33 protein-coding genes and 3 tRNA genes (1 of these 36 only partly in view) are annotated in these 43936 nt (G+C 38.1%); 19 read left to right on the top strand and 17 right to left on the bottom strand.

Annotated elements, in window-relative coordinates; all coding sequences use genetic code 11:
• Window positions 1-62: 62 nt before the first annotated feature.
• From P2W72_RS14275 to P2W72_RS14245, 7 genes are all read right to left on the bottom strand, one after another.
• The gene (locus tag P2W72_RS14275; protein ID WP_276363867.1) at window positions 63-401 is read right to left on the bottom strand and encodes a hypothetical protein; all 339 of its coding nucleotides are present in this window, start codon (window positions 399-401) and stop codon (window positions 63-65) included.
• 10 nt (window positions 402-411) lie between these two features.
• Window positions 412-1770, bottom strand: a complete 1359-nt coding sequence (gene dnaB, locus P2W72_RS14270) for a replicative DNA helicase (protein ID WP_276363865.1) — start codon at window positions 1768-1770, stop codon at window positions 412-414.
• A complete protein-coding gene (locus P2W72_RS14265) occupies window positions 1767-2447 on the bottom strand; it encodes a hypothetical protein (protein WP_276363862.1) in 681 nt (226 codons plus the stop codon). Before P2W72_RS14265 ends, dnaB begins: the two co-directional genes overlap by 4 nt.
• 192 nt (window positions 2448-2639) lie before the next feature.
• On the bottom strand, window positions 2640-2912 hold the full coding sequence (locus P2W72_RS14260) for a helix-turn-helix domain-containing protein (protein ID WP_276363860.1): 273 nt from the start codon (window positions 2910-2912) through the stop codon (window positions 2640-2642).
• Window positions 2913-3007: 95 nt separating this feature from the next.
• Window positions 3008-3853, bottom strand: a complete 846-nt coding sequence (locus P2W72_RS14255; protein WP_276363857.1) for a hypothetical protein — start codon at window positions 3851-3853, stop codon at window positions 3008-3010.
• Window positions 3854-5158 (bottom strand): site-specific integrase, encoded by a 1305-nt coding sequence (locus tag P2W72_RS14250; protein ID WP_276363854.1) that lies wholly within the window; start codon window positions 5156-5158, stop codon window positions 3854-3856.
• Window positions 5159-5646: 488 nt separating this feature from the next.
• A complete protein-coding gene (locus tag P2W72_RS14245; RefSeq protein WP_276363852.1) occupies window positions 5647-6432 on the bottom strand; it encodes a hypothetical protein in 786 nt (261 codons plus the stop codon).
• A 343-nt stretch (window positions 6433-6775) separates the two neighbouring features.
• Between P2W72_RS14245 and P2W72_RS14240 the strand changes: the two genes are divergently transcribed.
• Complete coding sequence (locus tag P2W72_RS14240; RefSeq protein WP_276363849.1) at window positions 6776-7873, top strand: bile acid:sodium symporter family protein; 1098 nt, start codon at window positions 6776-6778, stop codon at window positions 7871-7873.
• 103 nt (window positions 7874-7976) lie between these two features.
• On the opposite strand, the gene P2W72_RS14235 is transcribed toward P2W72_RS14240, so the two are convergent.
• Window positions 7977-9560 (bottom strand): M81 family metallopeptidase, encoded by a 1584-nt coding sequence (locus P2W72_RS14235; RefSeq protein ID WP_276363847.1) that lies wholly within the window; start codon window positions 9558-9560, stop codon window positions 7977-7979.
• 263 nt (window positions 9561-9823) lie between these two features.
• Window positions 9824-9897 (bottom strand) — tRNA-Arg (locus P2W72_RS14230).
• Window positions 9898-10147: 250 nt separating this feature from the next.
• On the opposite strand from P2W72_RS14230, the gene P2W72_RS14225 reads away from it, so the two are divergent.
• The 17 genes from P2W72_RS14225 to P2W72_RS14145 all read left to right on the top strand — a co-directional run bounded on the left by P2W72_RS14225 (window position 10148) and on the right by P2W72_RS14145 (window position 28560).
• A complete protein-coding gene (locus P2W72_RS14225; protein WP_276363870.1) occupies window positions 10148-12154 on the top strand; it encodes an HDIG domain-containing metalloprotein in 2007 nt (668 codons plus the stop codon).
• Window positions 12155-12312: 158 nt separating this feature from the next.
• A tRNA-Ser gene (locus P2W72_RS14220) sits at window positions 12313-12399 on the top strand.
• Window positions 12400-12991: 592 nt separating this feature from the next.
• Window positions 12992-13633: an OmpA family protein gene (locus P2W72_RS14215; RefSeq protein WP_276363844.1), complete on the top strand. Its 642-nt coding sequence runs from the start codon at window positions 12992-12994 to the stop codon at window positions 13631-13633.
• Window positions 13634-13880: 247 nt separating this feature from the next.
• Window positions 13881-13954: transfer RNA gene (locus tag P2W72_RS14210), tRNA-Pro, on the top strand.
• Between the two features lie 87 nt (window positions 13955-14041).
• Complete coding sequence (locus tag P2W72_RS14205; RefSeq protein ID WP_276363841.1) at window positions 14042-14218, top strand: hypothetical protein; 177 nt, start codon at window positions 14042-14044, stop codon at window positions 14216-14218.
• 297 nt (window positions 14219-14515) lie between these two features.
• Window positions 14516-15775, top strand: a complete 1260-nt coding sequence (locus P2W72_RS14200) for an efflux RND transporter permease subunit (RefSeq protein ID WP_276363839.1) — start codon at window positions 14516-14518, stop codon at window positions 15773-15775.
• A gap of 10 nt (window positions 15776-15785) precedes the next feature.
• Window positions 15786-17678, top strand: coding sequence for an efflux RND transporter permease subunit (locus P2W72_RS14195; RefSeq protein ID WP_346429777.1), 1893 nt, complete (start codon window positions 15786-15788; stop codon window positions 17676-17678).
• 2 nt (window positions 17679-17680) lie between these two features.
• A complete protein-coding gene (locus P2W72_RS14190; RefSeq protein WP_276363834.1) occupies window positions 17681-18937 on the top strand; it encodes a TolC family protein in 1257 nt (418 codons plus the stop codon).
• Window positions 18938-20101, top strand: coding sequence for an efflux RND transporter periplasmic adaptor subunit (locus P2W72_RS14185; protein WP_276363832.1), 1164 nt, complete (start codon window positions 18938-18940; stop codon window positions 20099-20101). It begins immediately after the preceding gene.
• A 3-nt stretch (window positions 20102-20104) separates the two neighbouring features.
• Window positions 20105-21301 carry an efflux RND transporter periplasmic adaptor subunit gene (locus P2W72_RS14180; RefSeq protein WP_276363829.1) on the top strand — a complete coding sequence of 399 codons (1197 nt, stop codon included), beginning with the start codon at window positions 20105-20107 and terminating at the stop codon, window positions 21299-21301.
• Window positions 21302-21402: 101 nt separating this feature from the next.
• Entirely contained in the window at window positions 21403-22200 is a 798-nt protein-coding gene (locus tag P2W72_RS14175; RefSeq protein WP_276363827.1) for a restriction endonuclease, read from the top strand.
• Window positions 22197-24896, top strand: a complete 2700-nt coding sequence (locus tag P2W72_RS14170; protein ID WP_276363824.1) for a cation-translocating P-type ATPase — start codon at window positions 22197-22199, stop codon at window positions 24894-24896. Before P2W72_RS14175 ends, P2W72_RS14170 begins: the two co-directional genes overlap by 4 nt.
• Before the next feature lie 112 nt (window positions 24897-25008).
• Window positions 25009-26517 carry a thymidine phosphorylase family protein gene (locus P2W72_RS14165; protein WP_276363822.1) on the top strand — a complete coding sequence of 503 codons (1509 nt, stop codon included), beginning with the start codon at window positions 25009-25011 and terminating at the stop codon, window positions 26515-26517.
• A 1-nt stretch (window position 26518) separates the two neighbouring features.
• On the top strand, window positions 26519-27400 hold the full coding sequence (locus tag P2W72_RS14160; RefSeq protein WP_276363819.1) for a ribose-phosphate pyrophosphokinase: 882 nt from the start codon (window positions 26519-26521) through the stop codon (window positions 27398-27400).
• Window positions 27397-27885, top strand: a complete 489-nt coding sequence (locus P2W72_RS14155; protein ID WP_276363817.1) for an SRPBCC family protein — start codon at window positions 27397-27399, stop codon at window positions 27883-27885. Before P2W72_RS14160 ends, P2W72_RS14155 begins: the two co-directional genes overlap by 4 nt.
• A gap of 44 nt (window positions 27886-27929) precedes the next feature.
• Window positions 27930-28211, top strand: coding sequence for a heavy metal-binding domain-containing protein (locus P2W72_RS14150; RefSeq protein WP_276363814.1), 282 nt, complete (start codon window positions 27930-27932; stop codon window positions 28209-28211).
• Window positions 28171-28560, top strand: coding sequence for a hypothetical protein (locus P2W72_RS14145; RefSeq protein ID WP_276363811.1), 390 nt, complete (start codon window positions 28171-28173; stop codon window positions 28558-28560). Before P2W72_RS14150 ends, P2W72_RS14145 begins: the two co-directional genes overlap by 41 nt.
• Window positions 28561-28764: 204 nt before the next feature.
• Here P2W72_RS14145 and P2W72_RS14140 read toward each other — a convergent pair whose 3' ends face one another.
• The 4 genes from P2W72_RS14140 to P2W72_RS14125 are packed head-to-tail and all read right to left on the bottom strand — an operon-like array spanning window position 28765 to window position 35750.
• A complete protein-coding gene (locus tag P2W72_RS14140) occupies window positions 28765-30912 on the bottom strand; it encodes a c-type cytochrome domain-containing protein (RefSeq protein WP_276363808.1) in 2148 nt (715 codons plus the stop codon).
• Between the two features lie 21 nt (window positions 30913-30933).
• Window positions 30934-31959 carry a hypothetical protein gene (locus P2W72_RS14135; protein ID WP_276363806.1) on the bottom strand — a complete coding sequence of 342 codons (1026 nt, stop codon included), beginning with the start codon at window positions 31957-31959 and terminating at the stop codon, window positions 30934-30936.
• Window positions 31960-31971: 12 nt separating this feature from the next.
• Window positions 31972-33426, bottom strand: coding sequence for a DUF1501 domain-containing protein (locus P2W72_RS14130; RefSeq protein ID WP_276363803.1), 1455 nt, complete (start codon window positions 33424-33426; stop codon window positions 31972-31974).
• Between the two features lie 2 nt (window positions 33427-33428).
• Window positions 33429-35750: a PSD1 and planctomycete cytochrome C domain-containing protein gene (locus P2W72_RS14125; RefSeq protein ID WP_276363801.1), complete on the bottom strand. Its 2322-nt coding sequence runs from the start codon at window positions 35748-35750 to the stop codon at window positions 33429-33431.
• A gap of 404 nt (window positions 35751-36154) precedes the next feature.
• Between P2W72_RS14125 and P2W72_RS14120 the strand changes: the two genes are divergently transcribed.
• Window positions 36155-39913: a hybrid sensor histidine kinase/response regulator gene (locus P2W72_RS14120; RefSeq protein WP_276363798.1), complete on the top strand. Its 3759-nt coding sequence runs from the start codon at window positions 36155-36157 to the stop codon at window positions 39911-39913.
• Window positions 39914-40130: 217 nt separating this feature from the next.
• On the opposite strand, the gene P2W72_RS14115 is transcribed toward P2W72_RS14120, so the two are convergent.
• The 4 genes from P2W72_RS14115 to P2W72_RS14100 form a co-directional block, all read right to left on the bottom strand.
• Window positions 40131-41408, bottom strand: coding sequence for an acetyl-CoA hydrolase/transferase C-terminal domain-containing protein (locus P2W72_RS14115; RefSeq protein WP_276363795.1), 1278 nt, complete (start codon window positions 41406-41408; stop codon window positions 40131-40133).
• 122 nt (window positions 41409-41530) lie between these two features.
• A complete protein-coding gene (locus tag P2W72_RS14110; RefSeq protein WP_276363793.1) occupies window positions 41531-42685 on the bottom strand; it encodes a DUF1302 family protein in 1155 nt (384 codons plus the stop codon).
• A 3-nt stretch (window positions 42686-42688) separates the two neighbouring features.
• Complete coding sequence (locus P2W72_RS14105; protein WP_276363790.1) at window positions 42689-43399, bottom strand: ABC transporter ATP-binding protein; 711 nt, start codon at window positions 43397-43399, stop codon at window positions 42689-42691.
• Between the two features lie 51 nt (window positions 43400-43450).
• Window positions 43451-43936, bottom strand: partial view of an FtsX-like permease family protein gene (locus tag P2W72_RS14100; RefSeq protein ID WP_276363788.1) — the end only. 732 nt of this gene lie beyond the right edge of the window; 486 of the gene's 1218 nt are visible here — the last part of the coding sequence; its start codon lies beyond the right edge, outside the window; its stop codon occupies window positions 43451-43453.

Raw genomic sequence — 43936 nt, 5'->3', positions numbered from 1 at the left:
TCAGTTTGACCAGATTCACTGGCTCAGTTTAGTCCAGAATAGGTGGCTCACTTTAGTGCAGATTATTCAACTATAGAATCATCCAGATTATTGAGGTCTATATCGATTCTTTCCAATAATGCATTCTTAACGGTAGGATTAGAAACTTTCAATCTTTCGATTTCTGCCTTTGTTGCATCTATATATTTGCCCCTTATATTTGCAATTCCATTACCTACAATGTCATCATAAACTCCTTGGGTAAACTTGCCTATATTCAACTTTTCATATTCATCAGCTACCGCATTAGCCAATCCAATTAACTGAGATACCTCACTCTTCAATGTTTCAAGGGGTGATAGATTCTCCCATATCATGATTTTTTCAAATCCAATCTTGTTTAGATGTGCGTTTTTTGTCATTTTATTAGTTTTAAAATAAGTCTTGAGTTATTTCTAAAGCGTTATCACAGAATTTCATTTTAGCCCCGTTGAAACTTAGAAGAGCATTGTCAACAGCTCCGTTTCTATTCTTGGCAAAAATGACCTCTGTTATACCTATCATGCTATTGCCATATCTATCTTCTTTAATACCATAATACTCAGGCCGGAAAAGAAATACCACCTGATCTGCATCTTGCTCGATTGACCCGGATTCCCTTAGGTCAGATAACATAGGGCGTTTATCAGCTCTTTCTTCGACTTTTCTACTTAGCTGAGATAAAGCTATTACCGGCACATTTAGGTCTTTTGCAACTGCCTTTAAACTTCTTGAAATACTACTTATTTCTTGCTCACGATTGTTTTTATACTCTGGCTCCCCTTTCATTAGTTGTAAATAATCAACTATGATTAAACCAACCTTGTTATTCCGTTTCAGGCGTGCACATTTTGATCTAAAAGCCTGAATACTTAGAGCAGATGTATCATCGATAAAAATTTGACTATCAATCAATTCTTTCATTTCGTGTATCTTCTTAAAATGATGATCTTGCAATCCCCTATTAAGAATGAGATCTAAAGAAATTCCAGTTTCAGAGGCTATGAGTCTGTCAGTTAACTGTTCTTTGCTCATTTCAAGAGAAAATATTACAACCGGTATTTCTCCCAATACCGCTGCATTTCTGGCAAAATTTAGCATAAGGGCTGTTTTTCCCATTGCAGGACGACCGGCAAGTATGATTAAATTTGATTTTTGCCAACCAGAGGTAATAAGGTCAATACCGTTAAATCCGCTGGTAACTCCCGTCAATCCACTATCATTTTTAGTTTCATAATAACTCAAACGATCAGTGATAATATTATTTAACTCTGAGACTTGATCACCATTGGTTTCAGTTAATTTTTGAATTGAAATGATTAGGTTGTCGTGAATATTAAAAATATCACTAGACCCTTCGAATATATTTTGTGAGGTTTCTGCTACCAACCTGATAGTTTCCCGCTCAACATATTTCTGCATTACTATTAAAGCATGATGTTCAATGTTAGCAGAAGAGGTGACCCTACTTGTGAGTTCGGTTATATAGAATGCTCCACCCACAGCCTCGAGCTCTCCCGTATTCCTCAAATGATTTGTTACAGTTAAGATATCTATTGGTTGAGAGGCCATGAATAGGCTTTTAATAGCCTTGAAAATTTTCTGATGTCTCAGATCATAAAAGCTGTTTTCGTTTATCAGGTTGCTTATTTCATGGTATGCTTCGCGTTCTAACATGACAGCCCCCAGTATTACCTCCTCTATTTCCATAGCTTGAGGTGGTACATGCAAGGTATTTGATTTGTTTTTCATGCTGGAAGTTTTTGTTTATTAGGAATCCTCAATTCAAAATGAGGTGCTTCATTTGTTTGAAGGTTATCTGAACTATTTATAATCTCATCTTCCCAGTGTCTATCGTTCAAATAAGTAAGTGGGTTTAATCTATATTTCTTATTAGGTGTCGATTTAACATAGCTTGGAATTATTTTTAGAATCTTCAACATTTCAGTCTCCGTTAAAGTGTTCCATTTTTTTAACGCTGGGTGTTTCCCATTTTTTTTATCATATAAATCCCAGAATTGATCAAACAAAATGTTTTTGTTTTGAGTTTGTGTTTTATGTTTATTGTTATCTAAAGGAAAGGCTGAAGTGTTTTCGTTGTTAAGGTTTAAATTATTTAAGCCTTTCATTTCATCTTTACTTAAGTCTATAATTGTGTATATCGTGCTCTTTCTTCTTCCATCACCACTTACAAAGTCTATGAGGCCGGCATTTTTTAAAGCTTTTTTTAGTTTTACTAATGTCGGTTCAGTGATTGATAGAGCGGCCATTACATACGCATTGGATTCATTAAACGGATTCTTCCAGTATAACTCGTTACAGACTTTAAGCAAATAACCATATAGAAAAAACTCATTGCCAGTGAATTGAAATTCTCTATGCTTTTTCCAAAATCCATTCATTTGCTTGATATAGTCCAGGTTTGGCATCTTACCTTCTAATCTTTTGAGCCGAACTAATTAAATACCTTAAATGAGACTCCGTCACACCAAATCTCTTACACAGATTTTCAATACCCTTCTCAGTAAAATACAGTGATGGGAGCTTTCCAAGTGTCTGGAGAATCTCAAAGTCGCTGATGGAATTATTTTGGATATAATTTGGATGAAAATTGGCACTCATTATCGGATACCCCCTCTCTTCTTCTTTATAGCCTCTGAAACTTCAGATTTGCTATAGAGGTATTTCTTTCCGATGCGTTTGTGTGGAATATCTCCGTTGTTTCGTCTCTTTCGTACAGTAGTGGTACTTAAGTTAAGGAAATGACAAATCTCCCGATGACTTACCAGCTCTTCCGGACTGGCCTGAATTTGGGGTTGGTTACTGGACATTGACTTGATCAGATCTTCGAGTCCAGATATTCTTTCAAGAATTATATTGAATGGATTTTCCAATTCGACCTCATTTATATTGAGATCGAATTTGAGTATTAAATTGTTTTAATTATTTCCATCTTCCATTAATGGAAGAGATAGAAGAAATTAACTGATTAATTTGATTTTGACGCGATGTATTCTATCGTTGTCTGAATTTTATTATCCAAACTATTGTATTTGGAACTGTATTGATACTTCCCTTGAACCATAGTTGGTTTTTTAACAAAGCTATCTTCGGTAAGTCCAGGAAAGTATTCCACAAATTGCTTTGCTGCATCCTTATCAAAAACATCCTTAACCACATTATTTTGTTTAAGCTTCTCAAAGAAAATCCGGGACATGTATTTTGTTCCGATCCATTCGTTAGAATTCTCAGCTATCAAATTATCAATATCAAATTCTCTTAAGATATCAACAAAGCGTTTGTAATGCTCGCTATAGGGCTTATTAAACAAGTCTTGAAATGACTTTATAGGCTTTTTCAAAGCTTTTGGTTTCTCGTCTCCCGGGTCTTTTTTTGATTTCGATATCTTTTGGTTATTGAGATCTTCATATAGACGTTGAAGGCTATTTCTGAAGAATATATCGTAGCTATCAGCTTCATATCCTAGAAATACGTCTTTGTCAATTTTTTCAGCGACAATATTCTTATGCTTTGAAACAATAGCTAATGCTATGGTCAACGATTTTTGATTTAATATTTGCTTAAAACCTTCAACATCGTCAATGTACCTAACCTTTCTCATGTGATTAAAGAAATCATTAACGAATATTTCGGCTTTATTTAATCTCTGGCCATCATCTGCACAATTCTTAATTGAACTTAGAAAATTAACAAAACCGGGATACAGGTTAAGAGGTTTATCCAAAAAAACCTCATAACCTTTTGAAATATCTGGAACTGAAAGATTGTCTAAATCCTTCTCAAGACTATCTGCTTCATTATTAATTTCTTTCATTTACACAGCTTTTAAATTCTGAACTTCACCCCAGGCCTTTTGCATTACAACCTTTTTTCGCTTTTCCGTCACTTTAACATATCGCTTAAATGATTTGTAATCACTATGTCCACTAATTTCCATTACTTCTTCAGCTGACATACCCTTTTCTAATGACAATGTACAAAAGGTCTTTCTTCCGGTATGAAAATGAACTAATTCATATTTAGGATATACATTCACTTCTCTTTTGGTCCCCCTGAACCTAACTATTTCCTGAGGGGTATCAATACCAGCTAATTGACAAAGTTCTTTGATATAATCATTAAGACGTTGATTACTGATCACCGGCAATGGTTGATTCCGATCCGAATATTTTTGAAGTATTTTTCCGGAGATAGAATTTAAAGGGACCGTGAGCTCAGACTTGGTTTTTTTTACAACAATGTTTATAAAACCATCATTAATATGCTCCCTTCTTAATTGAGCAATATCAGAGTATCTCAAACCTGTACTACAACTAAAGCAGAATATATCACGAGTTTGGTCAAGCCTTTTATTATTGGACAAATCAATACTTAAAAGACTGTCAAACTCCTCCTGATCCAGTGCTATTACTTCTAATTTCTCTTTGCGAATTGTGAAATTCCGGTAATTGTCTGAAACTTCTATACCGTTACGCCTTGCATAGCTCAGGAATGTTTTCAAAGTACTAAGAGCCTTTGCAATGGTAGTATTATTAAGCATTGGCTTAACATTACCATGCATATCTGTCTTAGTTCTGGATATTAGGAATGCTTGAAACTTAGAGAAAAATGCGTAATCAATACTATCAAAACGAACTTTCACCCTGGTTTCCTTTTCGAATGCTTCTAGATGGGTTTTGACCGATTTATAAACACTCAAACTACCCGGCTCCCTAAGGGTCTTATGATCCTCAATATATTTGTCCATAAACTCGAAAAGGTGATTTTTGCTTTCATCTTTTTTAGTCAGTTTTTCCCTATCTGCAGAAATCAAAAGAGCAATATCAGCTCCAGAATATGGTTTTCCATTTACTTCATACTGTTTTTCAATTGTTCTAATCGAAGTTTCTAGATCCTTCATACTATCCAGTACTTCTTTCACCTGGTAATTTTCCAAAAGCCCGGCTCTTTTTACATATTTTGGCAAACGATCATCCTCATTCCAGTTCAATGGATTCAATCTTATTTTGGTTGGAATAAAAGTTCGGTTCCCATTAAGAGAATAAATAATTCTGATGGGTGCTTTTCCAGTCTTGCTTGATACCTGGTTTTTCCTTAATTCAAATCTAATTGTGCTCATAATAGCTGAAAATATTTCTTAGCAGAATGAAATTAGGTGCAGTTTTGGGTGCAAATAATGTATCAATAACTAATATTAACTTATCAAATGTTTGCTATAAATACGCTTAAATATACATTAAAACAACTATTTAGAACAAGTTATGATAAGAATTAAACAATAGGTTTTAATCCCTCACTCTCCGCCAACACAAAAGAATGCCCGATGATAGTCGGGTATTTTTGTTTGTAGCCTGGCCAAACTTGTTTGAGCGAGGAATTACAAACAAAAATATAAGCGAGCGTAGCGAGTGGCATTCCTTTGTGATGAAGCCTCCCCCAAAGGGAAAACCGGAGGCGACAAAGGAGCTGTAGGTAATCTCACTCTCCGCCAAACACTAGAAAGCCCCGCAAAAGCGGGGTTTTGTTGTTTATAGCGCCATTGGAACCCGCACCTGTCCGAATCATCAAAATAAAGATGAGCACCCACTTCCCTGACATCTCATCCTATCAGGCAACATCTATAATCTTCGCACAGCCTCCATATTTCACCGGATTAACAACTGTATCTGTAACCGGAACTCCCATTTGTATTCCAAGAGATAAAATCATAGTCATCTGTTCAGAAAGTTTAACTTTTTGATTGAACTGAACAGATACATCCATGGCTTTAAACAATTGAGTAGCATGAAACCAGTCGGTATACACACTTTTGTTTACAATATTGCCCACAGGATATTTCTTTCCGATAAAACGCATGTCGTTGACGCAACCCAGATTGACAATGAAACGAAACAGCGGATACTGTTTGGAAAGCATCAAATTTACCCCCGGCATTAATTCAGGAAACTGAATAAGAGCCTCTTTATGATCACGATCAATACTGTATTGCAGTGGATGTCTGACTATACTTTCAAAGGCCGTATTCCTGTTCAGACTGAATCCTGTCAGCAAATGTTTATGACGTGATAAAAAGATATTCCGCTCTCCACGCGGATTTTCAGTATCCAAAAGTTGAATAGCTTTTGCCAGAGAGGTTAGCATAGGTGTATAATTATAATCTGCTAAAGGAGCTAAAGCCAGCATCGAACTGCGGATACTCCCGCCCAGTTTTGCACAAGCACTGAACTCCGTATAATTATAACGGGTAAGCTTGAATGAAGGCGATTTCAGAATCTTTTCTTTATCGGCACCGCCCTTAGTCCGGATAATGGTTTGCTTCATTCCAGGCAGCCTGTAAGCTGAAAGGTTTCCCAGTCCCCCGGAAAACTCCAAATGGTTTTTAAGTATAGCCATATAGTGTAAATGATTGGTAATAAACAATATACAAAATATTGTTTAATTAATAATAAGGTATATCTTAAAGATATACCTCAACTATACTTTATATATACCTTAACTATACTTTAACTATACCTTAATTAAAAACAAAATCAATCTATTTGAGCTGTCAGGAGCATGAATAGCGTACTCATGTATCCTATCAGATTTTTTTGCCCATACTTTATTCCTGATTGATTATCCCTGTTTAAAACTGTAATGAATTGTGAGAATAATTATGATTTTAATTCTTAACTACACTAATTTTTATATTTTTATTTTCATTATCAATCAATAAAACAAAGTCTACCTGACATTTATGAAGCTTCAAACACTGTTCAAATCCTTTCATATTCTCGCTGCGCTATCTTTAATTGCATTTATTTTACTCTACCAGTTTGGGTTGCCGGATCAGGCAAACCTTATGGTAGGTGTATTTTTCATCTGTTTACTCATTGGAATTAATGCTTCCGAATTCCTGAAAGGTTTTGCCTTCACCATCTGGGTAATAGCTGCTGCCTGTATGAGTATGATCTATCCTTCGTATGTGACAAACATCGGAGGATTTAAAACAGAAGTCCTTATCGTTCCCCTGATCCAGCTGATTATGTTCGGTATGGGTACTACCATGGGAGTAAAAGACTTTATAGGGGTATTAAAAATGCCCAAAGGGGTACTGGTTGGCTTAGTTCTTCAATTTACAATCATGCCATTGGTTGCATTCAGCCTGACCCTGATTTTCACCTTCCCGCCCGAAATTGCAGCCGGAGTTATTCTTATCGGGTGCGTTCCCTGTGGAGTTTCATCCAATATTCTGAACTTTCTCTCAAAGGGAAATCTCGCATTATCGATCACACTGACCTCATTCGCCACACTCATGGCGCCATTTATCACTCCGGTTTTAATGGAGGCACTCGCCGGACAATTTATTCCTATTGATACTGTAGGAATGATGATCAGTATTGGTAAAATGATCTTTTTACCATTGATGGCGGGTATTATTTTCAACAAATTCTTTGGCGACAGAAGTGCATGGTTAAATGCTGCGATGCCATTAGTCGCCATGGCGGCAAATGTATTTATCATTGCTGTTATTGTCGCTGCCGGAAGAGAAAGTCTCTTAAGTATGGGTTTTCTGCTATTTCTGGCAGCTGTAATACATAATGGAATGGGCTTCCTGTTAGGTTATTATGGCAGTCGTCTTTTCAAAATGAATAAAAGAGACAGCCGTACAGTGGCAATAGAAGTTGGCTTACAAAATGGAGGTATGGCAGCCGGTATTGCTTATGAACTTGGAAGAGCTGCAACTATGGGACTCTATCCTGCTATTTTCGGTACCTGGATGGATATCTCGGGATCCTTCCTGGCAAACTGGTGGAGAAAAAAGCCGGTAGATGATATGGAAATAAAAGATTAACAATAAAAATCCCCGACAAGTAGTCGGGGATTTTTATTGTTCTGTAATAATGAATTGTTCAGTATTTCAATCCGAACAAATTAACATAAGGATTCAGATGCTCTTATTTCTTTGACTTTTGAATTCCGAATAAGCCTTCACGTATATTATAGTATTTGAACCAGTCGGGATTGATAGCAGTTGCACCCGGGCTATCAACTGAAATAAGTTTAGAAGCAAAAGGTTCATAAGCCGCACGCGGAGCAATAGCTCCTTTAACTACCAGTATCTTCTGACGTTCTACATAAACCCCATTGGAGATAAAAATATGGGCGCTATTCGGACTGGCACGTTCTGTAGTAATCAGTAATAAATTGGGCTCATCCAAAGTGGATCCTTCAACCTGAACAACAGCAGTATTCCCCATATTCCAGTATCTGCCCCCACCATGACGGATCTCTGTTTCAAGATAACGTCCAACATGTAATGAACGAACCTCTCCTTTAATACGGACCGGCTTACCGTGCATATTATCCGATTTACCACCAACCGAAAAATCAAAAGCTTTACCCACTCCTGCTTTCTCAGCTACCTTATAAGCCTCCGGATCATATACCACCATTGCCCATCCTTTAGCCCCTTGCTTAACCAATTCTTCAAGCATAAAAGAACTATCGCCGGTTGAACCTCCGCCAATATTATCTCCCATATCAATCAGTACAACCGGCCGGCCTTCATGCTGCATTGCCTGCTTAACTGCTTCTGCAGGCTTGGGATTATTAATTCTGGTTTTTTCTCTGCTATCCCATAGCATTTGCGAAAGTCTGTTGGCTTCCTTATCAGCAAGGGCCTTATTATTATCAGTAACCACTACTACAGATGGCCCCATCCATGGAACATCAGCATACTGATATCCGCCCGAAACACTTACAGCCAAAACACCGGGAATCTTCTCTGCATTTTTACTTTCGGTGGTGATTGGCAATAATGGCTCTGAATAAGTATTCTGAAATGCAATATTATAAACCATTGGAGCCTTAACTATACTTTGAACCGGCTTCACCTTACCGCTTACAATTTTTGCCATAATATCTGCAGCCTGATAGCCGCGATCATAGGTATCCAGATGCGGGTTTTCCTTAAAAGTGATCAGTACATTACATAATTTGACCATTTCAGGAGTAATATTTGCATGGAAATCATGAGTAACTACAATCGGCATTGATGGTCCGAAAGCATTCCTGACCCTCCTCACAATCTCTTCATCACCACTTGGATAACTTTCAACAACCATAGCGCCATGAAGATTTAACAATATACCCTGAAGCTTTGGACCGGCTTTTAATCCGCTAATGATCTCATTCATCATCGCATTAAATGCCTTATCAGTAACAGGTCCTCTTGGGGTGGCGGAAGTAACCAGGGTTGGATAAAGCTCCAGGCCAAACTCCTTTGCACCCGCTATATAGCCGGCACTGGTTGTTTTAGCAGAAGCTCCGGCAAAAAAACGCTTAGCCCTCTCCTGCTGTGATTCACCAATGCTAACGTGGAAATCTTCGAGCTCAGTTTTTTTAATATTAAAACTATTGGATTCATGTGAAATTCCGGCAACTCCGATTACTGGTTTTGTCTGAGAATTAACATAAAAAGATTGGAGAAAAACCAAGGCAGCCAGCAGGATTTTACTACCTGATAATTTGTAAATCATACGCTTAATGTTTGTTTAGACTTATATAATAAAACTAAACAAAAAATAATTATATCCTATAGGCCTAAACTAAATTGAAAGAATCGGTTTTCAAAATAAATTAGATGTTCATCTGTCTTTATTCCTGCTTCAAACAAGCGACATTATTTATACAAGTTGATTGTTAGCTTTACCAGAGCGTCAGTTGGAAGCAGAATACAGGAAAGAATAATCGTGACAAAAAGAAAAAAGGCCTCCCGATATTCAGAAAGCCTTTTTGTCTGTACACCCATCTGGATTCGAACCAGAGACCGACGGTTTAGAAAACCGTTGCTCTATCCAGCTGAGCTATGGGTGCAACTTGCGACAAAAGTATAAAAACATTATAAAAACTCCAACAATTGCTTAGATTTTCTGCTTTTTTTTGATCAATACTAAATCTAACTTTATTATAGCCTGTAATTCAGCATAGTATCAGAATACCACGAATTGATTCATCTCACATAAATTATTAAATTTGGCCTAAACTTATCAACTTGGCAAAACTTAAAAAGCAATTACATCTGGTATTATACCGCAAATACAGTTCAAATCTGAAGTTTGTCATGATGGGTTTATGTGTGTTTTTTGTCACACTTTTTCTTCCCAAACAGGTCAGGTTCCGATACGAATATGAGAAGGGCAAAACCTGGATGCAGAAAGATCTGATTTCTCCATATAGTTTTGCTATCAAGAAGACAAACGAAGAGATAGAAAAAGATAAAGATGAAATATTAAAGTCTATACTTCCTATTTATCAGAACGACACTGAAATTGCTGAGAATTCAATCCAGGGATTTAATATAGAATTTGATACAAAATGGAACAGTTCTGATTTTTTGCAGAACGAAAAACAAATATATCAAAAAGAAGGCAACAGAATTCTCAGGCTGATTTTTTCAAGAGGCCTGATGAATCCGGTAAAAAAATATCAGCGATACGGCGAAAACTATAATTTCAGTTTACTTAATAATAATATATCTACTCAGCTTAATACGGCTGATGCAATGAATTTGCAGGATGCAATAGCATTCATTCAGAATGAAATTAACAGCAATAATTCTATCGGCAATAAAGAATGGCTTATCAAGCTGGTTTCCAATCACTTAAAAGCCAACTACATATATGATGAACAACTCACCGACAAACTTGAAGAAAATGCATTAAACAGTATCTCACTAACAAGAGGTATGGTTCAAAAAGGTGAATTAATTGTTGCTAAGGGTACGATGGTCAATTCTGCAATTTTTCAAAAACTGGAATCACTCAGAACGGCCTATGAAGAAGATGCAAAAATAGCCGGAAACAGAAATCTGGTCTTACTTGGGCAGGTTCTGCTTGCCGGCCTGATTATTTCCCTGTTAATGGTCTTTTTATATCTGTTCAGAAGGGATATTTTTGACGATAACCGGCAGCTATCCCTTATTTTAATTGTTATAACCGGAATGCTGGTAACTTTATCATGGGCTATCCGGATTAAAATTCCAAGTGTTTATTATATTCCTTTCTGTATTGTTCCAATTATCATCAGAATACTGTTTGACACGCGTCTGGCATTGAATATTCACCTTTTGGTGGTATTAATAGCCGGTTTTTTTGTACCCAACAGCTTTGAATTTGCATTTCTTCAGATCTCTGCAGGTATGGTGGCCATTTACAGTATTAAAAATCTGATCAAGAGAGAGCAGTTTCTGATTTCAGCATTGCTGATTCTTTTAAATTATTTCATTGCATTTTTAGGAATCTCCCTCATCAGAGATGGCTCTTTAACCGATATAGAATGGTTTAACTTTATTCCTTTTATATTCAGTGTGCTTCTGTCGCTCCTTGCCTATCCTTTAATTTATGCTTTTGAAAAAATGTTCGGAATTACATCAGATGTAACACTGATGGAACTTACCAATACCAATTCAAAATTATTAAGAGATCTGGCATTTAAGGCACCGGGTACTTTTCAGCATTCGTTACAGGTTGCCAACCTTGCAGAAGCTGCTATCTATAAGATTGGAGGAAATGCTCTATTGGTAAGAGCCGGTGCACTGTATCATGATATTGGGAAAACTGTAAACCCTCATTTTTTCATTGAAAATCAGAACAGAGGAAATAATCCTCATGATTCCATTTCTTATGAGCAGAGTGCTCAAATTATTATCCAGCATGTAATTAAGGGCATAGAGATTGCCAGAAAACATCAGATACCCGAAATGATTATTGATTTTATCAGAACACATCATGGAAATACCCGGGTTGATTATTTCTATCAATCTTTTCTGAAAAATTTTCCTGAGAAATTTGTTGATGAAAATATTTTCAGATACCCCGGCCCCATCCCCTTTTCTAAGGAAACGGCAGTGTTAATGCTTGCAGATTCAGTAGAAGCAGCCTCCAGAAGTTTAAAAGAACCTGATGCAATCAGTATCAGCGATCTTGTGGAAAGAATCATTGATTATAAGCTCGAGCAGGATCAATTAACAAACAGTAATATCACTTTAAAGGATATTGAAACTATTAAACTCATCTTTAAGACCATGCTAATGGGTATTTATCATGTCAGGATTGACTATGAAATTGATTAGAATCTGATGTATCCCGCTGCTTTTCAGCGACTAATCAATCTGATTTCTCTATTGCCACAAGCACAAAAAATAAATATCGCATAGAATTGAAAATATTTTTTGCCAGCCTGACTGATTTACTATATTTGCAGTCCTCGAAAGAGGGTTTTTATTTTTAAGGAGAGATGCCTGAGTGGCCGAAAGGAACAGTTTGCTAAACTGTCGTACTGGCAACGGTACCGAGGGTTCGAATCCCTCTCTCTCCGCAAAAACAATAATTAAAGAGCTATAAATCAAGCATTTATAGCTCTTTTTTATTTTCAGGGTGTAAGAGATGGGACGATTCACGTCATTCAAAAGGATGTGTTACTGCAACGAAATCTCACCTTCCGGTTAAATTAGTAGTATGGTGCTGTTCATTTCCTGACAGATGTACCCTTGATTCTAATCTATATTTATCATACACCACTGCCTCCCTACGGCTAAAATGATCTGTATGTGCATCTTTTACCGGGCCGGTTCCCGGGGCTCTGCACATGGATTGGTTGTGCATCTCCGCATAACACGTCTTTCAAACGGGGACGTAGGTGCCAGCTACTAAGTCTTATAATCATAGTCATTTCTACCCTTCAGGCAGTTCTTATAAACAGATAATAATTATCATTATAATTAACAATGTATCATAAAGCCGAAATCAGAATTTACAGTCCCGAATATATTCTTGATAATTTTTAACAGAAAGAGCATCCCAGATTGCCTTAGTATAAAAATTTAATTAATAATGAAATAAAAATAAAAAATATCGTAACCCTTTAAAATATTTCATCGTAATAATACCTGAGATATAAATTGAGGATTATGAATACCAAATTACTTTTTGCCGTACTTACTATCACAGCTTCATTATACAGTTTGAATACTACTGCGCAAACAAATTCGTTTTCTGTTAATTTTAACAAAGCGAACTTCATGGCTGTAAATTCAGAATCAGCTTCAGCAAAAAGCAGTTATCTTTTAAATGGTGGAGGTTCAGCAGAAAATGATATTACAAATGAGCTAAACAGAAAGGCTTTATACATGGCATCTGAGCAGTATGTTTTTGACAATTTAAGTTTCCTCAAAAGTATATTCAAGGTTGATGATATTTACTTTGACCTTGACGATGCAGGCATTCGCCCGGATGCCATACCGGTTTTAGACAATCTGGTTAAGTTAATGAATGAAAATCCGGGTATCAGCGTTGCAGCCACCTCCTACGCTGACAGCAGGATGTCTAATTACAATGATAAATTAGCTCTGAACAGAGCCCAGTCGGCTATTGATTACTTAAAATCCAAAGGAATTGCACAGGAAAGATTACTGATTTCTAAACATGGCAGACCAGATACGGGTAATCCGTGTAAAAATGATCCAAATTGTTCATTGGCTGTTCAGCAATTAAACAGAAGAACTGAATTTAACATTGTTTTCAATGGTTTAAACCTTGGTCAGATCAATTAAATAAAGCTCATCATAATAAAAAAGCTTTGCTAAAAGACCGCAAAGCTTTTTTTTATTAAGTATAAAACAGAAAAAATTGAAATACGTTATATTCTGTTCTCCCTAAGATTCAGCAGGTTATACAGTCATCATAAAAAAGCCTGAAAAAACATTAAAAATATTTTCAAATTTATTTGCGACGAATGACTAAAAGTCTATCTTTGCAGCACGTTAATAAATAAAAGCTACGCAATGTTTATTAAATGTTCGGGGTGTAGCGTAGCCCGGTATCGCGCCTGGTTTGGGACCAGGAGGTCGTAGGTTCGAATCCTGCCACCCCGACTAAATAACTATCAATCAAGGTGTTGCGAATAATCGTGACACCTTTTTTGTTTCTTACCCGCTGATTATCAATCTGTTGCATTCTTAGTGAGTCTAGTTTATGGATCTGACGCAAAACTAAGCAGGATCAGGCTAAATATGATGGGCAATACCGATAAAGAATATATGGGAGGAATTCGGTATATTGTATCCGAATACTTCTCCCTGTCTACTCACTATGATAGTGATATGGGATATGGGGGAGGATTCACAATAACTTACTAATTAAACCCTAATCTAATAATTGCAATCACAGATTTAAAAGAACAATCAGGAGTAGCATGTTATGTCTTTGTATAACTTGCTGTTATATACCCTCCAAAGGTCCTGATCGCAATGAATCAATAATGAAATAGACCACGTTTAGACTTTTGCTCACTAAATGATCACAATCATTTTTTTTTCATGTCTGCCGTCAGGCTTTAAAAACACTTCTTTTACGATTATGCATGATAAAACTCACTTTGGATCAATCAACACAGCCTTTTGCTGATGGGTGGATCGGGTTTTTAACTCACAGATATGATAAGTAATTCTATTAGTTGGGCCTTAAAGAACCGCATAGTTGTCCTGCTGTTAGCTGCTGGCATTATAATCTACGGTATTTATTCTGTAAAGAATACCAAAGTAGATGCCATACCCGACCTGTCCGAAAATCAGGTAATTATTTTTACAGAATGGATGGGCAGAAGCCCGCAGATCATGGAGGATCAGGTGACTTACCCATTAGTCAGTAATCTCCAGGGTATCCCCAAAATCAAGAGCATCCGTGCAAACTCCATGTTCGGAATGAGCTTCGTCTTTATAATTTTTGAAGATAATGTCGACATCTATTGGGCAAGGACTCGTGTTTTAGAGCGCCTCAATTATGCTCAACGCCTTTTACCAAAGGAAGTCGTCCCCACCTTAGGTCCCGACGGCACTGGATTAGGACATATTTTCTGGTATACTTTAGATGCCCCATCCCATGATCTTGGAGAACTTAGAGCTTTGCAGGACTGGTATATAAAGTTTGCGCTTCAAACCGTACCGGGAGTAAGCGAAGTTGCATCCTTTGGAGGTTTTCAGAAGCAGTACCAAATTGTAATCGATCCGCATAAGCTAAATTATTATAACATCTCTCTAATGGATGTGCTCGAAAAAGTGAGAATGAATAATAATGATGTTGGCGGAAGGAAATTTGAGATGGCAGATATGGGATATATTGTCAGAGGAATTGGTTACATCACTCAAATTAAAGACATCGAGGAAATACCCCTAATGACTCGGGAATCTATTCCTATCCGGGTTAAAGATGTGGCTACTGTTCAGATGGGGGGAGAACTTCGTTTGGGGATTATAGAGGAAAATGGGGAAGGAGAAAAGGTAGGCGGCATTGTGGTTATGCGTTACGGCGAAAATGCAAAAGATGTTATTGACCAGCTTAAAGTGAAGCTAAAAGACGTAGAGAAAGGCTTGCCTGCTGGTGTAAAGTTCCATGTAGCCTATGATCGCTCGGACCTGATCGAAGCAACTATAGCCACTTTGAAAGAGGCGGTAATTGAAGAAATACTGGTGGTTGCTGTGGTACTTTTCATATTCCTTTTACATGTACGAAGTGCTTTGATCGTGATAATAACAATCCCAATGAGCGTTTTAATTTCATTTATCATGATGGATTGGTTTAATGTAAGCTCCAATATAATGTCGCTTGCCGGGGTGGCATTAGCAGTAGGTGATCTGGTCGATGCCGGAATTGTAATGGTAGAGAATGCTCTGAAATCTATAACTGAAGAGTCTTAATGTAATGGTCATGATATCAGAAGAAGAACGGTTAAAAAGAATAGAAAGCTCCTCTGTACTGGTGGGAAAAGCTGTTTTTAATTCAATTTTGATAACACTGGTATCATTTGCCCCGATACTTATGCTGGAAGGCCAGGAAAACAAATTGTTTACTCCTCTCGTGCTAACCAAAACCTTTGCCATGATAGGCTCTGCTTTTGTGGCAATATTCCTTGTCCCGGTACTAATGGCTATTCTGCTTAAAGGTAAGATCAGACCTGAAAAGAAGCATCCGGTTTCCAGATTTTTTCTATGGCTCTATGATCCAATAATCGGGTGGTGCCTTCGCTGGAAGAAAGCAACTATTGCTATCGCTTTTGTTATGGTTGCAGCAAGTATTCCGCTGGTGATGCGTTTAGGGACAGAGTTCATGCCCCCTTTGGACGAAGGTTCCTTGTTGTTTATGCCTGTAACCCTTCCCGACGTTTCGAACACAGAGATAAAACGCATCATGCAGGTGCAGGACAAACTGATTAAAACTGTGCCCGAAGTCCACAATGTATTGGGGAAAGCAGGGAGGGCAAATACGGCGACCGATAATTCTCCAATCAGTATGATAGAAACTATTGTACTTTTAAAACCACAATCGGAGTGGCGTGAAGGAATGACAAAAAATAAGATCATAGATGAATTAAACAGCAAACTTCAAATCCCCGGTGTAATAAATGGCTGGACACAGCCTATAATCAACCGCATTAATATGCTTTCCACAGGCATACGTACCGATGTGGGAGTGAAAATTTATGGCCAGAGCCTTGACTCCATTAATATCCTGGCTCAAAAATTTAAAGTAGCTCTGACAGGCCTGGATGGTGTTAAAGACCTATATGTGGAACCTATTGTTGGAGGAAAGTATGTGGAAATAAAAGTTAAGAAAGATGAAATAGGACGCTACGGTCTAAGTGTCGATGATGTAAACATGGTTGTTGAAGCCTCTATTGGCGGAATGAACATGACTACAACGATTGAAGGTCGCCAACGTTTTTCAGTAAATGCACGTTTTGCACAGGATTTTCGAAGCAATATTGAGCAGTTAAAAAATGTTTTGGTTACCAGTCCGAGTGGGCCTCTGCCTCTATCTGCCGTTGCAGATATCTCTATAGCAGAAGGGCCTCCCATGATCAACTCAGAAAATGCTATGCTAAGGGGAACTTTGCTTTTTAATGTGCGCGAACGAGATCTTGGTAGTACCGTAAACGACGCAAAAAAGAAACTTGAAAGCCTCGTACAAAAGTTGCCAAAAGGATATTTTATAGAATGGAGCGGACAATATGAAAATCAGGTACGTGCAGAAAAAAGGTTAAAGGTTCTGATCCCGATTGTGCTGCTCATCATTACAATAATACTTTATTTCACGTTCCATACATTCCGCGAAGTGCTGATTGTACTATCCAGCGTTCCTGTGGCCCTTGTTGGTGGTGCTTATTCCCTATTCTTTTTTGATGTAAACTTTTCTGTAGCAGTTGCCGTCGGATTTATTGCGCTTTTTGGAATAGCTGTTGAGACTGGTGTGCTTATGTTGGTCTACCTGAATAACTCTTTAAATAACAAAGTACTGGAAAAAAAGGCCAGTGGCGAACTACTAACAAAAACTGACATAGAGGAAGCTGTTTACGAAGGTGCAGCATTAAGATTACGGCCGAAATTAATGACCGTCCTTGTAGATATTATCGGCTTGATGCCTCTTCTGCTTGCTACGGGCACCGGTAGTGATGTGATGAAGCCCATTGCCATTCCTTTTGTATTTGGCCTGGCAACATCTACATTCTTTGTGCTGATTGTCTTGCCAGCCATGTATGCCCTGGTGCGGGAACATGAATTAAAAAAAACCGGCAAGCTATTGATTGAAGAATTAAAAGATTGAAAATGAAAATCTCATCCTGTATTTCCGCGCTGTTCTTCCTTCTTTTGTCAGGAATTTCATCCAGAGCTCAGCAGTTGAGCATTAATCAGGTGAAAGAGATCATACTAAAGAACCACTCTTCTCTGCGGATGTATGATAGTGAAGCAGAGGCTATGGATGCAGCAGCAAAAGGAGCCTGGAGCTGGATGCCGACTGAAGTGGGGACAGGCTTTTTTATGATGCCCTATAATCCCAAATATACGCGCCAAACCGACATGGGCGAAGGAATGGGCCAATATTCTATCGCCCTACAGCAGATGCTTCCCAATAAAAAAAAGCAGACGGCTGAATATAGTTACATGAGTGCCATGTCTACAGTGGTAAAGGAAAAAAAACAGGCCACTTTGAACGAGTTAATTGCCGATGCAAAGAAAAACTATTACGAATGGGTAGTTATTAAAAAGAAACTCGAAGTAATAAAAGAGAATGAAAAGCTCCTTGAATTCATGGTAAAGGATGCAGAAATACGATACAAAAACGGTCTGGAAAAATTAGGTGCCTATTATAAAGCAAAAGCGGCTTTCGGCAACATCCAAAGTATGCGGCTGATGTTTGAAAATGACATGCGTCTTCGTCGAATTAACTTAAATACGTTAATGAATAGAGATAAGGAAACATCTTTCGATGTCGACACAACCTTGCTTATAAAAGATCTCATTAACGCGGGAGAAGTGAGCCTCGCGCTTGTTAATTCCAGAAGTGATCTGAAAGCCATAGACAGGGATATCCAGCTAACCTTCTTACAGCAAGAGCTGGAACGTGTGCGACTAAAGCCAGAAATTGGTTTCAGATATGAGCACATGTTCGGTTTTGGCGGACAACCCCTGCAATATACAGCAATGGCGATGGTGCGTATCCCTTTTACAAGCTGGGCAAGCCGGATGAATAAAGCAAACATTGAAAGCCTGCGTCTGCGCCGGGAGAGCCTTGGTTTTGAGCGTCAGATGCGGATCAACGAACTTTCTGGCATGGCATCCGGCATGCAAACAGAGGCTGATACTAAACGCAGGCAATTAAAATTATACGAAGAGAACATTATCCCAGCGCTCAAGAACAACTACAAAGTAATGCAGCTTGGTTACGGGCAAAATACGGAAGAGCTGTTTGAATTGTATGATGCATGGGAAAGCCTAAACATGACACAACTCGAATATCTGGATCAGTTACAGCAGTTTTTAACGTTACGGGTTGAATTAGAACGGATTTTAGAAATTAAGTAAATGATAGTTTCAACACGGCTTCCGACTTATTTTGTACTGTTCTTATTCTTAGCATGTAATAATGATAAGAAAGAGGATCATACCCTTCATAATGAAGCTGGTAATAAGGAGTTGATTCGTCGGGAGTTGAGTTTAGAAACATCCCTAAAATCTGCAAACGAGTATGTCATTTCTACAATTCCGGTAACTGCAATTAAAAAGGACACAATAACTGTGGAAATTGACGCAATGGGCCGTGTAGAGTACGATACCCGTATGACAGGTTCCATCTCGGCCAGAATAAGCGGGCGAATAGAGAAGTTATATGTGCGGTATAAATACCAGCACATAGAGAAAGGGCAAAAAATCATGGACGTGTACAGTCCGGAATTGCTTACTGCACAGCAAAACCTGCTTTTTGTTACAAAAAATGACGCCGCAAACAGCTCTTTGATCAGTGCCGCCAGGCAAAAATTACTATTGTTGGGGATGAATCCGGAACAAATTCAGAACGTGCTGCAAACAGGAAAGCCATTATTGGCGGTAAGTATCTATAGTGGATCCACAGGACATTTACATAACACGAGCGCAGTGCCGACCGCGATGGCGCAGCAAACCTCTCAGGGATCAATGGAAAGTACTGAGCCCAGTACTGAATTATTGAATTTAAAAGAAGGGATGTATATACAAAAGGGGCAGACACTTTTTAGTATTTATAATCCTTCAAAAGCATGGGCCCTGTTGAATATTTATACCGACAGACAAGCGTTAATCAAAAAAGGTCAGCTGGTAAACATTTATCCCGAATCTTCAGCCTCTCAATCTTTTCAGGGTCATGTTGATTTTATTGAACCCTTTTACAGGGATAATAGTCGAACGACATCTGTTAGAGTTTACTTTGATAATTCAATACTGCGTTTACCCGTGGGAAGTCAGGTGCGGGGACGTATCTCGGCAAATATGGACATGGCTAACTGGCTGCCAAAAGAATCTGTAATTTCACTGGGAATAGATAAGATTGTTTTATTAAAAGCAGCAAATGGATTCAGCCCTAAAAAGGTGATTACCGGCATTACATCGGGTAAAAACATTCAAATTATTAGGGGCATATCAGAATCCGATTCTGTCGCTTTAAATGCACAATATTTAATTGACAGCGAAAGCTTCATTAAAGTAAAAGAGTAATATATGCGTTATCTGCTAATATTTTTCGTTTGTTTATTATGGGCATGCTCGGAGAAAAAGCATGACACCCATACAGTAAATGACGAGGTTAACTATACCTGCTCCATGCACCCGCAGGTAATGGTAAGTAAGCCTGGGAATTGCCCTATCTGTCAAATGCCCTTAATTCAGGTAAGCAGCTCAGCAACACCTGACAAGGATGAGCTGCAATTAAGTGATCAGCAAATTCATTTGGGAAATATTAGTGTTGATACTATTCGCTCCGGTGATATTGGCAGTCAAACTGTTTTAACTGCGGTCCTGAATTATGACCAGACCAAAACTTCAGCGATCAGTTCAAGAGTTATGGGCCGAATAGAGCGGTTGTACTTCAAAAATACTGGAGACTATGTGCGAAATGGAGATAGGCTATATGACATTTATAGCGAAGAGTTAAATAATGCGAAACAGGAATATCTAAAGACTAGGGAAAGGCGAAGAATACTTGCCGGCAATGAGCTCATTGATTTCGCTGCTCTTGAACAAAGTGCAGAAAATAAACTCAGGTTATGGGGAATGAACAGCAGTCAGATCAAACAGCTTGTACTGACCGGAAAGGCTGATCCAACTACTACATTTTATAGTACAGGAAGTGGTTATATCACTGCTTTGAACATATTACAGGGCGATTATGTTATGGAAGGCGGTACCATTGTTGAATTGGTTGACCTTTCTACTTTGTGGGCAGAAGCGCAGGTATATGCTTCGCAATTCTCATCCTTAGCCCAGGATGCTCCCGCTATTGTTCGTATTCCCGATATGGCAAATGAAGAAATCCCTGGCAGAATTAACTTCGTAAATCCCGAGATCGTGTCCGGATCAAGAATTAATCTGGTACGCGTTTCAATTCCGAACAGAAATAAACGCTTGAAGCCAGGGATGCCTGCATATGTCTATCTCAGCAACACAAAACATTTATCTTTCACCTTACCAGTTGATGCCGTTATTCGTGATACCAAAGGAGCTACCGTATGGGTCCAAACAGGTAAAAACACATTCAAAAGTAAAATGGTAGAACTTGGTGGAGAGGCCAATAATAAAGTAGAAATAAAAAGTGGTTTGCTGCCAGGTGATTTGGTAGTGGTCACAGGTGCATATTTACTCAACAGCGAATATATCTTCAAAATGGGTGTCAAACCAATGGAAGGTCATAATATGTGAACTACATTATCAAAAAAAAATATCATTAAAAGAAACATGTGATGGTATCGAAAAATCGAAATGTTATTATCACCAAAGCTTCGGGAGAAAGAACGCTATTCATGCCAAAGAAACTCAAGCTCTCACTTCATCGTGCAGGTGCAAATGACGAAACGATTGATTCCATAATGAGTGAAATGGAAAGCCAGGTTTACGAAGGTATTCCTACCACTGAAATTTATAAAATTGCTTTCAGCTTATTAAAGAATAAATCCAGAACTGTTGCAGCAAGATATAAACTCAAACGCGCCATTCTGGAGCTAGGCCCAAGTGGTTTCCCTTTTGAAAAATATATTGCAGCCTTCCTATCTCATCAGGGTTATAGAGTAAAAGTGGGAGAAATTGTAAAGGGACATTGTGTGAATCATGAAATTGATGTGATGGCTGAAAGGGAGAACCATCATTTCATGGTTGAATGCAAGTTTCATAATCTGCAGGGCACCAATTGCGATGTAAAAATTCCACTTTATATACAGGCACACTTTAAAGATGTGGAAGAGCAATGGAAAAATATTCCTGGCCACGGCACCAAGTTTCACCAGGGATGGGTAGTGACGAATACAAGATTTTCAGATGATGCTATCAAATATGGGTCCTGTGCACGACTTAATTTACTGAGCTTGGATTTTCTAAAAGGCAACAGTTTACGTGAACAGATAGATGCTTCCGGATTGTATCCACTTACCTGCCTCACGACTTTGAGTCTGAATGAAAAAAAGCTTCTTCTTGATAACCAAATCGTGTTATGCAGGGAGCTTTGCCTAGCTCCGGACTTACTTTCCTATGCTAAAATCAACAAGGAACGAAGAAAGGTTATAATGAACGAAGCTCAAGCTTTATGTAATAGAGCACACAAATGAATACCATCCACTACCCCATTGACAACGCACATTCTTCCACCACAGAGGAACTTTGCAAACAGTTGAATTCAAATACTCCTGAAGGCTTATTAACTAAAGAAGTAGAAAAACGCTGTCAACTATTCGGAAAAAATATTGTCGAACAGAAGAAAAAGAAAAACCTCCTTCTAATCTTTCTTAGCCAGTTTGTAAATCCCATGGTGTATATGCTCTTGACCGCAGCCGCATTATCCTTTTTTTTCAGGGAGTGGCTCGAGGGGATTGCAATTATTGCTGTAATTATAATAAATGCAATCATAGGCTTTCTGATGGAACTTCAGGCGGAGCGATCCATGGACGCCCTTAGGCGTATGACACAGACGAATGCAAAAGTCATTCGCGATAATATCTTAACTGAAATTCCATCGGCTGAAATTGTGCCTGGCGATATCCTATACATCGAAGCAGGTGATATTATTCCTTCTGACGCACGGGTCTTTAACGTGTCGCAATTCCATGTGAATGAATCCGCATTGACAGGTGAATCGATGCCTGTTGAAAAGCAAGACAGGATTCTTAATAAAGGTATCTCGCTCGCCGAAAGGATAAATATGATTTACAAAGGAACTTTTGTAATAAGCGGGAATGCAAAAGCAATTGTGACCGGGACGGGAATGAATACAGAGATAGGCAAAATAGCTTCGATGGTACAAATGGCTGAGCAGGCGGTAACTCCCTTGGAAAAAAAGCTAGAAGAGTTCAGTAAGAAACTGATAAAAATTACAGTCGCTTTAGTCATCGTAATTTTTATCGCAGGAATACTTTACGGTGACCCAGTTATAGAAATGCTTAAAACCTCCATCGCTCTAGCCGTGGCCGCGATACCGGAAGGACTACCTATTGTTGCTACACTTGCGCTTGCACAAGGGATGGTTAAAATGGCAAAGCATAATGTGATTGTAAAGAAACTAGAATCCGTTGAAACCTTAGGGGGAACTAATGTTATTTGCACAGATAAAACGGGAACGCTTACTCAAAATATAATTGAAGTCACCACGATCGTTACCAGTGAAGGTAGATTGGAAATAAAATTAAACACCTTATTACGAAGGTGTGATTTTCCTCTTGACGACCATGTTTCTAAAAGTGGAGGTTATCAGACTATCAAAAAAATAGCGGTATTATGCAACACATCGGAACTTGTTTTTAAAAATAAACTGATTGAAGAAGTTGGAGACCCTCTTGAAACCGGCTTGTTAAAATTCGCCTACTGCAATGACGTGGATATTGTGCCATTCAGAAAGCAGTTCCCAAAAATTAAAGAAGAGCCATTTTCATCAGAAACACGCATCATGGCTACTTTGCATCAGTCAAATGAACAATATTTTGTTGTTGCAAAGGGCGCTGTTGAAGAATTGATTAAACGATGCAGTCTTCTACTTGCGAAAGACGAAATTATAACACTCGATCAGACAACGAAAACAAAATGGATACATGAAGCTGAAAAACTGGCAGCATCAGGTTTGCGGATGATAGGAACTGCTTATAAAGATGCAGAAGAATCTACAACTGAATTGACAAGCAATCTTATTTTTGTTGGTTTGATCGGAATGCTCGACCCTCCACGAGAAGATGTATTTGAAGCTATTCGACAATGTAAATCCGCCGGAATAAAGGTTGTAATGATTACAGGGGACCATCCTGCCACCGCAAAAAATATTGCATCCAAACTTGGCATATCAGGTTCGGATGATGAAGTAGTGATTCACGGTGATGAAATGAATGATTATGAAAATCTTTCTTCAGAAGAAAAACAAAAATGGTCTAACTCTACAATATTTGCACGAGTAAGTCCTAAACAAAAGTTGGATTTGGTTTCAGTATTGCAGGAAAATAAATACGTAGTTGGCATGACTGGAGATGGGGTAAATGATGCTCCGGCCTTAAAGAAAGCGGACATAGGCATAGCAATGGGTTTACGTGGAACTCAGGTAGCACAAGAAGTTTCGAGCATGATCCTTAAAGATGATTCATTCGGATCGATTGTACTTGCTATAAAACAAGGCAGAATTATTTTTGAAAACATACGAAAGTTTGTAGTGTTTTTACTCTCATGTAATATCACCGAATTGTTGATAGTGTCAATTGCATCTATTTTTAACTTACACTTCGGATTGTTCGCATTGCAAATTTTATATATCAATATTGTCACTGATGTTTTGCCAGCACTTGCACTCGGGGTAACTAAAGGTAGCGATTCAATAATGCTATTACCTCCAAGAAATTCAAATGACCCTATTATAAACCGGCAAAGATGGATTTCAATTTTTGTCTATTCATTAGTCATAATGGCATGTACCATCGGTGCAGTTGTCTTCTCACACTTTACTATTCATAAATCAGAACCCTGGAACCCGGAAGTATGCAACAATATTTTATTTATAACACTCATTCTTTGTCAAGTTTTGCATACATTAAATATGTCAACTGATAACACTAAACCATTTTTTAAAACCGATGTATTCACTAATAAGTATGTTTGGTTCGCAATATTTTCGTGTATTATGCTCACATTAGGTACATACTTAGTCCCTCCAGTTGCAAATGTACTGTCATTGTATCCTCCAAGCCGGCAAGACCTTACCATTATATGTGGATTCAGTTTGCTTTCACTGATAATTAATCAAGTCTTAAAACGCATTAAACTTATTTTATAATTGAAAAGGGAATCTAAAATTACGATTCAATTTTCCGGTTCGACAACAACAATAACCAAGCCCCACTATATACAGGATGGATTTGAGTATTAACCTATCAATTAATAGCTAAATGGCACACCAGCATATTTCAAAGACTTTAACAGTAAAATCACTTGGTATCGATACCTATCGTGAGCACATTATATATATGCGAAGTGATTGCCATATCTGTCTTTCAGAAGGGTTTTCAGCTCTTACACGAGTTGTTGTTAGTCTCAAAGAAAGCCAGATTATTGCTACGCTGAATGTTGTTACTTCAGACTTGCTGCAGGAACATGAAGCGGCACTTTCTAATATGGCGCTGAAGCGGTTAAATGCAAAAGCGGGTGATCTAATTGCAATCACCCATCTCAAACAAATCGAATCATTGAGTGATGTTCGCGCAAAGATGTATCACAAAAAAATTGATGACGTAGCCTATCGACGGATCATCAATGACCTTACACGTGGACTTTATTCCGATATTGAAATAGCAGCATTTATTGCCGCCTGCGCGGGTGATAATTTGGATTTAGACGAGATTATTAGTCTCACAAAAGCCATGATCGACTCCGGCTCAAGATTAAAATGGGATGAAAAAATCATTCTTGATAAACATTCTATTGGAGGTTTACCCGGAAATCGTACCACTCCTATTGTGGTGGCCATAGTTGCAGCTGCTGGATTGACAATTCCTAAGACATCCTCACGTGCAATTACTTCGCCTGCTGGAACATCTGATACAATGGAGACCATGACTACTGTAGACTTGTCTGTTGAACGCCTAAAAGAAGTAGTAACAAAAGAAGGAGGATGTCTTGCATGGGGAGGCTCAGTCAACTTGAGCCCTGCAGATGATATTTTAATCAGGGTCGAAAAAGCGCTTGACATTGATAGCACCGGACAGATGATCGCATCAGTACTATCAAAAAAAGCAGCGGCGGGCTCTACGCACGTTGTAATCGAGATCCCTGTTGGTGACACAGCGAAAGTGAGAACACAGGATGAAGCAATTAAGCTGCAATATTATTTCAAAGCAGTTGGCGATGCCATAAAATTAAATGTAGTAATATTAATTACGGATGGCACCCAGCCCATAGGTAAAGGAATTGGGCCTTCATTAGAGGCGATGGATATTCTTTCTGTATTAAGAAATCAAAATGATGCTCCCGCCGATCTGAAAGAAAAATCACTAATTATTTCTGGAGCACTGCTTGAGCTATCCGGTAAAATTGAATTAGGAAAAGGCGTTACAAAAGCAAAACAAATACTGGAAAGTGGACAAGCCTATGTTAAATTTCAAAATATCTGCATCGCTCAGGGAGGATTTAAGGAACCTAAATTCGCGAGATATAAAAAGGATATCAAATCTGAAACTGCCGGAACGGTGATTGGTATCGACAACAGGAAATTAGCTAAAATTGCCAAACTTGCAGGTGCTCCCCATAGCCCTTCCGCAGGAATTTATTTCAATTCACCAATTGGAACTAAAATAGAAATAGGACAAATACTGTATACTATTTATTCTGAAGCAGAAGGAGAATTACAATACACAGTTGATTACTTAAATTCTATCAGTCAAATAATCAAAATCGTATAAAATGCAAAAGATATTTTTTGCTTTACCAGGAAATGAACCACTAACTAATTCGCTGGCAGATAAGTGTAATGCTGAGTTAGGTATTGCAATTATCCGCCAGTTCCCCGATGGGGAGACTTACGTTAAAATTCTCTCCGATGTTAAAGACAAACAAGTGATTATGGTATGCACATTAGATCATCCGGATAACAAGGTGCTGCCACTGTTCTTCTTATCACAGACTGCAAAAGAACTTGGGGCAAAATGCACCTGCCTCATTTCACCTTATCTTGCCTATATGCGCCAGGACAAACGCTTTCATGCAGGTGAAGGGATTACTTCGACATATTTTTCAAAACTCGCTTCATCATTCGCGGATTCACTTATTACCATCGATCCTCATTTGCACCGCAGAAATAATTTATCTGAGATATATTCCATCCCAACAACTGTTCTGCATGCATCAAACTTAATTTCCGATTGGATAAGAAAGAATATTACTAAACCATTACTAGTCGGGCCAGACAGCGAAAGCTCTCAATGGGTATCAGAGGTCGCAAAGAATTCCGAAGCACCTTTTATTGTTCTCGAAAAAACAAGGAAGGGTGATGACGAGGTAGAAATCTCAGTTCCACAGGTTATTAATTATAAAAATCATACGCCCGTGTTAGTAGATGATATTATTTCAACTGCACAAACTATGATTGCAACTGTGATCCACCTAAAAAACGCAGGAATGAAAAAGCCTTTTTGTATTGGTGTTCATGGAATATTTGCTAACAATGCTTATGCTGATTTGCTTTATGCAGGAGCAGAAGATGTTATTACCTGTAACACTATTCCACATGAATCAAATAGAATCAAGATAGATGACATTATCGTTTCATCAATCACTTATCAATGAAAACAAAAAATAAAAGCATCCTCATTCACTCCCCTCCTGATAAAGTATTCAGACAGCTGGATAATTTTTCAAAAACAGGAATGCACATGAGTCAAAGTTCAATGATGATGATGGGAAGTAAGTTGAAACTCGAGCAACTTTCAACTCACTCATCAGGCGTAGGCGCCAAATATCGTTGGTATGGTAACATGATGGGAATGCCATTGGATTTCACTGAAGTGGTCACCCAATGGCAACCTCCCTTGTTAAAAGCATGGGAGACTTTTGGCAATGCAAAAATTATTATTATGTCCTGGTATCGGATGTGGTTTGAGATTTTGCCGAATGAGAAAGGAAGTATAGTGAAACTTTCAATTAGTTATTTACCGCCAAAAGATTGGTTTTATAAGATACTTTCTTTTCTGTTTGCACGCTGGTACTGCAATTGGTGTTTGAATAATATGCTTCACGATACAAAGAATAACCTTGAAACCGCTTCACATTGAATTAGCGTTCGAAGCCTCTTCAGCTAACAAATAATACTATTGAAATGGAACAGCAACAAAAATACACATGCCCCATGCATCCTGAAATTATTCAGGATAATCCGGGTAATTGCCCTGTTTGTGGGATGAATCTTATTCCAGTGAATGATAAGGAAGATGCAAACAAGACCAATCATGACCATGATAAGCATGCGGCTATGGGACATGCAGGACATGACCATATAGCAATGATCGCTGATTTCAAAAAACGGTTTTATGTGGTACTTGCAACTTACTATTCCTATCATGCTTTTATCACCAATGATACAGCAGTTTATTGGTGTTGACTGGCACTTTACAGGATCAACCTATATATTATTTGCCTTATCAACGATTGTGTTTTTTTATGGCGGCAGGCCCTTTTTAAAAGGATTAGTTGATGAGACAAAGGCAAAAAATCCCGGCATGATGTTTCTGATCGGTTTCGCAATAACCGTAGCATACGTTTACAGTGTAGCCATTGTATTTGGCTTACAGGATATGGATTTTTTCTGGGAATTGTCGACCCTGATACTCATTATGCTTCTGGGGCATTGGATTGAAATGAAATCTATTGCAGGTGCATCCAAAGAGCTGGAGTTATTGGTTCAACTAATGCGTTATATTGCACCTTTATCTATATTTCATAATCTATAGTAAATATTCCCGTATTAAGGTGTATTATAATGCACTACTATAATTTGCAATGAGATATCCAATTTCGTACAATCGCCGTTTCAAAGCAGATGTAAAAAAAGGTAAGCTTTATTATACCAGATATACAATTTTCTGATATACAGCTATTTGAATGGCATATTGATTATTCTGACAGCCCTCTGCTAAAACTCTGGTGCGGTAAATTTAATTTATCAGAACCTCATCCACAAGCATCAATGCCGGTTTTCCTTTCGAAGCATGCCATGAAGGGATTTTTATCAGGGGTTTGGCAACAATCTTCAGACAGGAAACAGTTTTATTACGAAGCGTTACTTCGAGATTCTTTATCCCCGGTTTATCCTCTTTCCCCGGCATTGCAGGACGTAAAATTCCAAGTAATGATAAACTCTTTTCATCAGTTCCTCCATAAACATGGATACTTTGAGCCGGAAACACAGAACTCCCTGTCGAAATCAGTGTATTTAATCCAACCTTCCTGATATTCTTTGGCTGCTTAAAGTTCAGGTTCAGAACAAGATCATTTTCCATAAAACCTAGCCAGTTATTGTTATTTGGGTCAATATCAGCAAGCTGGGCATCAAACAGGGAATTAGCTCCTGCAGCTCTATAATTTTCATTCGGAGCCTTCATCAGGGATATTTGATCTGGTTTTATTGATCTGAATAATGTAAACACGGCGGTCTCACTACTTTTCCAGCCCTCTTTAAATGCCTTTGTTTTCAGGACAAGGCTTTCCTTAATCAGTAAATTACCATTATAAACAGGAGATTTAATACTATCGGGTTCTGAACCATCCAATGTGTACCGGATGGCTATACTTTTCCTGGGATGATAAAGGTTTACCGCTAACTGATCTGAGAACACTCTGCCATTATTTTTCAAAACAGGCTTTGATAACTGAATCATACTTGATCCATCGTCTTTATATCCACTGATAAAATTGATATTCGGATACTGCTGTTTAAGCTGCTTAATCTCTGAATCACTAATCCCTGTATTCCAGATCGTTATTTCTTTAAGATTTTTGCCGGCAAACATACTCTGAAGATCAAAAAACTTAACAGCGGTACCTGAGAGCGACAAGACTTTCAGATTATCCAGTCCTTTCAGAGCTGAAATGCCTTTACTGCTGATGTCTGTAAAATTAAGATCAAGCTTCTCAAGATTTTTAAAGGATGATATCAATTTAAGCTCAGCATCTTTCACAGGCATCCGGCTTAATCTTAATGATACGATCTGTTTTTTTATGGCACTTAATTCTTCAAGTGAGGCCGCTGAATAGGCTGCTTTATTAAAAAAACTAACTGAAAGTGCGGGAGAACCCTGTGCTACTGATTCTATTCTTCTGTAGAAATTATTCAGTTTCCGAACGGTCTTTTCATCTGCAGCGGCAAAATCATATTGTTCATCCGGATCAGCAGGTTTTAAACTGGACGCAGCCAGTATTCTCAGAGAATCATTCAAGGGCAGATCAGTCACCTTTTGCTTAAAATCGCTCTGTGATTTTACCCATAAATACAGCATCCTGCTCTCCTCTTCGGTAAGCTGAGGTTTCCCTGAAGGAGGCATATGCTTTTTTGCACCCAGGGGCAGATGAATCCTTTCAAGCAGGAGACTAAGATCAGGTTTACCGGCAATAAATAATTTGCCCGATTTACCACCTTTTAAAATTGATAATGTATCTGTCAGTTTTAAACTCCCCTTTAGTTTCTGATCATTATGACAACTGATACATTTTTCCTGAAATACGGGCTGAATTACATGATCATAAACCAATGCCTCCTCAAGCGAAACAGATGCTCTTGTACTAACAGGCTCCATTACAAAGTTTTCGCCATGGGTCAGAACAGCCCCAAAATGCCCTGCCATAATAAGCAGTAGCGAAAGGATGACTGTACCGGCCTTAGCATAAACTAAATTATAGAACTTTGAATTTCTTAAAACATAAAAAACCGCTGATATGAAAACCAGACTTACTCCAAACCATTTATGCCATTCAAGCTGCTCACCTTCATAAGCATCTTCAACTGATAGTATTAAACCCATCACCACAGTTATTCCGGCAGATAATATTCCTCCTAGTAACAGGGCATCAGTAAACTTTGCATAAAACTCCTGACTTCTGAACTTCTCATTGAATCGGAAGTACTCCAGAATAAAGGCTAAGAATAATATTGCAATCGGAAAATGCAAAAACATCGGATGCAGCCTGCCAACAGACTGTAACCAATCAGGAATGATCAGCTGATCATCATAAAACAAAAGAAACAGAATCAGGATGTTCAGACTAAATATCAGATTCCCGGCATAAGCTTTAAGCTTTGTATTCATACCTGAAAAGGAAAAGCAGGATCAGACCCTTTTAAATTTATACGGATATACTTTTCCTGATGCCCACTGTGCAACATAAAGATTCTCATCATCATCAACACATACATCATGAGGATGAACGAATATTTTTTCTGACTGAGTCATTGTCTGTAACTGATCATTGATGTATTGCGGTTCAGTACCTCCAATATTTGAAACTACTTTATTGTTTTTATCCAGTATGGTGATGAACCCGGATCCAGCATTATTGAGATTCGGAGAACGAAGTACTGCAGCATACAGATGATCATTCTTAATCACAGGACGACAAACACAGGCACCCGGAAGTTTAATAATCTCTTCAAGCTTTCCATCCATAGAAAAACGTTTAAAGCAGGTTCTGGTGCGATCGGTTACCAATAAAGAAGGAGTCCCAGTTCTTCTGTCAATAACTATTCCATGTGCATTATCCAGATTCTCATCGTCCTTGCCCCTGCCTCCGAAATATCCCTTTAACTTACCATCATGACTGTAATGAAGAACATATTGAGCTCCATACCCATCTGCGATAAAAAAATCACCGTTTGTATCCACGGCAACTTCTGTTGGGACAAACTCTTCTGATTTTTTGTATATCCCGGCATCTAATGGTGCATTAATGGTCAGAAGTACCCTCCCATCCATCGTTGTTTTATAAACCTGGTGCTTATTGGTATCTGTGATATACAGAAATTGAGTCCCGTTTTCATCTGCAATACTCAATCCATGGCCACCGGGAAATTCATGCCCCCAGCTATCCAGCAGTTTACCTGATTTATTATAGATCAGGATATTATTTTTAGTTTCATTGGTCAGTAAAATAATACGTCCCTTATTATCCTGAACCATTTCATGGCAATCATTTACAGGATATTTAACACTGTCAGATCTACTCCATTGAGTATCCAGTGTATACTTCATTCCATTATGCCCGTAAACCGGACCTTTATTTACTGCAAAAAGGTCTTTGGTAATTAGCAACCCCGCTGATGCACACGCGGTATTCTGAATAAATTTCCTTCTGTTCATTCTGTTTGAATTCTAAGCTAAAATGTCATTAATTACCTTCCCTGAAACATCAGTAAGACGATATCTTCTTCCTAAATGTTTAAAAACTAATTTCTCATGATTAAGCCCTAACTGATTGAGGATCGTTGCCTGAAAATCATGAACATGAACCGGATCTTTTACAATATTATAGCCGAATTCATCGGTTTCACCGTAAGAAATACCCGGTTTTATTCCACCACCGGCCATCCAGATACTGAAACAGCGGGGATGATGGTCGCGTCCGTAATTCCCCGCAGTCCATTTACCCTGACTGTAATTCGTACGTCCGAATTCACCACCCCATATTACCAGAGTTTCATCAAGCAAACCCCGCTGCTTAAGATCAGTAATTAAAGCGGCTGATGCCTGATCCACTTCCTTAGCCTGAGAAGCAATATCATTAGGCAAATTCCCATGATGATCCCATCCCTGGTGGTATAACTGAACAAAACGAACACCATTTTCTGAAAGTTTGCGTGCCAGTAAACAATTGGCTGCAAATGTTCCGGGAATCATGGAATCAGAACCATACAATTTTATAATATCATCCGGTTCCTTCGAAAGATCCATAATATCCGGTACGGCGGTTTGCATTCTGTAAGCCATTTCATATTGCTGAATCTTAGTGCTGATCTCCGGATCGCCAAATTCTTCATAGGAAATCTGGTTCAGCTGAGATAAATGATCCAGAAACTTCCGGCGTTCCTGTTTATTCATTCCATCCGGATCCTTGAGATAAAGCACAGGATCATCGCCACTGCTGAACTGTACACCCTGATGTACTGAGTCTAAAAATCCGCTCGACCACAATTTGGAATATACTCCCTGATTGTTTCCCTGTCTTCCTTTGGATAACAGTACAGTGAAAGATGGAAGATTCTTATTCTCGCTTCCAAGGCCATAGCTCAGCCAGGATCCCATACTGGGCCGGTTACCCTGCTGTGCTCCGGTTTGAAAGAAAGTAAGCGCAGGATCATGATTAATGGCTTCTGTGTACATTGATCTGATGATACAGATATCATCAACAACCCTGGCTGTATGCGGGAGCAGATCACTTATCCAGCTTCTGGAATCGCCGTATTGTTTAAAATCAACAAATGAGCCTACCATTGGAAAAGAAGTCTGATTGGCAGTCATTCCGGTAAGTCTTTGCCCTCTTCTTACTGAGTCGGGCAAATCCTGTCCCATTAAATCCCTCAATCTGGGTTTATAATCAAATAATTCAAGCTGCGAAGGAGCACCATTCTGAAACAAATAAATCACCCGCTTTGCTTTGGGTGCAAAATGCGGAATTCCGGGTACCCAACCAGAATCAGAAGAGTCTCCATTAAAAATATCCGGCACGAGTAATGAACCCAGGGCTACACTTCCCAGACCGAGGCTAAGTCTTGACAGAAATCTGCGACGGTTAAAATTGAGACCATGCTCTAAAAAATCTTTTTCCATGATCAGGATTTAGTTATGGTTTCTTCAAGATTATAAAGTGCTGTAACAACCTGCATCATGGCCGCTACACGAATTTTATCCATTTTATCTGGAAATGGAGCCTCTCCAACAGCCAGTAATTTTTCAGCTCTTATCTTTTGCCTGCTGAAAATATTAAGCTGATCCTTATAGTACTCAGTCAGTAATCGGATTTCCTTCTCGCTCGGCTTTCTGCATACAATCAATCTGAATGCCTTAATAAGCTTTTCATTAATTTGAGCAGGCTCCGTATCCAGCCTTGTTGCCAATACCCTCGATGCCTCCAGAACCGCAGGGTCATTCATCATAATCAAAGCCTGCAAAGGGGTATTGGTTTTCAGACGTGAAACCTCGCACTGATCACGATTACTGGCATCAAACACTCCCATAACCGGCGGAGGAACAGTACGCTTAATAAAGGTATACATTCCTCTTCTGTAAAGATCTTCTCCATGATCCTGTTTATAGGTTCTTAATATCCCGCGTCCGGAAGTGGCATTTTCCCATAAACCCTGAGGCTGGTATGGTTTTACACTTGGACCACCGATAGTTTTTACAAGTAACCCACTGCTGGAAAGCACAATATCACGGATCAACTCAGCCTTAATCCTGTAACGGGGTGCTCTGGACAGAAAGATATTTTCAGGATCAGATTTCAATTTATCTGAACTAATCACAGCAGACTGACGGTAGGTTGCAGAACTCACAATCTGTTTTATTAATCGCTTAATGTTCCAGCCATGATCCATAAAATCTACGGCTAACCAGTCAAGCAGTTCGGGATGTGAAGGTAATTCACCCTGCATTCCCATATCGCCCGCAGTTTTAACCAATCCGCGTCCAAAAATTTCCTGCCAAATCTGATTAACAAAAACCCTCGCAGTCAGCGGATTCCTTTTATCAAACAGCCATTTGGAAAGGCCTAATCGATTCTGCGGATAATTCTTGTCAAAATCCAGAATGGAAGCTGGTGTACCGGGTTCGACTTCCTGATCAGGGGCATCGTAGGCACCTCTCTTAAGAATATAGGTTTTCCTTAGTGTATCCTTTTCTCCCATCACAGAAACAATCAACCGGTTAGTATCGCGTTTATTAATGAATTTCAGAATCTTCTTAACTTCATCATTACTGATCTCTATAAAAGGAGTTTTGGCATACGTTTCAGGGCCCCCAACGTCAGATTCAAGTCCAACCTCCCTCACATTATTAAAGAAAGCATAGAGCTTAAAATAATCTTTCTGGGAAAACGGATCATACTTATGGTCATGACACTGCGCGCACTCCATAGTAACACCAATTAAAGCTTTTGAAAAAGTATTTGTACGATCAATCACATACTGCACACGGTACTCTTCGTCCACTACTCCACCCTCTTCAGTGATCTTATGATTTCTGTTAAACCCTGTTGCAAGAATCTGTTCTTTACTTGCATTGGGCATAAGATCGCCGGCAAGCTGCATGGTCACAAACTGATCATAAGGCATATTTTTATTGAATGAATAGATCACCCAGTCGCGCCAGGGCCATTGCGACCTGTAACTATCATCCTGATAACCATGTGAATCTGCAAAACGTGCAATATCAAGCCAGTATAAAGCCATTTTTTCTCCATAAGCCGGACTATTTAAAAGCCTGTTTACTATTTTTTCATAAGCGTCCTGACTTTTATCTGCAAGGAAGCTATCCATCAGATCTATACCGGGAGGTAATCCGGTTAGATCGAGGCTTAACCGCTTTAAAAGGAACTCCTTTCCTGCCTCCTTATTGGGCGAAAGTCCGCGGCTTTCCATTTTGGCAAGAATGAAGTGGTCTATTTCATTTCTTATCCAGTCTTTATCATCCACCTCAGGCAGGGGAGCCTTTTTGGGTGCAGTAAACGACCAGTGTTTCTCGTATTTAGCTCCCTGTTTGATCCATTTTTCAATTAAGCCGATCTCACGGACAGTTAATTTAAGATTTGATGATGGGGGTGGCATCAAGACGGCAGTGTCTTTAGATGATATCCGTATGAATACTTCCGATAGATCAGGTTTACCAGCAACAAGAGCATGTGCTCCGGGATTATCCTTTAGAGCCCTGAAGGCACTTTCTTCATTATCCAAACGAAGTCCGGCCTCTCTTTTATTACCATCAGGGCCATGACATGTAAAACATTTATCAGAAAGTATGGGTCTGATGTCAAAATTATAGCTAACTGTTTCAGGAATATCCGGCTCTGCAGAATCATCAGATGTAGAATTACAGGCCTGAATCCCATAAATAAGCAATACAGATAAAATCAAAAGATAACAGGCCTTTTTGTTCATTATTGATTTGTTTATCAGTTAAATACCTTACTTGGTTTATCTAATATACCATTGCTTTAAATCAATAGCAATACCCGGAATTTGTGCAGAAGAATTTTGAAAACATCTTACCCATATTTTACTATACGGGAATAATATCCACAAACCGGGAAATATAATCCTCATAAACAAACCGGAAAACCAATCTGATTAATCTTATTATCAAAGAAATAAATTTAATAGTAGCGATAGGATATTAAAAATAAGTTAGAATAATAAATCGTAAATAAATAGGAATCAGACATCAGGCAAGGCACAGGTTTTGCATGATGAGCATGCTGATGAATATAAAAGGCTTACATCTATATCTTTTGATCACTGTTTTTTCAGTTTTCAATGCCAATTCCCAAAAACTATCACTGAATTTGAACAGCATCAGCAGTTCCAATGATATTTCGCAAAATTCTATACTTGATATTCATAAAGACAAATTCGGATTTATTTGGTTTGCAACACAGGATGGGTTGAATAAGTATGATGGTTTTAAGTTTGAAATTTTTAAACATTCAGAAAGCACAAAGGGTACGCTACCGTCAAATCATATACAAACAATTGCGGAAGACAAAGATGGAAACCTGTGGTTGGGAACCAGAACAGCTGGTTTGAGCAAATACCAAAGGTCAGATAAAAAATTTAAGAATTTCAGTCATGACTCAAAGGATAAAAACTCATTAAGTAATAACAAAATTAATAAGGTACTGATTGATCATGCAGGTTTAATATGGATCGGGACTTCCAGAGGACTGAATATTTACGATGAAAAAACTAAAATATTCATAAAACACTTTCATGATCCGGCAGATTCAACCAGCCTGATCAGTTCAAAAATTATTTCTATTTATGAAGACAGTAATCATAATATATGGGTAGGTACAGACAAAGGCTTGAACCTTCTGAATCGAAAAACTAATAAATGGCTCAGATTTACCTGCAAAAAAGAGAAGAATAATGACAAGAATTATGCTTTTACCATAATTGAAGACAATAAAAAGCAAATCTGGACAGGAACAAGCAAAGGTTTAAATCTTGTTAATAAAGAAAGTCGATCATTTACATATTATGCTGTTGAACCGGATAAAAATTCATCATTGAGTATAAATCCTGTATATGCTCTTGCAAAATCGCAAAATGATAAATTATGGGTAGGTACCAATACCTCTCTTCAGCAATTCGATATCAACACCAAAAAGATTATAGCCGTAAGCGATAATTCAATTGTTGAAGACCTAAGCCCAAATGATGGGGTTTATAGCCTTGAAGAAGATAAAAGCGGAATTTTGTGGATTGGAACATCCAGTCAGAGTGTCATAAAATATGATCGTAACCTAACCTATTTCCCGGCATATAAATACTCTGCAACAAAAACTCCTTCAGCAACAAATATTATAAGAGGTATATCAGAAGATAATAAGGGAAATCTTTACCTGGCTACAGATGCCGGTCTTGAATACTTTGACCGCTCAACTGAGAAATATAAAACCTATAAACACGTATCGTCCGATCAGGGCAGTCTGGCAAGTAATTATACAAGCTCTGTACTTGTTAACGGGCAAAACACCGGAGTATGGGTTGGTACTTCGTCTAATGGTCTTGATTTTCTTGATCTGAAAAGAGGAAAGTTTAAACATTACAGAGCGGGAAACAACCCTGAAAATTTAAACACTAATCATATCTACTCCCTCATCGAAGACCGGAACGGGAATATATGGATAGGTACTGATGGTGGCGGTGTAAATGTACTTAACCCAAAAAATGGAATTTTCCGTAAATACCTTCATAGTAAAAATAAGCCTGAAAGTATTTCGGATAATAGTATTCAATCCATATTTGAAGATAGTCGTGGAAATATCTGGATTGCCGGATATTCAAACGGAATCAGTATTTACGACCCTGTAAAACAAACTTTCTCCAGGTTAAATACCGCCAACAGCAAGCTAAGCAGCAATGTAGTTAGTGTAATTTATGAAGACAGATCTGGTAATATTTGGATCGGGACAATGGAGAGAGGATTAAATAAGTACAATTTAAAAACCAAAAATTTTACTGTATATAACGAAGATAACAAACTGATAAACAACACTATAAATTACATAACAGAAGATAAACAAGGTGCAATCTGGCTAAGCACAAACAAAGGAATAGTGCGAATAGATCCTTTTAAGGAAATATTCAAGAACTTTTCATACTACAATGGTATCAAAAGCCTGGAGTTTAATCTTGCTTCAGGTATCAAACTAAAAAATGGAGAAATAGCTCTTGGAGGAATCAATGGATTTAATATTATCAATCCCGGGAATATAAAATTCAACTACAATAAACCTCCAATTGCATTTACCACCCTCGAAGTATTAAATAAGAAAGTAAAAGTTGGTTCAGCAGATTCTCCTTTAAAGGAAAGTCTGCTGATTGCCAAAGAGATTAGTTTAAAGTATTCCCAATCAGTTTTCACCATATCATATGCCGCTCTGGATTATACTATTTCAGAAAATAACAGCTATGCTTATAAACTGGAAGGTTTTGATGAGCAATGGAATTTTGTAGGTACAGATAGAAAAGCTACCTATACTAATCTTGATCCGGGAACCTATATTTTCAGGGTTAAGGCAGCAAATGAAAATAATATCTGGAATAACGAAGGAATAAGTCTGAAGGTAATTATTGAACCTCCATACTGGATGACCTGGTGGTTCAGATCTATAATTATATTGGTCATAATTATATTCATATACCTGTACTTCAGGTATATGATGCATAATATCAGTATACAGAAATCAGAACTGGAGAAACTGGTTGCTGAAAGGACCTCTGAAATCACCAAACAATCAATCAATGTACAAAATCTAAACTTTGAGCTTCAAAAACAAACTAATATTTTAAAGAAGCAAAAACATCAGGAACAGCAAGCCAGATTACTTGCTGAAAATTTAAAAATGGAAGCAGAAAAAGCAAACCGCGCTAAAAGTACGTTTCTTGCGACCATTAGTCATGAGATCAGAACTCCAATGAATGGTGTGCTGGGTATGGCCTCTCTCCTGTCAGCAACACGACTTAATAAACTCCAGAATAATTATACACAATCTATTATAGAAAGCGGTGAATCTCTGCTGAATGTTATCAATGATGTGCTCGACTTTTCAAAAATAGAATCCGGAAAATTTGATCTCAATGATCACGATTTTACTTTAAATAAACTGATTGAAGATGTATTCAGGGTATTTGAACCCAAAATTAAACGAAGTGGTGTAACACTGAGATACAATATCGGCTATTTAGTCTCCCAGGAATTATATTGCGACAGTCTTCGTCTGAAACAAATCCTCATAAATCTTGTCGGGAATGCTGTAAAGTTTACTGAAAAGGGAGAAATCCTTGTTGAAGTCAAACTGAAAAACAGCTCTGATTTGGGTCAGGAATTATTATTTGAAGTTAAAGATACAGGAATAGGAATAGCAGAAGATCAGCATGCCAATCTGTTTAAAGCCTTTCATCAACTGGATTCATCCATCAGCAGAAAATTTGGCGGTACAGGTTTAGGTTTGGTCATTTGTGAAAGACTGGTAAAAATGATGAATGGCAGCATAGAAATTCAGAGCAGTAAAGGCGTTGGAACCTGTGTTTCTTTTACAATTCATTGTAAAGTTGCCTCAAAAAACATAAAGTCAATATCTACATCAAATTTGAACAATCCTGATCATTCAGAAACAAAACTTAATATGAAACAGGATTTTGCGCTGAATCATCCCCTAAGAATACTTATAGCTGAGGATAACCTGATGAATCAAAAATTAATCATCCTCATTTTGCAAAAACTTGGCTATGCCCCTCAATTAGCAAATGATGGGCAAGAAGCATTAGATCTGCTAAAAACAAACAGTTTTGATCTGATACTTATGGATATGCAAATGCCCAATATTGATGGATTAGAAGCAACCAGACTGGTAAGAAAGATCTATGGACAAAAGCCTTATATTATTATTTTAACTGCCAATTCATCAAATGAAGATAAAGAAAGCTGTTTGAATGCCGGTGCAAATAGCTTTTTAACAAAGCCAATTGATATTAAGCATCTGGTATCGAAGCTGCAGGAAATTTATGATAATTTCATACTGAGCGTTGCTCAATAAAAGATCCCATCCCATTTATGAATCAGCTTAAAGATAAAATTAAGTCCTGTTTAAGATCCTGACTGATATCCCAATTGAAATTTTATATCATTTTGACTGATAACATTAAACCTATTAAGACTATTTACTAAGATGAGATAAAGATTGGAACATGAATAATTCAATGATTAATTAACCGGGATATTTGTTAAATAAACCTGACAAAAAAGAAACTAAATCATTTCCCAAATCGCTTAATCACTTCCTTTTCAAGCCATTCCCTGTGAACCGGATGGGCAATATTAACCAATGCCATTGCTCTTTGTCTCATATTCTTTCCAAAAAGATAGGCAACGCCATATTCAGTTACTACGTAATGCATATGGGCTCTTGTAGTAACAACTCCTGCACCCTCTTTAAGGAATGGAACTATTTTGGATTCGCCCTTTGAGGTGGTGGAAGATAAGGCTATTATTGGTTTACCCCCATCTGATAATGCGGCCCCTCTCATAAAATCAATTTGTCCGCCTACCCCCGAATATTGATAGGTTCCGATTGAATCAGCACAGACTTGTCCGGTAAGATCAATTTCAATTGCAGAATTAATAGAAACAGCCTTAGGGTTGGCTCTGATAACTTTAGTATCGTTTACATAATCAATTTCAAGAAATACAACCTGAGGATTATCATCTACAAAATCATATAATTTACGTGTTCCGACTGCAAAACTCGTAACAATCTTTCCCCGATGCTTTTTCTTGAATTTATTGGTAATTACACCTTTCTCTACAAGAGGAACGAGGCCATCTGAGAACATTTCGGTATGAATGCCTAAATCTTTATGACCGCCAAGGCAGGAAAATACTGCATCCGGAATTCCTCCGATACCCATTTGCAAAGTTGAACCATCTTCAATCAGTTCTGCACAGTATTTACCTATTATCCTTGAAGCTTCATCTAACCTGTTGCTATAATTTACTTCGGGCAATGGTTCATTGACATGAACCATTGCATTGATCTCACGAATATGGATAATACCATCACCATGGCTTCTTGGCATCTGATTATTTACTTGTGCAATGATATATTTTGCATTTTTAACAGCAGATCTGGTAATATCAACGGAAGTTCCAAGTGAGCAAAACCCATGTTTATCAGGTGGAGAAACATGAATAAGGGCCACATCCAATGGAAGTATCCCCTTATTAAATAACTGCGGAATCTCGCTTAAAAAAACAGGTACATAATCCCCGGACTCACTATTTATAATCTCTCTGACATTCTGAGAAACAAAGAGCGAATTCATAAAAAAGCTTTGTCCAAAGTCTGCAATCTTAAAAATATCACTCCCCAGAGTAGTAATACTAATCAGTTCTACATTACGCAATTCGGTATTACGTTTGAATAAAGCTTTTAAAAGTATTGAAGGAGTAGCGGCACTACCCTGTACAAAAACCTTCTGACCACTTTTTATATTTTGTACCGCCTGCTCTGCAGTTATGTATATGGCGCCCATTTGAACCAGATTAAAGGTTATTATTAATTAGTTCCGGAAGTTAATCAATCCATAAATATTTTAAACATATTCAAAAGAAGAAGATCCCTTTAGGCGTAATCTTAAAAAATGAGTTTAAGAACTCAGAAACTTAATTTTATTCTGATAACTCCCTGATGGTTAAGAGGTTTAAACTCATGATTTATATTGGCAAAAAATGATTGCCAGATTAAACTCAGATCAAGATTATCAGCTATTCCATACTGCAGAGTCGGATATAGAATCATCAAATTAGTACCGGGTGCATAAAGCACACTCATTCGTGCTGAAGTTATCGGATTTAATTCTTTTCCAAGACTCAGGATTGCATTCCATTTGGTGGGCATCAGATTTTCTGGTGAGAGATTAAGATCGACCGATTGCCAGTCTGAAATATAACCTGAAATTCCTTTTCTATTGTACAACAGACCGAAATTCGAATACCAGCCTCCCTTAAACATGTAATCAGTTTCAAGGCTGATATTCAAATGTGCCGGGTCAGCATGTTTTGCCCCAAAGTATTGAATTTCACCCTTGAACCCTGCATCGCCAATATAACCCGACCATCCGGCTCCGGCAGTAATTCTTCTGTTAAACACCCCGCTTATCAACTGAAAGTCATAATTAAGCTTATTAAATGTGTATTTAAGCGCGACGATATCTCCCGAATTACCAGAACGTCCGGCATACGCAAATTCCAGGCCTGAAGTACTTCCTAAAGAATAATAAATCTTAGCAGCATCAACACCAGGCCTTTCTTCATAATCAAAATCAAGAAAATTATAGGCATTGAAAATATCATTGGGATTCCAGGTTGTTGTTTGCCCCCAGTTGATTCTTTGCCTTCCTATTCTGATGTTTAAACCCTTATCCTCATATTCCAAATTCAATCGCTCGATATTTGAATGAAAGAACATGGATTTATTGATCTCCGAGGAAATTGACAGATCAAATAGCTCATTATTATTTTTCAATCCGTCTTTAAATCCGATGGTTTGAATTAATTCTTTGCTGATAAATACTCTGTTCCTGAGTTCAGCTGCAGCTCTAAACTTTCCGGGAGGTATCCACTTAAAATTTAACCGGTTATGAATCAGATTATCGGTTACAGACCGATCGGCAAAGCTGTACAGTCTTAAAGTTTGCATATCCTTTAAATAACCATTCAGCTGAATTTGCGGTACAACAGCAGCAGAGTCCTGAGCCAGAAGTCTGCCGGAGAATACGATCAGCAAAACAATATTTAGAAGACCTTTCATTAATCAGGCTTGCTGATGAGCGGTTGATACAGCAGCAGTATCATTTATTATTCTTCCGTCTACCAGGGTAATAACTCTTCTTGCCCGGTCAATTACACGCTGGTCATGAGTGGAAAATAAAAAGGTAATATTTTCCTCCTTATTTAATTTGGCCATGATGTCGAGGAGGTTAGATGCAGATTTAGAATCAAGATTTGCAGTAGGCTCATCGGCCAGAATAAACTGAGGTTTTGTTGCCAGTGCCCTTGCAACAGCTACCCTTTGCTGCTGACCACCCGATAATCTGGAAGGCCGTTCATCCAGTTTATCTACCATTTCAATCTGCTGAAATAACTGTAATACCCTTTCATCCCGATCTTTTTTATCCATTTTCTGCAATTGCATGATAAATTCGACATTTTCCTTGGCTGTGAGTACCGGAATCAGGTTGAATGATTGAAATACAAAACCAATATTCCTTAATCTGAAATCTATCAGCTCATTTGCAGATAAAGCTGTAATATCCTGACCATTAATAAAAATATTTCCTTCATCCGGTTTATCCAGCCCACCAATCATATTCAATAAAGTAGTCTTACCCGATCCTGAAGGTCCGACCAGGGCAGTAAATTCTCCCCTGTTCAAATGCAGATGGACATTATTTACCGCATAAACCGGTATTGTATTCCGGTTGTAAACCTTACTGATATTATGTGCATCAATTACTGTATCCATTTATCCTCAGATTAAGTCCGGAATAAGGTATTCCTTATCGTTCATTTTTAACTATTTTCTCAAAGCATCAACCGGCTGCATGCGTATAGCTTTTAATGCCGGAAATAAACTCGAAATCAAAGCTGTACCAATAACTATTATCACAATTCCTGATAGCTTTTCCTTAGGAAATTCAGGATAAATCATAGTACCGAAACCAAAGTTATTCAGCATTTCTGTTGAGCCAAGATAGGAAAGATCAAGCCCCTGCTTATTGAAATAAGATATAAGCAACCATGAAGCAAACAACCCGAATGGAGTACCTGCCAATGTCAAAATCACAGTTTCATATAAAACAAGCAGGAATATCCTGAGTCTGTTAGTTCCCAGAGCAAGCATCATCCCTATCTCTCTGGTACGTTCCAGAATTGCCATGAGCATAGTATTAATTATCCCAAAGGCAAGAGCCATCATGATTATGATCATTATTATATAAGAATACTGATCAACAGTTTTTGTCATCAGTTCGGTTTCAGGAGATATTTCCATCCAGGTTTC

It is taken from the genome of Daejeonella sp. H1SJ63, from assembly GCF_029360775.1.
Taxonomy (GTDB): Bacteria; Bacteroidota; Bacteroidia; order Sphingobacteriales; family Sphingobacteriaceae; genus Daejeonella.
This window is presented reverse-complemented; position numbering and strand designations above follow the sequence as displayed.

Excerpts from the sequence above, each read along its gene's own strand:
- P2W72_RS14265 (WP_276363862.1), bottom strand. The coding sequence starts at position 2,447 with ATGCCAAACCTGGACTATATCAAGCAAATGAATGGATTTTGGAAAAAG.
- P2W72_RS14240 (WP_276363849.1), top strand. The coding sequence starts at position 6,776 with ATGAAGCTTCAAACACTGTTCAAATCCTTTCATATTCTCGCTGCGCTA.
- P2W72_RS14175 (WP_276363827.1), top strand. The coding sequence starts at position 21,403 with ATGCCAAAGAAACTCAAGCTCTCACTTCATCGTGCAGGTGCAAATGAC.
- P2W72_RS14140 (WP_276363808.1), bottom strand. The coding sequence starts at position 30,912 with ATGAATACAAAGCTTAAAGCTTATGCCGGGAATCTGATATTTAGTCTG.
- P2W72_RS14150 (WP_276363814.1), top strand. The coding sequence starts at position 27,930 with ATGGAACAGCAACAAAAATACACATGCCCCATGCATCCTGAAATTATT.
- P2W72_RS14105 (WP_276363790.1), bottom strand. The coding sequence starts at position 43,399 with ATGGATACAGTAATTGATGCACATAATATCAGTAAGGTTTACAACCGG.
- P2W72_RS14110 (WP_276363793.1), bottom strand. The coding sequence starts at position 42,685 with ATGAAAGGTCTTCTAAATATTGTTTTGCTGATCGTATTCTCCGGCAGA.
- P2W72_RS14165 (WP_276363822.1), top strand. The coding sequence starts at position 25,009 with ATGGCACACCAGCATATTTCAAAGACTTTAACAGTAAAATCACTTGGT.
- P2W72_RS14180 (WP_276363829.1), top strand. The coding sequence starts at position 20,105 with ATGCGTTATCTGCTAATATTTTTCGTTTGTTTATTATGGGCATGCTCG.
- P2W72_RS14125 (WP_276363801.1), bottom strand. The coding sequence starts at position 35,750 with ATGAACAAAAAGGCCTGTTATCTTTTGATTTTATCTGTATTGCTTATT.
- dnaB (WP_276363865.1), bottom strand. The coding sequence starts at position 1,770 with ATGAAAAACAAATCAAATACCTTGCATGTACCACCTCAAGCTATGGAA.
- P2W72_RS14155 (WP_276363817.1), top strand. The coding sequence starts at position 27,397 with ATGAAAACAAAAAATAAAAGCATCCTCATTCACTCCCCTCCTGATAAA.
- P2W72_RS14235 (WP_276363847.1), bottom strand. The coding sequence starts at position 9,560 with ATGATTTACAAATTATCAGGTAGTAAAATCCTGCTGGCTGCCTTGGTT.
- P2W72_RS14255 (WP_276363857.1), bottom strand. The coding sequence starts at position 3,853 with ATGAAAGAAATTAATAATGAAGCAGATAGTCTTGAGAAGGATTTAGAC.
- P2W72_RS14170 (WP_276363824.1), top strand. The coding sequence starts at position 22,197 with ATGAATACCATCCACTACCCCATTGACAACGCACATTCTTCCACCACA.
- P2W72_RS14225 (WP_276363870.1), top strand. The coding sequence starts at position 10,148 with ATGGGTTTATGTGTGTTTTTTGTCACACTTTTTCTTCCCAAACAGGTC.
- P2W72_RS14145 (WP_276363811.1), top strand. The coding sequence starts at position 28,171 with ATGCTTTTATCACCAATGATACAGCAGTTTATTGGTGTTGACTGGCAC.
- P2W72_RS14195 (WP_346429777.1), top strand. The coding sequence starts at position 15,786 with ATGATATCAGAAGAAGAACGGTTAAAAAGAATAGAAAGCTCCTCTGTA.
- P2W72_RS14115 (WP_276363795.1), bottom strand. The coding sequence starts at position 41,408 with ATGGGCGCCATATACATAACTGCAGAGCAGGCGGTACAAAATATAAAA.
- P2W72_RS14160 (WP_276363819.1), top strand. The coding sequence starts at position 26,519 with ATGCAAAAGATATTTTTTGCTTTACCAGGAAATGAACCACTAACTAAT.
- P2W72_RS14135 (WP_276363806.1), bottom strand. The coding sequence starts at position 31,959 with ATGAACAGAAGGAAATTTATTCAGAATACCGCGTGTGCATCAGCGGGG.
- P2W72_RS14130 (WP_276363803.1), bottom strand. The coding sequence starts at position 33,426 with ATGGAAAAAGATTTTTTAGAGCATGGTCTCAATTTTAACCGTCGCAGA.
- P2W72_RS14190 (WP_276363834.1), top strand. The coding sequence starts at position 17,681 with ATGAAAATCTCATCCTGTATTTCCGCGCTGTTCTTCCTTCTTTTGTCA.
- P2W72_RS14185 (WP_276363832.1), top strand. The coding sequence starts at position 18,938 with ATGATAGTTTCAACACGGCTTCCGACTTATTTTGTACTGTTCTTATTC.
- P2W72_RS14250 (WP_276363854.1), bottom strand. The coding sequence starts at position 5,158 with ATGAGCACAATTAGATTTGAATTAAGGAAAAACCAGGTATCAAGCAAG.
- P2W72_RS14215 (WP_276363844.1), top strand. The coding sequence starts at position 12,992 with ATGAATACCAAATTACTTTTTGCCGTACTTACTATCACAGCTTCATTA.
- P2W72_RS14200 (WP_276363839.1), top strand. The coding sequence starts at position 14,516 with ATGATAAGTAATTCTATTAGTTGGGCCTTAAAGAACCGCATAGTTGTC.
- P2W72_RS14245 (WP_276363852.1), bottom strand. The coding sequence starts at position 6,432 with ATGGCTATACTTAAAAACCATTTGGAGTTTTCCGGGGGACTGGGAAAC.
- P2W72_RS14275 (WP_276363867.1), bottom strand. The coding sequence starts at position 401 with ATGACAAAAAACGCACATCTAAACAAGATTGGATTTGAAAAAATCATG.